This window comes from Streptomyces sp. NPDC026589 (genome assembly GCF_040638385.1).
Classification (GTDB): Bacteria; Actinomycetota; Actinomycetes; order Streptomycetales; family Streptomycetaceae; genus Streptomyces.
Map to the genome: position 1 here is coordinate 55,329 of NZ_JBEZYG010000026.1, position 54,744 is coordinate 110,072.

Below are 54,744 nucleotides of genomic sequence, written 5' to 3' on the forward strand. Positions count from 1 at the left end.
GACCCGCCAGCGTGTGTTGCGCGCGAGTCCGCCGCTGCGATTCACCGCAGTGCTGGACGAGGCGGTGCTCCACCGCGAGGTGGGCGGGCCGGAGGTGATGAGGGACCAGCTGCATCACCTGACCCAGGTTGCCCAACTGCCTCATGTGCAGCTGCAGTTACTCCCGTTCTCGGTCGGCGGATACGTCGGGCTCACCGGGCCTTTCGTTATTTTCTCTTTTCCGAACAATTCTGATCTGGATGTGGTCGTTCTTGACCACTTGACGAGTAGCCTCTACTTGGAGCGGAAAGAAGACCTCGACGCGTACAGCTCGGCCTTCCGTTCCTTGCAGGCACACGCGCTGTCACCAGAACGCTCGCTGGACCTCATCACCGAGATCAGACGCAGCTAAGGGGCCGCCATGTCAGACCGTCTCGCACGGTCCGCCGCACCGCCGTCGTCCACCGCGCCGCCCGCGCCGCGATGGCGGCGCAGCAGCCGCTCCACCGGGATGAACAACTGCGTGGAGACCGCCCTGTTGGGCGGCGCACTCCTCGCCGTACGCGACTCCAAGGACGTGCACCGGCCGCCTCTGCGCTTCTCCGCGGCGGCGTGGAGCACCTTCGTGGACGGACTCGGCACGCACGGGGCGAATCCACGGCGCTTCAACTGACCGGAACGTCCGCCTGCCGGGGAGCGGTGGCGAGGACCGTGGCCACCGCGGCCGTGATCTGCTCCTCGGTCAGGTCGGCGCGCGCGGTCAGCCGCAGCCGCGACACACCGTCCGGTACCGACGGCGGGCGGAAGCAGCCCACCGCCATCCCGGCCGCGCGGCAGTCGGCCGCCCAGCGCACCGCCGCGTCCGCCGAGGGCGCCCGGACGGAGACGACGGCCGCGTCGGGCCGGACCGCTCTCAGCCCGGCCGCGGTGAACCGGGTGAACAGCGCGGTGGCCACCTGCCGGGCACGGGCCGCCCGTTCGGGCTCCCGGCGCAGGACCCCGAGGGCGCCGAGCGCGCCGCCGGCCGCCGCCGGGGCGAGTCCGGTGTCGAAGATGAACGTCCGGGCCGTGTTGACCAGGTGGTCGATGACCCGGGCGGGCCCCAGGACCGCTCCGCCCTGGCTGCCCAGCGACTTGGACAGGGTGAGCGTGGCCACGATCCCGTCGCGGCCCGCCAGCCCGGCCGCGGCGAGCGCGCCGCGACCGCCCTCGCCCAGCACTCCGAGGCCGTGGGCGTCGTCGACCAGCAGGGCGGCGTTCGCGGAACGGCAGACCTCGGCCAGGGCGGGGAGCGGGGCGGCGTCACCGTCGACGGAGAAGACCGAGTCGGTGACGGCGAGGGCCCGCCCGTCGTGTTCCCGCAGGGACTTCTCGAACGCGTCCGGGTCGGCGTGGGGCACGACGGCGGTCCCGGCGCGGGAGAGCCGGCAGCCGTCCACGATCGAGGCGTGGTTGCCCGCGTCGGAGACGATGAGGGAGCCGTGTCCGGTCAGCGCGGTCAGCGCGGCGAGATTGGCCGCGTACCCGGAGGAGAGCACGAGGGCCGCCTCGAAACCGCAGAATACGGCGAGTTCCCTTTCCAGCTGGGCGTGCAGGGCGGTGGAGCCGGTGACCAGCCGGGACCCCGTCGCTCCCGCCCCCCAGCGTCGGGCGGCGCCGGCGGCGGCGGCGGTGACCTCCGGGTGCCGGGTGAGGCCCAGATAGTCGTTGCTCGCGAGGTCCAGCAGCTCCGGCTCGGCACCGCGCGGACGCAGGGTCCGTACGAGTCCGGCGGCGGCCCTGCTGCGGGCCTCGTCGTCGATCCAGTCGAACGGGGCGAAGGACATGGGGCGGTCCCTTGGGTAGGCGGGCCCTCGGCGGGCGGCTCCGCGCGGACGGTCCGGTGCGGACGGTCCCTTTGTAGGCAGCCAACAGACCCTAGCCGGGTGCTCAGCAGGTCAGGGTGTGGCAATACACACACCCTCGCCCGGGTCTCCTGTCTGGTTCCTCCTTGGCTGGAGGCGGTGCCGTACGTCAGGATCATCTCTCATGGACCTGCTGAACACGCTGGTGGACAAGGGGCTGCGGCGCGAACTGCCGACCCGCGAAGAAGCGCTCGCCGTACTGGCGACCTCCGACGACGAGCTGCTCGACGTGGTGGCTGCCGCCGGGAAGGTGCGCCGTCAGTGGTTCGGGCGGCGCGTCAAGCTCAATTATCTGGTCAACCTCAAATCGGGGCTCTGCCCCGAGGACTGTTCCTACTGCTCGCAGCGGCTCGGTTCGAAGGCCGGGATCCTCAAGTACACCTGGCTGAAGCCGGACGAGGCGTCCAAGGCCGCCGCCGCGGGCGTGGCGGGCGGCGCCAAGCGGGTCTGCCTGGTCGCGAGCGGGCGCGGCCCGACGGACCGGGACGTCGACCGGGTCTCGAAGACCATCGAGGCGATCAAGGAGGAGAACGAGGGCATCGAGGTCTGCGCCTGCCTCGGACTCCTCTCCGACGGACAGGCCGACCGGCTGCGTTCGGCGGGCGCCGACGCGTACAACCACAACCTGAACACGTCCGAGGAGACGTACGGGGCGATCACCACCACCCACACGTACGCGGACCGGGTGGAGACCGTGCAACAGGCCCAGGCCGCCGGGCTCTCGGCGTGTTCGGGGCTGATCGCCGGGATGGGCGAGAGCGACAAGGACCTGGTCGACGTCGTGTTCGCGCTGCGGGACCTGGACCCCGACTCGGTGCCGGTGAACTTCCTGATCCCGTTCGAGGGAACGCCCCTCGCCAAGGAGTGGAACCTCACCCCGCAGCGCTGCCTGCGGATTCTGGCGATGGTCCGCTTCGTCTGCCCCGACGTCGAGGTCCGGCTCGCGGGGGGCCGTGAGGTGCACCTGCGCTCGATGCAGCCGCTGGCGCTCCACCTGGTCAACTCCATCTTCCTGGGCGACTACCTGACGAGTGAGGGCCAGGCCGGCCAGACCGACCTGGACATGATCGCGGACGCCGGTTTCGAGGTGGAGGGCGCGGGCACCACGACGCTTCCGCGCCACCGGGCCGACGCCCTGGGGGGCGGCTGCGGGACGCGGGACGCCCCCGCGGGGTCCGGCTGCGGAGCGCACGAGGACTCCGGAGCCGCCGACTGCGGTTCCCACGGTGGGGGCGGGGGCTGCGGGCCGTGCGGTGGACACGGGGAGCGGGAGCCGGTGGCTGCCGCCGGCTCCGACGCCGGGGAGAGCGCTCCGGCGGCGCGTACGGACGCCAACGGCGCGGCGCGCACGGATCTGGTGGCGGTGCGCCGACGCGGCGCGGGAACGGATCTCGCGCCCAATGCCTGAGCCGTACGCCCCCGCACTCCCCCTGTCCGCCGCGCCGAAGCCGTACGCCCCCGACGAACTGCGGGCGCTGGACCGGGCGCACGTCTGGCATCCGTACGGTCCGATGCCCGGCCGCCAGGAGCCGCTGATCGTGGAGTCGGCCTCCGGCGTACGGCTCCGGCTCGCCGAACCCGTCGAGGGGCGGAGCGAGTTGGTGGACGGCATGTCCTCCTGGTGGTCGGCGGTGCACGGGTACAACCACCCGGTCCTCAACGAGGCGGCACGCGGCCAGCTGGACCGGATGAGCCATGTGATGTTCGGCGGGCTCACCCATGAGCCCGCCGTCCGGCTGGCGACCCGGCTGGTGGAGATCACCCCCGGGCCGCTCCAGCACGTCTTCCTCGCCGACTCGGGGTCCGTCTCCGTGGAGGTCGCGGTCAAGATGTGCCTCCAGTACTGGCGTTCGGCCGGGCGTCCGGCCAAGCAGCGGCTGCTGACCTGGCGCGGGGGCTATCACGGGGACACCTGGCAGCCGATGTCGGTGTGCGACCCGGAGGGCGGGATGCACGAGCTGTGGTCGGGGTCCCTGCCCCGCCAGGTCTTCGCCGACGCCCCGCCGGACGGCTTCGACGCGGAGCCGGACCCCGCCTACGTGACGCATCTGCGGGACACGATCGCCGCGCACGCCGACGAGCTCGCGGCGGTCATCGTGGAGCCGGTGGTGCAGGGGGCCGGCGGGATGCGGTTCCACTCCCCCGCCTATCTGCGGGTGCTGCGCGAGGCCTGCGACGAGCACGAGGTCCTGCTGGTCCTCGACGAGATCGCGACCGGTTTCGGGCGTACGGGCAAGCTGTTCGCCGCCGGGCACGCCGGGATCTCACCGGACGTCATGTGCGTCGGCAAGGCCCTGACCGGCGGCTATCTCACGATGGCGGCGACGCTGTGCACCACGCGGGTGGCCGAGGGCATCTCCAGCGGCGAGGTGCCGGTGCTGGCGCACGGACCGACGTTCATGGGCAATCCGCTGGCCGCCTCGGTGGCCTCCGCCTCCGTGGACCTGCTGCTCGGGCAGGACTGGGAGGGCGAAGTGGCGCGGATCGGCGCCGGCCTGCGCTCCGGGCTCGCTCCCGCCGCGGACCTCGCCGGGGTGGTGGACGTACGCGTCCTGGGGGCGATCGGGGTCGTCCAGCTCGACCACGAGGTGGACATGGCGGCGGCGACCCGCGCGGCCGTGCGCGAGGGCGTCTGGCTGCGGCCGTTCCGCGATCTCGTCTACACGATGCCGCCGTACGTCACCGAGGACGAGGATGTGGCGCGGATCTGCCGGGCCGTGTGCGCGGCGGCACGGGAGGGCTGAGCCGACATGTCGACGATTCTGGTGGTGTCCGGCACGGGCACGGAGATCGGCAAGACCGTGGTGACCGCCGCGGTGGCGGCCGCCGCGCGGGGCCGCCGGGTCGCGGTGCTCAAGCCCGCGCAGACCGGCCTCGCCCCCGGGGAGCCCGGCGACGCGGCCGAGGTCGCGCGCCTGGCGGGGAGCCAGGTCACGGCGGTCGAACTGGCCCGCTTTCCGGAGCCGTTGGCTCCGGCCACGGCCGCCCGGCGGGCGGGGCTCGTGCCCGTGCGGCCGTACGAGGTCGCCGAGGCCGCGGAGAAGCTGGCCACCGAGCACGATCTCGTACTGGTGGAGGGTGCGGGCGGGCTGCTCGTGCGGTTCGACGACGAGGGCGGCACCCTCGCGGACGCGGCCCGTCTGCTGTCCGCGCCGGTCCTGCTGGTGGTCCCCGCGGGCCTGGGCACGCTGAACGCCACCGCACTGACGGCCGAGGCGCTGCGGAACCGGGGGCTGAGCTGCCGGGGCGTCGTGATCGGCAGCATGCCGGCGGAGCCGGACCTCGCGTCCCGCTGCAACATCGAGGACCTGCCGGTGGCGGCCGGTGCACCGCTGCTCGGCGCGGTACCGGCCGGCGCGGGTTCGCTGTCGGGCGCCGCCTTCGCGGCACGCGCGCCGGGCTGGCTGGCTCCGCAGCTCGGAGGGACCTGGGCGGCGCCGCGCTGACGGGCGCGGCGGGGGTGCCGGGGCGGGCCTCGGGGATTCCTGTCCTGGCTGTCCTCAGGGATTCCCGTCGGGGCGCTCGATGATTGCCGTCGGAGCGCTCGATGATTCCTGTCGGGGCGATCCGGGGGAGAATCGTGGAGGGACGCCACGTCTGCTCCTCAACCGTCACGTCCGCGCCTCAAGCGTCACGACCACTCCTCGACGGAGGTCCGTCATGCAGCCGCGCAGCAGGAAACTCCACCGGGACGCCGTGCACCACCCGGTCTTCGCCCGCTTCTACGCACGGCTGAGCGTGACCGCCGACCTGAAGGGCGGCATCGCCGCGTACCGCGAGGAGCTGCTGTCAGGGCTCTCCGGCCGGGTCATCGAGATCGGCGCCGGGAACGGGCTGAACTTCGCCCACTATCCCGGCGCGGTCTCGGAGATCGTGGCACTGGAGCCGGAACGCTCGCTGCGGCAGCTCGCGGTCCGCTCCGCCCTGCGCGCGGAGGTGCCGGTGGACGTGGTTCCGGGGGCCGCCGAGGCGCTGCCGGTCAAGAGCGAGGCCTTCGACGGGGCGGTGGCGTCCCTGGTCCTGTGCACCGTACGGGATCTGCCCCGGGCGCTCGCCGAGATCAGGCGGGTCCTGCGGCCGGGCGGCGAGCTGCGGTTCTTCGAGCACGGGCTCGCGTCGGGCCGGGCGCTGGCCACGGCGCAGCGGGTGGCCGACCGGACCCTGTGGCCGCTGCTCTTCGGCGGCTGTCACACGGCCCGGGACCCGCTGGCCGCGATCGAGGCGGCGGGCTTCGAGATGGGCACGTACCGCAGGCTCCGGATTCCGGAGACGGGCCTCCAGCTGCCCTCCTCCCCCTGTGTGCTGGGCGTGGCCCGCAAGCCGTTCACCGAGGACTGAGGGCCGAGAGCTGGGGCCGAACCGGATCGAGGAGCGCTTCGCCCGGTCGATCGTGGCGTGTTCCGCCCGGCCTCACACGCTCCACTGCCGCAGCTCGTCGGCGATGGCGCGCACGTCCGCCTTGCCCTGCTTCACCAGCAGCGCCAGATCGCGGACCTGCTCGGGCGAGGTGATGACCTTGAGCCCGGAGGCGACGAGGTAGCCGTAGGCGACGGCCGAGGCGAACATCGCGTTGGAGTGTTCGAGTGCGGGCACGTGCAGGAGCAGTTGCAACAGCGCGGCCGCCCGTGCGTGCGGGTCGCTGTAGACGGCGCTGCCGAAGATCTCCGCGTCATGCCGTGCGACGGCGGCGACGAGCGCACCCCAGTCGACGACCTGCGGGTCTCCGGGCGTCTTGTGCTCGGCGACCATCAGCAACCAGGAAAGGTCGATCCGAAGGTTCAACGGGTGCCTTCGCGCTCCGGGCCGAACTCCTCGGCGAACACCGACTCGTACTGCTTCATGAAGTCGGCCGCGGCCTCGACGAAGGTGTGTCCCGCCTCGCCCGCGTCCTGCTGGACGAGTTCCTCTATGTAGCGGTTCACGCTCATCCCCCTCTGCAGCGCGCGCTGCCGCGCGGCCTCGGCGGTGGCCTCGTCCACTCGAACGTTCAGCTGAGTCTTGGGCACCCGACCACGCTAGCGCGACCGTGCTAGCACCGGCAAGGGGAGCGCGGGGGCGGGGTGCGGGGGCCGGGTGCAGGGGGCCGCGCCCGGACTGTGGAAAGCGATCGACGCCCGTCGCCGCGGATGGTGGGATGGCGGCCATGAACGATCTTTCGATACGGTCCGCGACCCCGGACGATCTGGACGCGGTCCTCGCCTTCTGGAAGACGGCCGCCGAGGGCACCAGCATCAGCGACGACGGGGACGGAGTCGCACGCCTGGTGGAACGCGACCCCGACGCCTTGATACTCGCGGAGCGGGAGGGAGCGCTGGTGGGCACGGTCATCGTGGGCTTCGACGGCTGGCGCTGCCACCTCTACCGGCTCGCGGTCCACCCGGACCAGCGGCGCAGGGGCGTTGGCGGCTCCCTCCTGGCGGCGGCCGAGGAACGGTTCGTCGCACTGGGCGGGCGGCGCGCCGACGCCATGGTCCTCGACCGCAACACATCGGCCCACCACGCCTGGCGCGCGGCGGGGTACGAGCCCCAGCCGCAGTGGAGCCGCTGGGTGAAGCACCTGACCGGCTGAGCGGGACGGCGGGTGCAGACCGCGGTACCGCAGCGCCGGCACGGTACCGCGGAGCTTCCGGCGCGGTACCGCGATATGGAGGCGGTGGGCGGGGCGGCGCTGGGCAGACGCCTACGATGACATGCCCTCATTCACCCCCTGCCGAAAGGTGTGAGCGTCCGTCCATGGGCGAGCCTCCCAGTAGCCGATACGGCCGACACCGCGCGGTCACTCCGCCCCTGCCCGATCATGGGACGGAGGTGAACCGATGATCGAAGTGCTGCTGCTGCTCGTCGCCCTGCTGCTCTGTGTCGCCTGCGGCGCGTTCGTCGCCGCGGAGTTCTCCCTGACCACGGTGGAGCGCGGCGAGCTCGAACGGGCTGTCGAGCGGGGTGACCGGGGCGCCGCGAGCGCGCTCAAGGCGGTCCGGAGCCTCACCTTCCAGCTCTCGGGGGCCCAGCTCGGCATCACCGTCACCAACCTGGTGATCGGCATGCTCTCCGAACCGTCCATCGCCAAGCTGATCCGCGGCCCCGTCGAGGCGGCGGGGCTGCCTCCCGCCGCCGCGTCCACCCTGGCGCTCGTGCTCGGCACGGCGCTCTCCACGGTGGTCCTGATGGTGGTCGGCGAACTGGTCCCGAAGAACTGGGCGATCTCCTCCCCGCTCACCGTGGCCAAGGCGGTGGCCACACCGCAACGCGTGTTCACCGCGCTGTTCCGCCCCTTCATCAGCCACCTCAACAACACGGCCAACCGGCTCGTGCGCCGCTTGGGTCTGGAACCGACCGAGGAGCTGGCCTCCGCCCGCAGTCCGCAGGAGCTGGTGGCGCTGGCCCGGCACTCCGCGAAGGCGGGTGCGCTGGAAGCGGACACGGCCGAACTGTTCGTCCGCACGCTGAACCTCTCGGAGCTGACCGCGGAGAACGTGATGACGCCGCGGGTGCAGGTGACCGCGCTGGAGCTGCGCGCGACGGCCGAGGACGTCGCCAACGCCACCCGGGCGACCGGTCTGTCCCGTTTCCCCGTCTACCGGGGCAACTTGGACACCGTGGTCGGCGTGGCCCACATCAAGGACGTGCTGGCGATCCCCGCCGACCGGAGGCCCCACACCCGGATCTCGGAACTGCTGCGCGAGCCCCTGCTCGTACCGGAGACGCTCACCGTGGACCGACTGCTGGACCGGTTGTCCGGAAGGCTCGCCATGGCCGTGGTGATCGACGAGTACGGCGGGACGGCCGGGGTCGCGACGCTGGAGGACATCGTGGAGGAAGTCGTCGGCGAGGTCCGGGACGAGCACGATCCGCACGAGACACCGGACCTCGCCGCCGCCGGCGAGGACGCCGACGGACGGACCCTGTGGTCGGCCGACGGGGCGGCGCGCACCGACCAGCTCCGCAGGATCGGTCTGCGGGTACCGGACGGGCCCTACGAGACCCTCGCGGGGCTGATCGCCGCCGAGATCGGACGGATCCCGACGGTGGACGACAGCGTCGAGCTGGAGGGGTGGCGGATCGACGTGGTCGACGCCTCGGGCCGCCGTGCCGCGCGGGTCCTGCTGCACGCCCCACTACCGGGGTCCGAGGAACGGACGGAGGACCAGCTGTGATCGTTCTCCAGCTCTTCATCGGCCTGCTGACCCTGGTGGCCAACGCCTTCTTCGTCGGCGCCGAATTCGCGCTGATCTCCGTGCGCCGCAGCCAGATCGAACCGGAGGCCGAGGCCGGGAACCGGCGGGCCCGCAGTGTCATCTGGGGCCTGGAACACGTCTCCGCGCTGCTCGCCGCCGCCCAGCTCGGCATCACGCTCTGCACCCTGGTGCTGGGCATCGTCGCCGAACCGGCCATCGCGCATCTGCTGGAGCCGGCCTTCGACGCGGTGGGAGTGCCGCACGGGCTGGTCCACCCGCTCTCGTTCGTCATCGCGCTGGGCGTGGCCACCTATCTGCACATGCTCCTGGGCGAGATGGTGCCGAAGAACATCGCGCTGGCCGAACCGGCGCGGAGCGCCCTGCTGCTGGGCCCTCCGCTGGTGGCGATGGCCCGTGCCCTGCGGCCGGTGATCTTCGCGATCAACGCGTTCGCCAACACCCTGCTCAAGCTGTTGCGGGTGGAGACGAAGGACGAGGTCTCCGCCACGTTCTCGGACGACGAACTGGCGCGGCTGGTCCAGGACGCCGGGGATGCCGGGCTGGTCGACGACCGCTCCGCGCAACGCCTCCACCATGCTCTGGAGCTGGGCCGCCGGCCGGTACGGGACGTGGTCATGCCGGTCGACCGGGTGCTGTACGCCAGGGTCGGCACCACTCCGGAGGAGCTGGAGCGGCTCTCGTCCGAGTCGGGGTTCTCCCGCTTCCCGGTGATGGACAGCGAGCAGCGCATCCTCGGGTACCTCCATGTGAAGGACGCACTGGACGCTACGCCCCGGGACGTCCCCTTCCCAGTGACGGCGATGCGGCCGATCGCCCGCGTCCGGGCGGCGACTCCGCTGGACGACGTGCTCACCGCCCTGCGGCGCAGCCGGACCCATCTGGCGGCCGTTCTCGACGAGGACGGCCGACTCGCCGGCATGGTCACGATGGAGGACGTGCTCCGCGAACTAGTGGGACGGCCGGGACCCCGGTGACCCCGGCGACCCCGGCGATCTGTTGGCCTGTTGACCTACCGACCGGTACGCTTATCCGGCCATGGAATTGAATGCCTCCTACACCAGTCTCGTCGCGGTCGGCGACTCGTTCACCGAGGGCATGTCGGACCTGCTCCCCGACGGCACCTACCGGGGCTGGGCCGACGTTCTCGCCGCCCGGCTCGCCGTCCGGTCCCCCGGTTTCCGGTACGCCAATCTCGCCGTACGCGGGAAGCTCATCGGCCAGATCGTCGACGATCAGGTGGAGGCGGCGGCCTCGCTCCGGGCCGATGTGGTCACCCTCGTCGGCGGGCTCAACGACACGCTGCGCCCGAAGTGCGACATGGGAATGGTCAGGGGGCGGCTCGAAGAGGCCGTGGAGCGTCTCGCACCGACCTGCGAGCAGCTGGTGCTGATGCGCAGCCCCGGGCGGAGCGGGCCGGTGTTCGACCGGTTCCGCCCCCGGGTGGAGGCGCTGTTCGCCCTGATCGACGATCTGGCGGGGCAGCACGGCGCCGCGGTGGTGGATCTCTACTCCGCGCCCTCGATCGCCGATCCCCGGATGTGGGACGTGGACCGGCTCCATCTCACCGCCGAAGGCCACCGGCGCGTCGCCGAGGCCGTCTGGCAGGCCCTGGGGCTGCCGGCCGAACTGGACTGGCGTGCGCGGATGCCCGCGACCGCGCCGCCGCGGTGGGCGGCCCGGCGAACGGAGGACATCCGCTTCGCCCGTCAGCACCTGGCCCCCTGGATCGGGCGGCGGCTCACCGGCCGCTCCTCCGGCGACGGGCGCTCGGGCGCCCAGTTCGACGCCACGACGGGCCGGGCCTTCTGGATCACGCCGACGGACGCGGAGAACCCGGGCCCGGTGACGGGGTGGCGCCGTGCCGTCTCCCCCGGCACCACGGTGGGTGCCGGGGAGACCGACTGAACCGGTCGCCCGGGCCGACGTCTCTCCCCCCGCTCCTTCGTAGCAAGCCACAAACCGGGGCGCGTCGCTGGCCTGCACAAACCGCCAGTAGAATCCTGTCACGTGACTGCTGTGTCTGCGAAGCCTCGCATCCCCAATGTCCTGGCCGGCCGCTACGCCTCCGCGGAGCTCGCCGTCCTCTGGTCCCCCGAGCAGAAGGTGAAGCTGGAGCGTCAGCTGTGGCTGGCGGTGCTGCGCGCTCAGAAGGACCTCGGGATCGAGGTTCCCGATGCGGCGTTGGCCGACTACGAGCGTGTGCTGGACCAGGTGGACCTGGCCTCGATCGCCGAGCGCGAGAAGATCACGCGGCATGACGTCAAGGCCCGGATCGAGGAGTTCAACGCCCTCGCCGGTCATGAGCAGGTCCACAAGGGCATGACGTCCCGGGACCTGACGGAGAACGTCGAGCAGCTCCAGATCCGCCTTTCGCTGGAACTGATGCGCGACCGCACCGTGGCCGTACTGGCCCGGCTCGGCAGGCTCGCGGCGGAGTACCGCGAGCTCGTCGTCGCCGGACGCTCCCACAACGTCGCCGCGCAGGCGACGACTCTGGGCAAGCGCTTCGCGACCGCGGCCGACGAGATGCTGGTCGCCCACGGCCGCCTGGAGGACCTCCTCTCGCGCTACCCGCTGCGTGGGATCAAGGGCCCGGTCGGCACGGCGCAGGACATGCTGGACCTGCTCGGCGGCGACGCGGGCAAGCTCGCCGATCTGGAACAGCGCATCGCCGGCCACCTCGGCTTCGCCGAGGCGTTCACCTCGGTGGGTCAGGTCTACCCCCGATCGCTCGACTACGACGTGGTCACCGCTCTGGTGCAGCTCGCCGCGGCGCCCTCCTCGGTGGCTAAGACCATCCGCCTGATGGCCGGCCACGAGCTGGTGACCGAGGGCTTCAAGCCCGGCCAGGTCGGCTCGTCCGCGATGCCGCACAAGATGAACACGCGCTCCTGCGAGCGGGTGAACGGTCTGATGGTGATCCTGCGCGGTTACGCCTCGATGACCGGCGAGCTGGCGGGCGACCAGTGGAACGAGGGTGACGTGTCCTGTTCCGTGGTCCGCCGGGTGGCGCTCCCGGACGCGTTCTTCGCGTTCGACGGCCTCCTGGAGACCTTCCTGACGGTGCTGGACGAGTTCGGCGCGTTCCCCGCGGTCGTGGCGCGTGAGCTGGACCGCTACCTTCCGTTCCTGGCGACCACCAAGGTGCTGATGGGCGCCGTCCGGGCCGGAGTGGGCCGCGAGGTGGCGCACGAGGCGATCAAGGAGCACGCGGTCGCCTCCGCCCTCGCGATGCGGGAGCAGGGCGCCGAGCGCAACGAGCTGCTCGACAAGCTCGCCGCGGACGAGCGGATCCCGCTGGACCGCGCGCGGCTGGACGAGCTGATGGCCGACAAGCTCTCGTTCACGGGTGCCGCCGGCGACCAGGTGTCGGCGTTGGTCGCCCGGATCGAGGAGATCACCGAGCGGTACCCCGAGGCCGCGAAGTACGCCCCCGGCTCGATCCTCTGACCGGCACGGCCTCACCGCGTGACCCCCGAAGAGCTGAGCGCCGCCCGTGATCGCACCGTCCCCGATGTGGCCGCGGGCGGTCTGCGCGTGCTCTTCTGCGGCATCAACCCGAGCCTGACGACCGCGGTGACGGGCCACCATTTCGCTCACCCGGGGAACCGGTTCTGGCCGGTCCTGCACCGCGCGGGTTTCACCCCCCGGCAGCTGCGTCCGTCGGAGCAGGCCGAGTTGCTCGGTCTCGGACTCGGCATCACCAACGTGGTGGCGCGGGCCACGGCCCGGGCCGACGAACTCGGCGCGGACGAGTTCCGGGAGGGCGGGGCCGCTCTGACGGCGAAGGTCGAACTGCTCGCGCCCCAGTGGCTCGCGGTGGTCGGCATCACCGCCTACCGCACGGCCTTCGGGGAGCCCCGGGCCCGGATCGGCCCCCAGGACCGCACGGTCGGCGGGGCCCACGTGTGGGCTCTGCCCAACCCCAGCGGCCTCAACGCCCACTGGACGGTCCAGAGCATGGCCGAGGAGTACGCCCGCCTCCGGGACGCCGCCCTCACCCGGCCCCCGACCGACCGGGCGGCCCCCGCCCCCACCCCGACCGACTGAACCGCCCCTGCCTCGCCTCTCCCCCGAACCTCTCGCCCGCGCGTCTGCCCCCCGGGCCTCACGCGTCCCGGTTGCGGACCGCCCACCAGCCCGCCAGGAGCGCGGCCGCCGCCCATACGGCGGTCACCGCCAGGCCGGTCCACGGCCCCGGACCGTCTTCCGGATTCTGGTGCAGCACCGCCTGCCCCGCGCGGTCGGGCAGATAGGTCACCACCGCGGTGGCAACGTCCACCATTACGAAGGGGACGATGAGGAAGAGCGGTATGAGCAGGCCGAGCACCGCCACCGCGCTCCGCAGGAGCGCCGCGAGGCCCGCCGCGAGCAGTGCCATCAGCGCCAGGTAGATCCCCCCGCCGAAGGCGGCACGCAGCGCACCCGGGTGCCCCAGGCCGATCGCGTGCTCCCCCAGGAAGAGCTGACCGACCAGGAACGACGTGAAGCTGGTCACCAGCCCGACGACGAGCACCGATCCGCCGATCGCTGCCATCTTCGCCGCATAGAAGAGGGAGCGTCGGGGAACCGCGGCAAGCGATATGCGCAGGGCTCCGTCGAGGAACTCGGAGGAGACCGCGGTCGCGCCGAACGCGATGGCCGCGATCTGCCCGAAGGTCAGAGCGGAGAAGGCGTTGAGGAGCGCATCGGACCCGGGCTGCTCCGCTTGCTCCTGGCCGGTGGTTCCCAGGATGAGCACGGTGATGGTGAGGGTGGTGGCGAGGACGGCCATCAGGGAGCCGTAGATCGACCGTATCGACCTGATCTTGATCCACTCGGAGTGGAGTACTGCCGTCAGGGTCATGGTCACGCCTCCTGGCGGTTGCGGGTGGGCGAAGCGGCGAAGGGGGTGTCGTCCGCCGTGAGATCGAGGTAGGCCTGCTCCAATGTGGCGCGCTCGTCGCCCAGTTCGAGCAGGCGAATGCCTTCTGCGGCGACGATCGCGCCGATCTCCTCCGCCGTGGCTCCGTCGATCACCCAGCGGCCTTCCTCGGCCCGTACTCCGGACAGGCCCTTGGAGGCCAGCACCGAGTGGAGCCTGTCCGGTTCGGTCGTTCGCAGGCGTACGCGGGGGCGGCTACGGGAGTCGAGGAACTGCTTCATCGGCATATCGGCGAGCAGCCGGCCCCGGCCGAGCACCACCAGGTGGTCCGCGAAGGAAGCGGTCTCGTTCATGAGGTGGCTGGAGACCAGCACCGTCCGGCCCTCGCGGGCGAGCCGCTTCATGAGTTCGCGGATCCAGATGATGCCTTCGGGATCCAGGCCGTTCGACGGCTCGTCGAGCATGACCACCCGCGGGTCGCCGAGCAGGGCGGCAGCGATGCCGAGACGCTGCCGCATGCCGAGGGAGAAGGACTTGATCCGCCGTGCGCCCACGTCGCCGAGCCCGGTCTCCTCCAGCACGGCCTTCACCCGCGACATGGGTATCCCGTTGCTCACCGCGAGTACGGCAAGATGGCTGCGCGGTGTGCGTGAGCCATGGGCGGCCTGCGCGTCGAGCAGAGCGCCGACGGTGCGCAGGGGTTCGGTGAGCTGTGCGTAGGGTTTCCCCCCGATCGTGGCCGAGCCGCCGGTCGGCCGGTCCAGGCCAAGGACGAGACGCATGGTCGTGGACTTGCCGGCGCCGTTGGGGCCGAGGAATCCGGTGACCCTGCCCGGTTGCACGCGAAAGCTGAGGCGGTCCACCGCACGGGTGGTTCCGTACTCCTTGGTGAGCTCGTGGACGTCGATGCTGGTCATGTCCACCAGCCTGGCCCGTACGCCGGGCGGCCCGCCTCCCCCGTCAGCGGGGATCGTCTCCCTCGCATGGGGGAGCCGGTGTGCCCGGCCCGCTGGGACGATGGGGACATGCACCGCATCCTCACCCCGCTGACCAGCGCGGTCACTTACAGCCGCTGGTTGCACATGTTCATTCCGGCTGCCGCGGCCAGTCTGTGGTTCTTCATCTCCGACCAGCTCTGGATGCCCCTGCTCTTCGCGGTGCCCGTGGGCCTCATACCCGCGATGCGGCTCGAGGAGGGTCTGCAGGCGCAGTTGCTGCTGACTCCGTCCGAGCGCGGGCAGCCGGACGCCTCCATCTCGGTGGCTTCCTCGACGAGTTGGGCGGAGCGGTGGCGGACCGTGCTCTGGCTGGAGGTGCGGCTCCTGATCTCGGCCGCGGCGATCCTGGCCCTCTGGCTGCCCGTGGCGTCGATCGAGCTCGTCCTGTCGGCGACGGGCAGGTCTCCGGAAGGGCTGGTGGAGGGCATGAGTCCGCACTGGTGGAACGCGCTGCTCGCACCGCTGCCGATCATTCCGCTGCTCGTTCTGGTGGTGGTCGGCGGCCGGCTCAGTACGGCGGCCGCCCGGTGGCTGCTCGGCCCGTCGCCGACGGACCGGCTGAGCGTGTTGGAGGAGCTGACCGAGCAGTTGTTGGAGCGCAATCGCATGGCGCGGGAGCTGCACGATTCCATCGGCCACGCTCTGACGGTGGCGGTGGTGCAGGCCGGTGCGGCGCGGGCGGCGAATGATCCGGCGTTCACCGAGCGGGCGCTGGCCGCCATCGAGGAGACGGGGCGTGATGCGCTGGAGGACCTGGAGCGGGTGCTGCGGGTGCTGCGTGAATCCGGCACACCCGTGAGCCGGCGGCCGACGCTGGGAGAGGTGGAGCGGCTGCTGGACTCCGCGAGGAGTTCCGGGGCGCAGGTGGATGCGCGGGTGTCCGGGAATCTGGGACTGGTCCCGGCTCCGGTTTCGCGGGAGGGGTATCGGATTCTTCAGGAGAGCCTCACCAATGTGCTCCGTCACGCGGGGCCGGTACCCATCCGGGTGAGCATCACGGTGGCCGACGGGCGGCTGGAGTTGGAGGTGATCAATCCGCTCTCCGGAGCGGCCGGTCTGCCGGGAAGCGGCAGTGGGTTGCGCGGTATGCGGGAGCGGGCCGCGCTGCTGGGCGGGAAGGCGCGGATGGAGTCGTGGGAGGGCGATTGGCGGGTGCGCGTGAGCCTCCCCCTGGACGGCATACGCTGGTCTGATGCCCTTCACCGTTCTGCTGGTCGATGACGAGCCGTTGGTACGCGCCGGACTGCGTGCCGTCCTGGAGGCCCAGCCCGATATCGAGGTGGTGGGCGAGGCGGCGGACGGCGCGGCGGTGCTCCCCCTGGTGAACCGATTGCGGCCCGATGTGGTGGCGATGGATGTGCGGATGCCTCTGATGGACGGCATCGAGGCGACCCGGCTGGTGCTGCGTACGGTGCCGGACCCCCCGAAGATCCTGGTGGTGACGACGTTCGAGAACGACGAGTACGTGTACGAGGCGTTGAGGGCGGGGGCGGACGGCTTTCTGCTCAAGCGAGCCCGCCCCGCGGAGATCGTGCATGCCGTGCGTCTGGTGGCCGAGGGGGAGTCCCTGCTGTTCCCGGCGGCGGTCCGGCAGCTCGCCGCGGAGTACGGGACGGACAAAGCACGGGCCGCTCTCGACCGGGCGGCGCTCACCGAGCGGGAGGCGGCGGTCCTCCGGTTGATGGCCCGAGGCCTGTCGAACGCGGAGATCGCGGCTACCCTCGTCGTCGGGACGGAGACGGTGAAGTCCCACGTCAGCTCGGTCCTGGCGAAGTTGGGGGCCAGGGATCGTACCCAGGCGGTCATCGCCGCGTACGAGTCCGGCTTCGTCGCTCCGGGGTGACCGAGGTTGCGGCTCGATACCGGCTTCCCTCGCTGGTCGCAGGGCTCCCGGCCAGCGAGTACGATCCGGCAGACATGCGCACTAGCTGGGAGGACATACCGTGGGCCGGCTGACCGGTGGGGACCCGTCGCTGTTGCGACGGATCAATTCCGCGGTAGTACTGCACGCCCTGAGAGGGGCCGGCGCGCCGACGCTGACGGACCTGACACGGATCACCGGGCTGTCCCGGCCGACGGTCGAAGGGGTCGTCGAGGGGCTGTTCGAAGCGGGTCTCGTGGTCGAGGCGCTGCCCGACGAGGGCGAGGCACGGCGCCAGGGGCGCCCTGCCCGGAGGTTCCGTTTCCGGGCCGAGGCGGGGCATCTCCTCGGGGTGGAGATCGGCCCGCACCGGGTGTCGGCGCTCATCTCGGGGCTCGACGGCCGCATCGTCGGGGCGGGCTCCCGCGTGGTGTCCGAGACTGCCGGCGCGGACGACCGGCTCGACCAGGTACGGGCCGTCATCGCGGACGTACTGCGACGCACCGGGGTGGCCCGGAGCAGTCTGCGTGCGGTCGGCGTGGGCAGCCCCGGGATCGTGGAGGCCGACGGCACCGTGCGGCTGGGTACGGCGTTGCCGGACTGGACCGGCCTCGCGCTCGGGGAGCGGCTGCGCCGTTCGTTCCGCTGCCCCGTGCTCGTCGAGAACGACGCCAACGCCGCCGCGGTCGCCGAGCACTGGAAGGGCGCGGCCACCGAGTCCGACGACGTGGTCTTCGTGCTGGCGGGGCTGAGCCCCGGGGCGGGGTCCTTGATCGGCGGGCGTCTGCACCGGGGGTTCGGCGGGGCTGCCGGGGAGATCGGCGCTCTGCACCTGCTGGGCAGGGACGTGACGCCGGAGCATCTGCTGTCGACGACGGACACGCCGCTGGACCCGCTGGACGAGGTTGCGGTGGCCGCGGTGTTCGCCAAGGCCCGGGAGGGCGACGCCGGGGCCCAGGCGGCGGTCGAGCGCTTCCTTCAGCGGCTGGTGCACGATGTGGCGGCGCTGGTGCTGGCACTCGACCCGGAGCTGGTCGTGGTGGGTGGCTGGGCCGCCGGGCTGGACGGGGTATTGGAGCCCCTGCGCAGAGAGCTGGCTCGCTACTGCCTGCGCCCGCCCCGGGTGACCCTGTCGCTGCTCGGGGAGGCCGCCGTCGCGACGGGGGCGTTGCGGCTCGCCCTGGACCACGTCGAGGAGCAGCTGTTCGCCGTCGAAGGTGCTGTGACGGCCCGCCGCTGACCGCGGGGAGGGTCGGCACACGGACCGTGTGCGCTTCGCTGGGTCGGGGAACGAACGCTGTCCGGGAGCCGTGGGACTACGGGCGCTGCCCCGGGAGTCCGGGGCGTCACGGGTGCTTCCCTGGGCCGGGTTGATCACCGGCGCTGTCCCCTGAGCCGGATCGGGCGGGAACACGCGCGCCCGCCGGCTCCCGGGGACTGGCGTCCTGGAGAAGCGGCGGGCGTGGGGCCGAGCGGGTCGGAGGCGTCAGGATGCCTGGCGCTCCGGCTGGTCGTCGTGGCTGATCTCCAGCGCGCCGGAGTCCCCGAAGGTGAGCCGGCAGGTGTCCGCGCGGTAGGTGGCGACCGACACGGCCGCCGTGCCGTCCGCGGTGAAGTAGCGGGTGGTGACGACGAGGACGGGGGCGCCGGGGAGCCGGTCCAGCTCCTTGGCGTCGGCCGCGCGCGCCGAGCCGAGCTCCACGGAGCGGTCCTGTCCGTGCAGGCCGAGCCGGTGCAGCTCGCGCAGCACGCTCCGGGCGCGGACGGCGCCGGACGGGGCCTCGATGGCGGAGAGGTCGGGCACCGAGGAGGCGGGGATGTAGAGGAGTTCCGCCGCCACCGCCTGCCCCTGGGTGTCACGGATACGGCGCACCACGTGCACCGGTTCGGCGGGGTCGGTGCCGAGCATGGAGGCCACCGCCGCAGGGGCCTTGTCCATGGCACTGTCGACCGGCTGCCAGGCCTCGCCGCTGACGCCGCCTGTCCATTCGTGCTGGGCGGTGGAGACGGCGATGCCCACGCGCGGCGGGGCGACGGTCGTCCCGACACCACGGCGGCGCTGCAGTCTGCCTTCGAGTTCGAGCTGCTCCAGGGCCTGCCGGAGCGTGGCTCGCGCGACACCGAACCGCGCCGCGAGGTCCCGCTCGTTGGGCAGGATCTCCCCCACCGCAAAGTCCGAGTCGAGTGCCTCACTGAGCACGGTCTTGAGGTGCCAGTACTTCGGCTCCTGTACCGATTCCAGCTGCGTGGTCCCCACCCTGATCCTCCGCAATCGCCCGGCGTCTTTTCCGCGACGTTATTTATTAAAGGTTCCTGTCTTAAGGGGAGACCCTAGGACGGCATACCCCCTTGGTCAAGACCAATCCTTATTCCGTAACGGAACGAAACGGAACTCTGGCGCAGAGCGTTCACACGACGTTCGTGGTGCCGTGAGGCGAGCGCAGCACAGAGCCCCGCCATCACGACGGACGGCAGGGCTCTGACCAGGCCCGCGACGGACCTGCGGGACACCGGGGACCGAGGGGGCCGGTGGTGCTTTTGGTTATATGACGGGCAGCCCGGAAAGCTTGTCCGGATTACGAATGATATAGGCGCATTGAATAACACCTTGGCTGACTTCGATCTGGAAGACGGCGTCGGCCTTCCCTCCGACGAAGTAGACGGCGGCGGGCCCAGCGTTGAGCTCCATGATGCGGACCTCCCCGTCGGGGCCGAGGCTCCCCGCCACGGCGAAGAGGAAGCGGCCGACCTTGTCCGCGGAATCGATGATCCGCCGCGGCGCCTTCGCCTTGCCACCGCTGTCGCTGACCAGCCGGACGTCCGGGGCCAGCAGTGCGAGCAGTTGCTCGATGCCGCCTCCGGAGGCGGCGGCCAGGAAGCGTTCGGTGAGATCGCGGCGCTCGGCCGGATCCACTTCGTAACGCGGCTTGCGCTCCTCCACATGCCGCCTGGCACGGCCGGCGAGCTGCCGGACGGCCTCCTCGGTGCGGTCCAGGGCTGTGGCGATCTCGGCGTACGGGAAACCGAAGGCCTCCCGGAGCACGAACACCGCGCGCTCCAGCGGCGAAAGTGATTCGAGGACGACCAGCACGGCCAGTGACACGGAATCGGCGAGGACGGCGCGCTCGGCGGTGTCCGGCACCGCGGGGCCGAACTCCGTGACCACCGGCTCCGGCAGCCAGGGCCCCGTGTACGACTCCCGGCGTGACTGGAGGTGCCGGAGCCGGTCGATGGCCAGCCGGGTGGTGATCCGCACCAGGAAGGCCCGCGGCTCCCGGATGTCCTCGCGCGCCGCCGCCGACCACCTCAGCCACGCCTCCTGGACCACGTCCTCGGCGTCGGCGACACGGCCGAGCATGCGGTAGGCGACACCGATGAGAACGGGCCGGTGTTCCTCGAAGAGCTCGGTCGCGGTGTCGACGGTCATCGGCCCATCCCAGCCCACCGGCCACGCGCTGTCCAGCGGGAATCGCCGAGCCCCTTGAACTACAAGCTACCCGACGGTAATTGTTGTTGACACGACGTCTACCCACTCCAGGGAGCAGCAGCATGACCACCACGGTCTCCTTCACCGTCGCAACGGCCGACGCCCCCCGTCCGGTCTCGGTCGCGTACGAACGGACCGGCTCGGGCGAACCGTTGCTGCTCCTGCACGGCATCGGACACCATCTGAGGGCCTGGGACCCGGTGACACGGATCCTGGCCGCCGAGCGCGAGGTGATAGCCGTGGACCTGCCCGGCTTCGGCACCTCGCCCGCGCTGCCGGACGGCGTCCCCTACGATCTCGCGACCGTCGGCCGGGTGCTCGGAGCCTTCTGCGCCGAACTCGGCCTGGACCGCCCCCATGTGGCCGGGAACTCGCTGGGCGGCCTGCTCGCGCTGGAACTGGGGCGCACCGCGCTGGTGCGGTCGGTGACCGCGCTCTCCCCGGCGGGCTTCTGGACCGAGGCGGAACGGCGCTACGCCTTCGGCACCCTGCGGACGATGCGCCGGAGCGCGCTGGCCCTGCCGGTGGGTCTGATCGAGCGCCTGTCGCGCAGCGCTGCCGGCCGGGCTGCCCTCACGAGCACCATCTACGCCCGGCCCGGCAGGCGTTCACCGGATGCCGTCGTCGCCGAGACGCTCGCCCTGCGCGGAGCGACCGGCTTTCACCAGACGCTGGAGACCGGCAGGGGCCTGTTCTTCGGCGACGGCGTGAAGGGCGTCCCCGTCTCCGTCGCCTGGGGCACCCGCGACCGGATACTGCCGCGTCGGCAGGGGGTCCGCGCCAAGCGGGTGATCCCCCATGCCCGGCTCGTACGGCTGCCCGGCTGCGGGCACGTCCCGATGAGCGACGACCCCGCCCTCGTGGCCCGCGTCATCCTGGACACCAGCCGCTGAGCCGGCCGGTCGGGGCGGCGGCGCCCCGACCGCCCCTCGCCGCCCGAAGACGCCGGAACCGTACGCCACACCGGCGCCGACCAGGAGACTTCCCACGCCCTGCGCGATGCCGTACGTCCCGGCACCGACGAGAGGTGCGGTCAGGGCGGCGGAGACCGGGATCAGGCCCGAGAAGAGTGTGGCGCGTTCTGCTCCGATGCGCTGTATCCCGCTGTACCAGCAGACGAATCCGATCACGGTGACGACGACGGCCTGCCACAGCAGGGCCACCGCCTCGCCGCCCGTCGGGACGCGCAGGAACGACCCGCCGTCCATCAGCAGACCGAGCAGCGCCGACTCGACGGCCGCGACACCGCAGACCGTCGCGGAGAGCAGCTTCGGGCCGAGCGGCCGCAGCACAGGCACGGCGAGGACCGCGAAGCCGACCTCGCCCGCGAGCGCGCCCACCGAGAAGAGCACGCCCGCCAGGTCGGTGCGCCCCCAGCCCTGAACGGTGAACGCCCCGACGGCGACGAGTCCGGCCGCGTACAGCGTGACGCGGGACGGGCGACGGCCGTCCAGCAGCGGGACGAGCACGCCCACCACGATCGGCGCACAGCCCACGAATACACCCGGAACGGCTGGTTCCGCCGATTGTTCGGCCGCCAGGACCGCCATGTTGAAACCGACCATGCCCACGGCGGCGAGCAGTGCGATCCGCCCCCACTGCCGGCGGGTGAGACTCCGGAGCCGGGCCGTCGCGGAGTCGGGGTCGCGCCGCAGCAGCGGGACGAGCAGGAGCGCGGCGAGACCGTAGCGGAGCGCTTGGCCACCCGCGAACGGGTAGTCGCCGAGCACGCTGTTGGCCGTGAAGGATGCCCCCACCAGCACGCACGCGAGGGCCGCGAGGAGGGCCCCGCGCAGAGAGGTTGCGTTCATGGGGTCGACGCTAGGGTCGGCGGCGGACCGGTTTAAGGTCCACTTCCATGACGTCTTCGGGGACCAATGCGCATCGTCCGTCGGCGGGACCCCGCTCTCCCGCGTGGGAGTTGCTGCTGCCCGCCGCCTCCGCACCGGCGCGCGGACGAGGGCGCGCGCTCCGGTCCGCGCTGCGGGAAGCGGTCCGCTCCGGCCGCCTGGCGGCCGGCACGAGGCTGCCCTCCAGCCGCGAACTCGCCGCCGATCTGGGGGTGTCGCGCGGGCTGGTCACCGAGGCGTACGAGCAGCTCACCGCGGAGAGTTATCTGCGCAGCGGCCAGGGCGCGGGTACCTGGGTGAGCGAGGGCGTACGCGCGGCGGAGCGTCCCGTACACGACCGCGCGCCGCACGCGGCGGGCGCGCTGGTGGACTTCCGGCCGGGCACCCCCGATCTGTCCCTCTTCCCGCGCAGTGCGTGGAGCGCCGCCCAGCGGACGGTGTTCGGCCGACTGCCGCACGGCGCGCTGGGCTACCCCGATCCGCGCGGGCTGCCGGAACTGCGTGAGGCCCTGGCCGGGCTGCTCGCCCGGCGCCGGGGCGTGGTGGCCGATCCGGAGCGGCTGGTGGTCTGCTCGGGGGTGGCCCAGGCGACGACCCTGCTCGGCTTCGTCCTCCGGGACGAGGGCGTGGCCAGGGTCGGGGTGGAGGATCCGGGCAGCCCGGAACACGCCTCGCTGTTCGCGGCGACCGGCCTGGGCACGGTCCCCCTGCCGCTCGACGACGAAGGACTCGCCCTCGCGCCCCTGAAGCGCTCCGGGGTGCGCGCCGTCGTGACCACGCCGGCGCACCAGTTCCCCACCGGAATCGGATACTCCGCGCAGCGCCGCGGCGAACTGCTCGACTGGGCGCGGGACGCGGACGCCGTGATCATGGAGGACGACTACGACGGGGACTTCCGGTACGACCGGGCGCCGGTGGGAGCCTTGCAGGGGCTGGATCCCGAGCGGGTCGTGTACACAGGTTCCGTGAGCAAGTCGCTGGCCCCCGGCCTGCGGCTCGGCTGGCTGGTCGCCCCCGCCACGCTCACCGGGCGGATCGTCGCCCGCAAACGGACCATGGATCTGGGCAACCCGGTGATCGACCAGGCCGTCCTGGCCGACTTCATCGTGCGCGGCGGCTACGACCGGCAGTTACGGCGCTGCCAGCGGGCCTACCGGGAACGCCGGGACGCCCTGGTGGCCGCGCTCGACGAGCACTTCCCCGGGTCGACGGTCAGCGGCATCGCGGCGGGCCTGCACATCATCGCCCGACTGCCGGCGCGGTACGGCCCCGAGCACGTCTTCCTGGAGCGGGCGGCCGGGGCGGGCGTCGCGCTGCGGCCGCTGCGCGACTGCGGAACGGCCGACTCCGAGGACGGGACCCTGCCCCTGGTCCTGGGCTACGCCCATCTCGCCCCCGGCGACATCACCCGGGGGGTCGCCGCGCTGGCGGCCGCGTGGCGTTCCGGCCAGTCCGTCCTCGGCTGACGGGCGCCGTTCACCCGGGGTTGGGGCTCCCGCCGCCGCGGGGCACTAGGCATGGGCCGAGACCGGCGCCGGTCCAGGGTCCTCTCGCGAACGGCGCACCGCCCGCCCACCTCCCTGGAGGCGCTTCGATGTCCTACCGTCAGCACCGTTCGCATGTTCCCTCGCCCGGCCGCCGTGCCGTCCTGCGCGGCTCGCTGATCGCCCCGGCGGCGGTCGCCCTCTCCCCCGCGACCGCTTCGGCGGCACCCGCGCTGCACCTGTCGGGGCGGCCCGAAGCGTCCTGGGGGGTGCAGGTGGGCAGCGTCACCGCCTCGTCGGCGCTCCTGTGGGTGCGCTCGGACCGGCCGGCCCTGATGCTGGTGGAGACCTCGGCGACCGAATCGTTCCGACGGGTCCGCAGGTGGCGCGGGCCGTCCATCGGCCCCGGAACGGACTACACCGGCACCACACCGCTGTACGGTCTGCCCGCGGGCGAACAGGTGCACTATCGGGTGACGCTCGCCGATCCGGCCGATCCGCGGCGTACCGGCAAACCGGTGTACGGGACCTTCCGCACCGTCCCGGCCCGGCGCCGCTCCGGGGTGCGGTTCCTGTGGTCGGGCGATATCGCGGGGCAGGGCTGGGGCATCAACCCGGACATCGGCGGCTACCGGGTGTACGAGGAGATGCGCCGTTTGGACCCGGACTTCTTTCTGTGCAGCGGCGACAGCATCTACGCGGACGGTCCGCTGGAGCCGAGCGTGACGCTGCCGGACGGCCGGATCTGGCGCAACGTCATGACCGAGGAGAAGGCGAAGGTCGCCGAGACGCTGGACGAGTACCGGGGCAACTTCCGCTACAACCTGCTCGACCGGAACGTCCGCCGCTTCAACGCGCAGGTGCCCTCCGTCGTGCAGTGGGACGACCACGAGGTGCGCAACAACTGGTATCCCGGCCAGATCCTCGACGACGCGCGTTACACCGAGAAGAACGTGGACATCCTCGCGGCACGCTCCGTGCGCGCTTTCCACGAGTACGTTCCGCTCGCGCCCTCGTACGGCTCCGGGCGGCGTTCGCGGATGTACCGGGTCGTGCACCACGGGCCGCTGCTCGACGTGTTCGTGCTCGACATGCGTTCGTACCGCAACGCCAACTCCCCGGGCCGGCAGGCCGACGACACGACGGGCATCCTCGGCGCCGAGCAGGCGCGGTGGCTGAAGCGCTCGCTGGCCGCCTCCCGGGCGGAGTGGAAGGTGATCGCCGCCGACATGCCGCTCGGTCTCGTGGTGCCGGACGGCGCGACGGACTTCGAAGCGGTGGCGCAGGGCGACCCCGGGGCCCCGCTCGGACGGGAACTCCAGATCGCCGAACTGCTCCGGTTCATCAAGCACCGCCGGATCACCGGCACCGTGTGGCTGACGGCCGACGTCCACTACACCTCGGCCCAGCACTACGCGCCGGAGCGGGCGGCGTTCAAGGACTTCGCGCCGTTCTGGGAGTTCGTGTCGGGGCCACTGGCGGCGGGCGGCTTCCCGGCCAACGCGCTGGACGGCACCTTCGGCCCGGACCGGGTCTTCGTGCGGGCTCCCGACCGGGCCAATGTCTCGCCGATGGAGTCCCCGCAGTATTTCGGCGAGGTGGAGATCGACGGCGACAGCGCGGAGCTGACGGTGCGGCTGCGGGCCGAGGGCGGAGCGGTGCTGTTCACCAAGGTGCTCCGGCCGGGCCGCGTCGGGCAGTGAACCGGGTCTGGGGCGAGGCCCGTTGTCAGTGGTGGGTCCTACGCTTTTTTTCATGACCCGATCCGTTCAGGCCTTGGCCTACGCACGCCCGTCCTCCCTGACGTCATCGCAGGTGGGGCCGTCCCTCGGTCTGGAGACCGCGGGGGGCCTCACCCCGCGTGGAGCGGAGGCGCACCCGCGGTTCTTCGCGGGCTTCCTCGCCGCCCCGCGGACAGCGGCACGCGGGCTGCTGGCGGTCGCGGACGTGGCCGCCGCCCGCTACTACCAGCGCGCGTTGCCCGCCTCCCTGGACCCGGTGGTGACGGGCAACGGCGACCGGCTGCGCTTTGAGTCGTTCTCCGGCTGCTGCGGGGTGTACGCACGCCTCGACGTGCTCCAGGAAGGCCTGGACGGCCGGGAGACCGGCCACGGAACGACGAACGTGGACGTGAACCCTCCTCTGCGGGAGGCGCTTTCGCGGATCACGGCGGATGATCCGCTGCATCTGCGGGTGGGTCCGGAGGAGATGGCGGTGACCACGCTCGACGGTCCGGTGGTGGAGAAGAAGGTGCCGCTGCCCGACCGGTGGCTGCGCGGTTTCGCCGAGGCGCAGGTCGCCTCGGCCGGGTTCGATCTGCGGGCCGAGCTGACGGCGGCGCAGGCGGTGGCGTTCCTGCGTTCGCTGCCCCGCTCCCCGTCCTCGGGCCGTGCGGCACGCGGCGCCCGGTGGGTGGTGGCGTCGGGCGGGTCCCTGCGCCCGACGACCCGGCCGGTCCCGGGCGCGGTGTGCCTGCCGGGCCCTGAGCGGCTGGTGGCGTTGCAGCGGGTGCTGCGCGACGCGACGGCCCTGCGGGTGTACGGGCCGGTGGCCGACGGCGCGGCGGCGGCGAGTGGCTGGGAGGTGGTGCTGCCGGGGATGCGGCTCACGCTGACGCTCTCCCCCGACTCCTCCCGGGGGTTCTCGGGCGAGGGCGGTGTCCTGGAGGCGCTGGCGGAGGATGACGCGGCGGCCGATGCCGAGCTGGTGTCCGTGCTGCTCGCCTGGGAGCCCCGGATCGAACCGGCCTCGCTGGCCGAGCAGGCGGGTCTGGGCGTGGAACGGGTGCGGGCCGCGCTGACCCGGCTCGGCACGGCGGGCCGGGTCGGTTACGACCTGGCGGACGCCGCGTACTTCCACCGGGAGCTGCCGTACGACGCGGACCGGGCGGAGCGGCACAACCCGCGTCTCGTGGCCGCCCGCAGACTGGCCGGTGAGGGCGCGGTGACCCTCGACGGTGCGCGGGCGACGGTCGCCTCCGGGGACCGGCGCTACCAGGTGCGCGAGAGCGGTTCCGGGGTCAGCTGCACCTGCCAGTGGTGGGCGGACTACCGGGGGCGGCGAGGGCCCTGCAAACACGCGCTCGCGGTGCGCATGGTCCGCCGGGGCGCGACGGCCGCCGGAGGCGTGCGATGAACGAGCTGCTCACCGCCGTACGGGCGGGACGCCACCATGAAGTACCGCCGCTGGTGCTCGGTCTGGATCGGCCCGGCCGCCGCGCCGCCCTCGCCGGGTTGAAGGAGCTGCGCAAGGAGGTGCGGGGCTGGGACTGGCAGCGGCGGGACAGGATCCGCAAGGCGCTGCTGGTGGCCGGCGCGGGCTGTCACACCGGGGCGGCGGGGTGCGCCGCCTGGATCGGGGGCCGTGATCTGCGCGACTGGACCCGCTCTCCGTATCCGCTGATCCTCGCTTCGCTGAAGGACCGCGATCCGGCGTGGCTGGGCGATCTCGCCCACCGGTTCGCGGAGCGCGCGGCCCTCTCCGACGCCGAGTACACCTTCGTCGGCGAGCTGACGCGGATCGCCCGGGTCCCTCTCCCCGTCACGGACAATCTGGTCGTGGGCTGGAGCGAGCTGGTCAGCGCGGCTCGATGGCGCGGCCGGACCCGGCGCCCGCTGGCCGACATCCTGCGGGAGGATCCGCACTCCCCCGCGCTGGCGGCCCGGTTGTTCGAGATGCCGGAGCTGCCGCCGCAGGTCGACTTCTACGACGCGCCGGACGCGCGGGACAACTGGCCCGGAGCTCTGTGCGCGCTGGTCGAGGACGGGGCGCTGGACCGGGCGCACCTGGTGGCGCGGTGCGTGATCCGTCTGATGCGCGGTGGCAGATCCGTCGATCAGCGGTTCTTCCTGGCCGTTCTCCTGCGGCTGGGGACGACGGAGGAAGAGGAGGACCGGCATCTGCGGGACTGGACGGCGATGGCGGCGGACGGGATCACCCCGGTCGCCTCGTACGCCCAGCAGGTGCTCGTACGGCTCGACGGGCGGGGCGTGTTGTCCACCCGGGAGCTGGCGGACGTGTCGGGCGCCGTGCTCTTCCGGCAGGAGAAGAAGCTGGTGCGGGCCCAGCTGACCCTGCTGGGCAAGGCGCTGCGCCGGGACGCCTCGGCGGCGGACGAGCTTCTTCCGGCGGTCGCCGAGGCGTTCGGCCATGAGGGCATCGACATCCAGGAGCGGTCCCTGAAGCTGGTCGCGCGGTATCTCCCCGCTGTCGCCGGCCCGCGGGTGCGGGAGCAGTTGGCTTCCGCCGCCGCGCAGTTGGGCCCCTTGCACCGGGAGACGGTCGCCGCCCTCTTCGGTGGTCCGGTGGAGGAGGAGGCGCCCGAGGCGTACGAGGAGTTCCTGCCGGCCGCGCCGGTGCTGCGGCGTCAGGAGCCCGCACCGGGGACGGTGGCCGAGCTCGTCGAGGAGGTGGCCGCCCGGGTGAAGGCGCATGCGTCGGAGCGCTGGATCCCGGCGTCGGCCGTCGTGGATCCCTCGGCCGGGGTCACCGGCTTCGAGCGGGCGCTCGACGGCCTCGTCCGGCTGGCCCGGACCGACCGGGAGGAGCTGACGGCATCCCTGCGGGAGGCGCTGGCCGGTGTGCACTTCGTCGAGAACGGCCTGTCTCCGTACATGATCGATCCTCGGTCCATCTCGACCTCGCACGGGCTCTCCGTCGTGGTGGCCTCGCTGCTGGGCCTGGTCTCCGACCGGGACAGGGCCGCGTGGCGGGCGAAGACGACCGTTTCGGGGGCGGACGCCTGTGCCCATGCCGCGTTGAACGGGGTGCTGCTCGACCGGGCGTGGGAGGCGGCGGAGGCGATAGCGGTCGGGGAGGTTCCGTTCCTGCTGGCCACGCCGACCTGGCACACCGGGGCGGTCGACGCGGCCGAGCTCGTGGAACGGCTGCGGACGTATCGTGAGCTGGGCGCCCGTCCCGGCCCCGCCGACTTCGGCCAGGCCCTGCTGCGGATCCGCCGGGGCGGCGGCCCCGAAGGGGCGGACGTCGCTGCGGTGGCCGAGGCACTGGGCACCGGCGAGGGCGACCGGCTGGCCGCCTGGATCCGTGCCGACGAGCCGGTGGCCCCGGTGCTCCGGCATCCGGCGACCGCCGTCTCCCGCCCGTCCGCGGGCAATTGGTGGCAGCGGACGGAGACCGGGGCCCGTCAGGTGCTGTTGGCGACCCGGGAGCGACCGGTGATCCTGCGTGAGTTCCCGGAAGCCTTCCGCCGGCTGGGCCGGGCGCAGCTCCCCCGGGCTCAGGAGTGCTACCACTGGGGACCCGAGCGGTCCTCGCACTGGACGGCCACCCTGCCCGAGGATCCGGAGACGATGGCCGCCTGGTTGCTGCCGGACCTCCTGTTCGCCGCCGACCAGGGACAGCGGGGAGCCGCCGGGTTCCTGCCGGCCCTGGCGGAGAGTGCGGGCGAGGTGGGCGGTGCGACACATCTCGCGCTGGCCTACGGACTCGGCGCACGGCACCCCGAGGACCGGACGTCGGCGGTGGACGCCCTGCTCGTGCTGGCCGCGGGAGGGCGGCTGGACGGTGCGTCGCTCGGGCGGGAGCTGGCGATCCTGGTCGACCGCGACCTGGTGAAGGTGAACCGTACGGCCGACGCGCTCGGCACTGCGGCCGCCACCGGCGCGTATCGGACGGTGCTGACCGTGCTGGCCGCGCTGCTGCCGGGTCTCCTGGCGTACGAGAAGACTCCGCGGGGACTCGGAGACCTGTTGTGCGTGGCGGCCGAGTGCGCCGAACGCTGCGGTACGGGCGGGATCCCGTCGATAGCGGGGCTCGCGGCCACGGCGGGACGCAAGGGCTCCTCTCAGACGGCCCGTCAGGCAGCACGGCTGCTCGCGACGTTCCCTGCCGTGGCGGAGGGCCATGGAAACTGACCGAAAACGACGATAGGCGACCAGATCAACACGTAACCCATCAGTCACAAGGCGTTCGTGATCAGGCAACACCGTTCGTTCACAGTGAGGATATGACTGATGTGACCTCCGCGAAGAGCACCCGCCGTCCGCACCACTGGCGGCGGGACCTGATCGAACTGGCCGCCTTGTTCACCGCCGTGGCCGTGGCCGACGCCATCGCCAACCTCATCGGACACCAGCCGGACGGGCCCTACCTGCTCGTCGCGTCGGCGGTGGCGCTGGTGGCCACGGCGGCGTTCCACACCTGGTGGGCGCGGAGGCACAGCCACGCTCCCCCGTCGGATGAGGGGGGCTCCGCGCCGGGCGGAGCGGACGTGGCGGTGCACGGGGCACGGGACGGGGCCGCGTGCGGGGCCGGGGGCAGCGGAGCGGGCGGGGCCGGGGGCAGCGGAGCGGGCGGGGCCGGGGGCAGCGGAGCGGGCGGGATCACCGGTGCCGAGGAGACCACCCTGTGGCGGATGCGGACGACGGTGCGCGACGCCCCGGGAAGTCTGGCCGCGCTGTGCGTGGCCCTCGCGGGGCTCCGGGTGGACATCCTCACCCTGGGGACCCACCCGCTGGCGCGGGGGACCGTCGACGAGTTCCTGCTGCGGGCCCCGGCCTCGCTCCAGGCGCAGGAGCTGTTCCGGGAGATCGCGGCCGCCGGCGGCACGTCCACGTGGATCGAGCGGGCGGACGCCCACGACCTGGTCGACATCCCGACCCGGGTGCTGTCGCTGGCCACCCGGACGGCGCTCGACGCGGCCGAGCTGCCGCTCGCTCTGCGCCAGTTGCTCGGCCGGTGCACCATCCACTCGCTGCCCGCCGTCTCCGTCACCGGCCGCCCGACCGAGGAGAGCTCCTCGGTCGAGGGCGTGCTGGAGGAGACGGTGATGCGGCTGCCGGACCCGTCCGGCGGGGTGATCTCCGTCGAGCGGCCCTATCCGCCGTTCACACCCACCGAGTTCGCGCGGGCGCGTGCCCTGGTCGAGCTCGACGCCCGGCTCGGCCCGCGGGTGCCGCGCAGTGAGGACGTCCTCACGCTGCCCGAGGGCAACGAGATCACCGTGCGCCGCGCGGACCACGGCGATCTCGCCGCGGCCCGCGCCATGCACGACCGCTGCTCGCAGCGCACCCTGGGCCTGCGCTACCACGGTCCGGTCGCGGACGCGGACCGCTATCTCGACCACCTGCTGTCCCCCCGCTTCGGCCGCACCCTGGCGGTGCAGACGGCATCGGGCAAGCTGGTGGCGCTGGGCCACCTCCTCTGGGACGGCGACGAGACCGAGGTCGCCCTCCTCGTCGAGGATGGCTGGCAGCGCCGGGGCATCGGCTCCGAGTTGCTCGGCCGCCTGGTGGCCCTCGCCGTGGAGGCGGGCTGCGACAGCGTGTACGCCGTCACGCAGTCCCACAACACCGGCATGGTGGCGGCGATGCGCGCGCTGGAGCTGCCCCTCGACTACCAGATCGAGGAGGGCACGCTCGTCATCACCGCCCGGCTGACGACTGACCGGCTGACGACTGGAGGGTCCGCCCTTCCCGCTGCGCCGCCGGAGGGGACCCGTCGCTGAGCGCCTGGCACAGGTCGGCCCACAGGTCCTCGACGTCCTCCAGGCCGACCGACATCCGCAGCAGCCGGTCGCCGACGCCGGACGCCCGCCGGTCTCCCTCCTCCACGATGCGGTGGCTGATGGAGGCCGGGTGCTGGATCAGCGAGTCCACGCTGCCGAGGCTGACGGCGGGAGTGATGAGCCGCACCCCGGAGATCACCCGGTGCGGGTCCCCGTACACCTCGAAGGAGACCATCGCGCCGCCGATCCGCGGGTAGTGCACCCGGGCGATGCGCGGGTCGGTGGTGAGCCTGCGGACGAGTTCGGCCGCGCTCGTCGAGGCCGCCCGTACGCGCACCGGCAGCGTGGACAGGCCGCGCAGCAGGAGGTAGCCGGCCAGCGGGTGCAGCACTCCGCCGGTGGTGAAGCGGACTTGGCGGAGCGTGGCGGCGAACTCCTCGTCGCAGGCGACGACGCCGCCCATGACATCGCCGTGGCCGCCGAGGTACTTGGTGGCGCTGTGCAGGACGATCCGCGCGCCGTGTTCGACGGGACGTTGCAGGACGGGGGTGGCGAAGGTGTTGTCGACCAGCAGCGGGACGGTTCCACAGGCGTGGGCGACGGCCCGGATGTCGATCTCGGCCAGCGTCGGGTTGGCCGGCGTCTCGACCATCACGAGCCCGGTGTCCGGGCGGAGGGCGTCGGCGATGCCGGCCGGGTCGGTCCAGGTCACCTCGGTGCCCAGCAGCCCCGCGCCGAGCAGATGGTCGCTACAGCCGTAGAGCGGACGGACCGCGACGACATGGCGCAGCCCCTGACTCGCGCGGGCGAGCAGCACCGCGGTCAGCGCCGCCATCCCGCTGGCGAAGGCGACCGCGCTCTCGGCGCCCTCCAGCCGGGCGAGCGCCGTCTCGAAGCGGCCCGTGGTGGGGTTGTCCAGCCGGGCGTAGACGGGCGGGCCGTCGGGCCGGGCCCCGGTGGTGGCGAAGGCGTCGATCCGCATCGCCTCGCCGCGCGAGTCGTAGGAGGGGTAGGTGGTGGACAGGTCGATCGGCGGGGCGTGCACACCGAGGGAGGCGAGGTCGTCGCGTCCGGCGTGCACTGCTTCGGTGGCGAGAGCCCTGGACGGGGTGGGGGCAGGGGGCGTCATCGAGACTTCGTTGTCCATGCCGCCACTCTGAACAGTTACCGGTTCGTAGTGGCGATGCCCCGTGCTACGTTCGCCGCATGTCCGATTCCGTCGCTCTCGATCCGGTGGATCTGCAGATTCTGCGGCTGCTGCAGAACGATGCGCGGACCACGTACCGGGAGCTCGCGGCCGAGGTCGGCGTGGCCGCTTCGACCTGCCTCGACCGGGTGGCCCGGCTGCGCCGCTCCGGGGTGATCCTCGGGGACCAGCTGCGCCTCGATCCGGCGAAGCTCGGCCGGGGTCTCCAGGCGCTGCTCCTGGTGCAGGTCCGGCCGCACCGCCGGGAGCTCATCGGGCCGTTCGTCGACCGCGTCAGGTCCCTGCCGGAGTCGCGTGCGCTCTTCCACCTCACCGGCCCCGACGACTATCTGGTGCAGGTCGCGGTGGCGGACGCGGCTGATCTGCAGCGGCTGGTGCTGGACGAGTTCACCTCGCGGCGGGAGGTGGCCCGGGTGGACACCCGGCTGATCTTCCAGCAGTGGGACTGCGGGCCACTGCTGCCTCCGGCCGGAAGCTGAGTACCGGAGACATGCCCGGGACGCGCCGGCGACGCCCACCGGAAGCCCCGGAAGCGCTGGAAGTGATCGTCTTTCGGACGCCCCGGGGCCCCGATGATGACGAGGGGGCCACCCCCGTACGAGGATGTCCGCATGTCAGACACTTCGAGCAGCGCGCTGCCCCGTCAGGTCGCCGACGCCTACGTCGACGCCATCATCGAACTCGACCCCATCACAGGCACCTATCTGGGTGTGTCCGAAAGCTCGCGTCGGCTGCCCGACTTCTCACCCGCGGGTCAGGCCGCGGTCGCCGACCTCATCCGCGCGACACTGCGGGAGCTGGACGCCGCCGAGCTGCGTCCCGGTGCCGACAGCGCATCCGAACGACGCTGCGGACGCCTCCTGCGGGAACGCCTGACGGCGGAACTCGCCGTGCACGAGGCCGAGGAGGGACTGCGGACGGTCTCCAACCTGCAGTCGCCGGCCCACAGCATCACCGAGGTCTTCACCCTCACGCCGACCGCGACGGACGAGGACTGGGCGGCGGTCGTGGATCGACTGCGCGCGGTGCCCGGCGCGCATGAGGGGTACCGCGCCTCGCTCGCGCTCGGCCTGGAGCGCAAGCTGTACGGCGGTCCCCGCGCGACCGCCACGTTCGTCGGTCAGCTCACGGAGTGGGGCGGGGAGGGAGAGGGCACGGCGTTCTTCGCGGAGTTCGTCGCCCCCGGCCCCGCGTCGCTGCGGGCGGAGCTGGACGAGGCCGCACGGCTGGCGACCGCCTCGGTTCTCTCCCTGCGTGACTGGGTGCGCGACGTGTACGCCCCGGCCATCGAGGGAGCCCCGGACCCGGTGGGCCGGGAGCGCTACGCCCTCTGGTCGCGGCTGTACAACGGCACCGACCTGGATCTCGATGAGGCGTACGCGTACGGCTGGTCGGAGTACCACCGGCTGCTCGCCGAGATGAGGACCGAGGCCGGGAAGATCCTGCCCGGGGCCGGCCCCTGGGAGGCGCTCGCCCACCTCGACGTGCACGGCAAGCACATCGAGGGCGTGGACGAGGTCCGCGAGTGGCTCCAGGGCCTGATGGACGAGGCGATCGAGGCGCTGGACGGCACGCACTTCGACCTCGCCGAACGGGTCCGGAAGGTGGAGTCCCGCATCGCCCCGCCCGGCGGGGCCGCCGCACCGTACTACACCGGCCCCTCCGAGGACTTCTCCCGCCCGGGGCGCACCTGGCTGCCCACCATGGGCGAGACCCGATTCCCGGTGTACGACCTGGTCTCGACCTGGTACCACGAGGGCGTTCCCGGCCACCACCTGCAGATCGCCCAGTGGACGCACGTCGCCGACAGCCTCTCCCGTTACCAGGCGTCGATCGGCATGGTCAGCGCGAACGCCGAGGGCTGGGCCCTGTACGCGGAGCGGCTGATGGACGAGCTGGGCTTCCTGCCCGACGCGGAACGGCGGCTCGGCTATCTGGACGCGCAGATGATGCGCGCCTGCCGGGTGATCGTCGACATCGGCATGCACCTGGAGCTGGAGATCCCCGCGGACTCCCCCTTCCACCCGGGGGAGCGCTGGACACCCGATCTGGCCCAGGAGTTCTTCGGAAACCACAGCGGCCGTCCCGCCGACTTCGTGGAGAGCGAGCTGACCCGCTATCTGTCGATGCCGGGCCAGGCCATCGGCTACAAGCTCGGGGAGCGCGCCTGGCTGCTCGGCCGGGAGAACGCGCGCGCCGCGCACGGCGACGGCTTCGACCTCAAGGCCTGGCACATGGCGGCGCTCTCCCAGGGGTCGCTGGGCCTGGACGATCTCGTGGACGAACTGTCGCGGCTCTGATCGAGGGCACCTGATCGAGGGCGCCTGATCGAGGGCATCTCATCGAGGAAAGAGGGCAGTGCGTCATGAACGGCATGGGCGAGCGGAACGGATTCCTTTTCTGCGCCGACCCGTTGCGACTCTCCCGGCCCGATCCGCAGTTCGCCGCCGAGCTCGCGGCGGCGCGTGCTGCCGACGGGCGGATCGCGCTGCTCGATCATGACGCGCTGCTCGCGGGGGACGCGGCCGGGGCAGTGGCCCGGGTCGCGCGGGACTCCGGACCGTACTGGTACCGGGGCTGGATGGTCCCCTCCGACCGGTACGCGGAGCTGGAGGCCGCGCTCGGCGCCCGGGGCTGCGCCCTGCTCACCGACGCCGCCGGCTACCGGCGGGCACATGAACTACCTGGCTGGTACGAGGAGTTCGCCGGACTCACGCCGCGCAGCGTCTGGTGCGCCACGGCTCCGGGAGCGCCGCCGCCACCCGCTGACGAGGTGGCCGGGCTCGCGGCGCCCCTGGGGCCGGGGCCCGGCATCGTGAAGGACTTCGTCAAGTCCCGCAAGCACGAGTGGTACGAGGCGTGTTACGTACCGGAGCTGGCGGACGCGGAGCAACTGGCCTCTGTGGTCGCCCGGTTCGTCGAGCTTCAGGGCCCCTTCCTCTCGGGTGGCCTGGTGCTGCGGTCCTTCGAACCGTTCGTCGCGGGCGGCGAGGCGCGGGTGTGGTGGGTGGACGGGGAGGCGGTGCTCGTCACCGCCCACCCCGACACTCCGGGCCAGGTGTCCGTTCCCGAACCGGCTTTCTTGCGGGAGGCCGTGGGCCGCCTCGGGCTGCGCTGGGTCACCACCGACCTGGCGTTGCGCGAGGACGGCGTCTGGCGGGTGGTGGAGGTCGGCGACGGCCAGGTCAGCGGGCTCCCCGCCGGGGTGGAGGCCGGAGCCCTGTTCGCCGCGCTGGCGGGCGCCGAACCGGGCTGACCCCGCCCCGGGGGCCGGGCGGCCGTCGAACCGTGCCGACCTCCACCCCGCCCCGGTCTCAGCAGCCGCAGTCGGCGGCGTCGGCCGGCGCGGTGAGCGGGTCGGCACCGCGCCGCTCGATACCCTCCGGGGTCTCGAAGGCGAATCCCTCGCGCACCCAGTACTCGAATCCGCCGAGCATCTCCTTGACCTGATAGCCCAGTTGGGCGAGCGCCAGGGCCGCGCGGGTCGCTCCGTCACAGCCCGGCCCCCAGCAGTACGTGATGACGGGGACGGCCGGGTCCAGCAGCGCCGCCGCCTGCTCGGGGATCAGCGCGGTGGGCAGGTGCACCGCGCCGGGCACGTGTCCCTGGTCCCAGGAAGCGGTGGAGCGGCTGTCCAGGACGACGAACCCTGGATCGTCGTCGGCGGCCAGCTTGGAGGCGACGTCGGAGACGTCGGCGTGGAAGGCGAGCGAAGCGCCGAAGTGGGCCGCCGCAGCAGCGGGGGAAGCGGGCGCGACGCGCAGGACGGGGTTGTCGGCCGTGGCCGTGGAGTGCGAGGTCATGACCATGAATCTACGGACGCGGAACGGGGCCGAGAAGTGGGATTCCCCGGCACCCCTCTTGATTCACCGGGTATTTCCCTGTTGTCTCGGTCGAGTGAACGACTATTCCCCGGACGCCACAGACTGGCGCATCCTCGACGTCCTCCAGCGCGACGGCCGCGCCACTTTCGCCGAGCTCGCACGCGCCGTCGCCATGTCCCCGAGCGCCGTGACGGAGCGGGTGCGCCGGCTGGAGGAGCTGGGGGTGATCAGCGGGTACACGGCGGTGGTCGACGCCGAACGGCTCGGGCTGCCCCTTCTCGCCCTGGTGCGCCTGCGCTACCCGAACGGGAACTACAAGCCCTTCCACGATCTCCTGGGCACCACGCCGGAGATCATCGAGGCCCACCACGTCACGGGCGACGACTGCTTCGTCCTCAAGGTCACGGCCCGTTCGATGAAGCATCTGGAGGAGACCACCGGGCGGATCGGCGCGCTGGGGGCCGTCACCACCAGCGTCGTGTACTCCTCGCCGCTCCCCCGCCGGGCGATCGGCCGCTGACCCGGCCGGGGCGGCCGGGTCGGACGCAGGCGTCGGGCGTCCGCGTGGCCGGGCCGGTCACAAGCGGTGGCGGACGGAGGAGCCCTGACGCTCCTTCACCACCTCCAGCCGGACCGGGATCCGGCGGCGCAGGTCGGCCACATGGCTGACGATGCCGACGCTGCGGTCCCGCTCCCGCAGGGAGTCCAGTACGTCGAGCACCTCGTCCAGGGTCTGGTCGTCGAGGCTGCCGAACCCCTCGTCGATGAAGAGGGTGTCCAGGCGTACGCCACCGGCCTCCTCGGTCACAACGTCGGCGAGGCCCAGCGCGAGCGCCAGCGAGGCGAAGAACGTCTCCCCGCCGGAGAGCGTCGCGGTGTCCCGTTCGCTGCCGGTCCAGGCGTCGACCACGTGCAGCCCGAGCCCTGCTCGGCGTCCGCCGGTGCGGGCGTCGGAGTGGACCAGGGTGTAGCGGCCGGAAGACATCCGCCGCAGCCGTGCGGTGGCGGCGGCCGCCACCTGTTCGAGGCGGGCGGCCAGGACGTACGCCTCCAGCCGCATCTTGCGCTCGTTGTCGGCGGAGGTGCCCGCCGCCAGACCCGCGAGCCGGGCGATCCGCTCGTACTCCTGGCGCACCGGGCCCAGCCGCCGCACCTCGTCGGCGGACTCACCGGAGAGCCTGGCAAGCTCCCCGCAGCGCTCGTCGGCGGCGGCGAGCGCGGAGGACGCCTCGCGCAGCAGCCATTCCGCCGTCTCGAACTCGCCCTGAGCTGCCGAGGGACGAGCGGGCGGCTGCTCGGCGGCCTCGCGGGCGTCGCGTTCGGCGCGGCGGTCGGCGACCGCGGCGGCCTCGGCCTGCCAGGCGTCGACGCGGTGCTGGAGGTCGCGTTGGGCGGCGGCGTCGAGGAGGGTCGCGGCGGCGGCCTCCGGGGTGTCGAAGCCGGCCCGGAACGCCGCGTCGGAGAGCCGGTCGTCGGCCTCCTTGCGCCGCCGGTCCGTCTCCTGTTCGGCGCGTACGGCCTCGGCCGCGTCGGCGAGGCGTGCCACGCGGCGGGTCAACCGCTCCGCGTGCGCCGCGACGGACGGCGACTCACCCCGGGCGGCGGTGATCTGCTCCGCCAGGCGGGCCTGTTCGGCGTCGAGGGCCTCGCGCGCGGCGGTGCGAGCAGAGATCCGACTGTACGCCTCCTGCCGCTGTTCCAGCCGCTCGGCGTGCTCGCGCTCGGCGGTGGCGAGGGCCTCACGCGCCGGGTTCGTCGCGGCGGCGAGCCGGTGGGCCTCGGCGTGTTCGTCGACCAACCGGTCTACCAGCGCTACGAGTTCGGCCACGGTGGAGGATGCGGAGGCATCGTCCCCCCGAGCCTCCCTCTCCGCCGCCGCGTGCCGTTCGCGTACGAGTCCGAGATGCTGTTGCGCACGGGCGCGGGTCTCCTCGGCGGACCGCTGGGCGGCCAGGGCCCCCTCCTCCGTCGCCCGGTCGACATGGCCGTCGCCCGGGCTGGCGGGGACCGGGTGTTCGGCCGACCCGCAGACCGCGCAGGGCTCGCCCGTGACGAGGCCCGCGGCCAGCTCGGCCGCGATGCCCCGCAGCCGGCGTTCGCGCAGGTCGAGCCAGGATTTTCGGGCGTCCAGCTCCTGTTCCCGTGCGGCGGTGAGCCGCTGCTCTGCCTGCTGTACGTCGGTGGCGAGCGCGTCACGGCGGCCCGCCGCGTCCAGGCGGCGGCGGGCCGGGGCGAGGAGTCCGGCGAGCTGCTCGGCGCGGGTGGCGGCCTCCTGCGAGGCGTCGATGCGTCCCTTGAGGGCCGCACGGGTGATGTCCCAGTCGGCAAGCCACGCGTCCGCCTCGCGGATCAGCTCGTCGTCCGCCTGGGCCTCCCGGTTCAGCCGGACGCGCTCCCCGTCGAGCCGCGCACTGCGCTCCTCGGCCTGTCGCGCCGCGTCGAGTGCGTACAGCTCCTGCTGGAACTTCCTTTCCAGCTCGGCCAGTTGGTCGGCGCCCGCGTCGGCGAGCTCCGGAGTCAGCAGCGACCGGGCCCGGTCGAGACCTGCACGCGCGGCCAGGTACGCCCGCTCCGCCTCCTCGCGCAGCTCCAGCGCCGGGGCGACCCGATCGGCCTTGCGGGCGCGCTCCAAATCCTCCTGGCAGCGGTCGTGTTCGGGCCGACGCTCCTCCAGGGCCGCGGCGCGCCGCACGGTCTCCTCGTACCGCTGCTGGAGGCGGGCGCGTTCGCGTTCGGTGTCCAGGGCGTGGCGTGCCGCGCGCTGCCGGCCCTCGGCCCCGGTCAGGAAGCGGTGGGCGATGTCGAGCCGTTCGCGGGCCGTGGACCGGGCGATGGCGGCCCACTCCAGCACGGCTTCGGCGAGACCGGGTCCGCCGGGCCGGGCGGTGATCGGCGTGGCCTCGGCCCCGACGGGCCCGGCCGCCTGGGCGATGCGCTGGGCGAGGGCGAGGATCCGCTCGTCGGCGGCGGTGACCCTGGCCTCGGCGCCCCGGCGCAGTTCGGCGAGGCGCTCCTCGACGGCGGCGAAGCGGCGGGTGTCGAAGAGCCGGCCTAGGAGCTTGCCGCGGGCCTCGGCGTCCGAGCGCAGGAAGCGGGCGAAGTCGCCCTGCGGCAACAGGACCACCTGGCAGAACTGGTCCCGGCTCATGCCGATGAGCTGGGTCAGCTCATCGCCGATCTCCTGGTGCGACTTGCTGAGCGCCTGCCAGCCGCGCTCGGGGTCGTACCCGCGCAGCCGGCTCTGGGCCTTCTCCTGGGTGAAGCCGTCGCCGCGCTTCTTCGGGCGGGGCTGGGCGGGGCGGCGGGTGACTTCGAGGCGTCGGCCGCCGACGGTCAGTTCCAGCTGGACCTCGGTGGGCAGGTCCGCCGGGGCGTGGTCGCTGCGCAGGGAGGCGCCGGGGCTCTGTCGGGCGCCGGGGACTGCCCCGTACAGGGCGAAGCAGACGGCGTCCAGGACGGAGGTCTTCCCGGCGCCGGTGGGTCCGTGCAACAGGAAGAGGCCGGCGGAGGAGAGGGCGTCGAAGTCGACTTCCTGGGTGGCGCCGAACGGGCCGAAGGCGGTGATGCTCAGGCGGTGCAGTCTCACCGGGACACCTCGCGCACGGTCTCGTCCACCCGTACGTCGTCGAACGCAGCGCGCAGCACGGTGCGTTCGAGGTCGCTGGGGCCGCTGCCGCCGCGGACGTGGGCGACGAAGTCCTCGGCGATCTGGTGGTCGTCGCGGCCCTGGAGGCGCTGGGCGTAGGACGCCCCCGGGTCGTCCGGCGGCCGCTCGGGGTCGAAGACCAGGCTGAGGGTATGGGGGAAGCGCCGGGCCAGGCGGGCCATGGGTTCGGCGGGGCGCACCGGGTCGGTGAGGGTGGCCTCGACCCAGGCGTGCTCGTGTCGGTCCAGGGCGGGGTCCTCCAGGAGGGTGTCGAGCCGGCCGCGGAGCCGGGCGAGGGGCCGCTCCACGGGGCAGTCGATCCGTTCCTCGGCCGCGATGTCCCCGTCGCCGTCGAGGTCGATGAGCCACATGGTCTTGCGGTGGTCGGCCTCGGAGAAGGAGTAAGCGAGCGGGGAGCCGGAGTAGCGGACGCGGCTCGTGACCCGCTGGGAGCCGTGGAGATGGCCGAGGGCCGCGTAGCCGACGCCGTCGAAGACCCCGGCCGGAACCGCCGCGACCCCGCCGACGGTGATGTCGCGTTCGCTGTCGCTGGGCTCCCCGCCCGCCACGAAGGCGTGCGCGAGGACGACGGAGCGGGTGCCCTTCGGGCGGGTGGCGAGGTCGGCACGGACCCGGTCCATCGCGGCGGTGAGGACCGCCTCGTGACCGGCCCTGTCCGCCCGGAGGACATCCTTGACCAGGGCCGGTTCCAGGTAGGGCAGCCCGTAGAACGCCACGTCGCCGTGGTCGTCGGCGAGCACGACGGGGGTGGAGCAGTTCTCCGGGTCGGTCCGCAGGTGGATCCCGGCCCGCTCGAAGAGCCCGGCGCCGACACCGAGCCGGCGGGCCGAGTCATGGTTGCCGGAGATCATGACGGTGGGGACGCCGACGGCGGCGAGCCGGTGCAGCGCGCGGTCGAACAGCTCGACGGCGGTGAGCGGCGGCACGGCCCGGTCGTAGACGTCGCCCGCGACGAGGACGACGTCCACCTCGCGTTCCCGGACGGTCGCCACGAGATGGTCGAGGTAGGCGGCCTGGGCGTCGAGGAGGGAGACGCGGTGGAAGGACCGGCCCAGGTGCCAGTCCGAGGTGTGCAGGATCCTCACGCCATCACTCCGGCGGATCCGGTCGGCGCCGTCGCTCCGCCGGTCGCGGCCTGCCCGGCCGTTCCGCCCGTCGCGGCCCGCATCGCCGTTCCGCCCGTCGCGGCCCGCATCGCCGTTCCGCCCGTCGCGGCCTGCCCGGCCGTCCCGCCCGTCGCGGGCCGCATCGTCATCGCGCCGGTTGTGGCCTGCATCGTCGTCGTCCTCCACCCCGTGGGCCGCGCACCGGCGGCCCGTGATCCCGCTCGGCACGGACCACGCTATCGCCGCCGGGCCGCCGAACACGCATCGATCATGATTTCGGTGTCCGTGGGATTGCCCTCATCGCGCGCGTTCGCACGTCGGCGCCATCGCGGGTCGCCGTCACACGTCGCCGTACGCCTCGCCGCCCAGCTCCAGCACGGCGGTCCCCGCGGTCGCGTCGGCGAGCCAGGCGGTGAACGCCTCGACGTCGCCGTCCGGCAGCCCGATGTCGATGGTGACGGCCTCGGCGTACCGCACCTCGCGGACGTCCCGCCCGGTGGCCCGCAGATCGTTCTCCAGCTTTCCGGCCCGTTGGTGGTCGACCAGGATCGTGGCGAGCCGGAAGCGCTGCCGGGTGATGGTGCCGAGCACGTCCAGGGCTTCGCCGACCACTCCCCCGTACGCCCGGATCAGCCCGCCCGCGCCGAGTTTGACCCCGCCGTAGTAGCGGGTGACGACCGCCACGGCATACCGCACCTCCCGCCTCATGAGCATCTGGAGCATCGGGACACCCGCGGTCCCGCCGGGTTCACCGTCGTCGCTCGCCTTCTGTACGGAGGCGTCGGCGCCGATCACGTACGCGAAGCAGTTGTGGGAGGCGGTCGGGTGCTCCTTGCGGACGCGGGCGAGGAAGTCCTGCGCTTCCTGTTCGGTGGCGGCGGGGGCGAGGGAGCAGAGGAAACGGGATCGGTTGATCTCGCATCCGTGCACACCCGCGCGGGCGACGGTCCGGTACTGCTCCTGCATCCGTCCACCCTATGCGCCGCCGGGAGGACGGGCTCCGGCGGGAATGAGGGGGCGGGGGTCGTCGGTTGTCCCGGCATGAACGCAGACGGCAGCAGCGCGGCGGACTCGTACGCGGACCCCGCGACGATCAGGCGGATTCTCCAGGACACGGGCGACACCTGGGCGGTGGTGGGCCTGTCCGGCAACCGTTCCCGGGCGGCCTTCGGTGTGGCGGAGGTCCTTCAGCGGTTCGGCAAGCGGGTGGTGCCCGTACATCCGAAGGCCGAGACCGTGCACGGGGAGCAGGGGTACGCCTCGCTCGCGGACATCCCCTTCCCGGTCGACGTGGTGGACGTGTTCGTCAACAGCGAGCTGGCGGGCGGGGTCGCGGACGAGGCGGCGGCGGTGGGCGCGAAGGCGGTGTGGTTCCAGCTCGGCGTCGTGGACCCGGACGCCTTCGGGCGGACGCGCGCGGCGGGGCTGGACATGGTCATGGACCGGTGCCCGGCGATCGAGATCCCGCGGCTGGGACGGCCCGCCTGAGCGGCCGGGGTGTGGGAGGCCTCCCGGGACGGGAAGAATCTCCGCCGTGGACGACGTACTCGACGCAGACCTGCTCGACAGGGCCAGGACGACGGCCGCTCTGACCGCGCTGGGCGTACGGCCCGGCGATGTGCTCCTGGTGCACGCCTCGCTGCGCTCGCTGGGACCGGTGGCGGACGGTGCGCGGGGCGTGCTGGGCGCGCTCCGCCGGGCCGTGGGGCCGACGGGGACCCTGGTGGTCCCCGCCTTCACCCCGGAGAACTCCGACACCTCCCCGCACTACCGCGAGCGGGTACGGGGCCTGGACGCGGGGGCCGTCGACGCCGTGCGGGCCTCGATGGAGCCGTACGACCCGGCGCTGACCCCCGCGCCGTCGATGGGTGCGCTGGCCGAGACCGTGCGGACGACCGCGGGGGCCTGGCGCAGCGCGCATCCGCAGACCTCGTTCGCGGCGCTCGGTCCGCAAGCGGCCCGGCTGCTCGCCGGGCACCGGGCCGACTGCCATCTCGGGGAGGACTCGCCGCTGGCCCGGCTGTACGAGGCGGATGCCCGGATTCTGTTGCTCGGCACCGTCTACGCCACGTGTACGGCGTTCCATCTGGGCGAGTACCGGATGCCCGGTCCGCCGCGTCGGAGCTACCGCTGTGTGGTGGCGTCGTGGGGAGTGCGCCGGTGGTGGGAGTACGAGGACGTCGCCCTGGACGACGGGGACTTCGCCGCCCTGGGCGCGGCGTTCGAGGAGGTCGCGGCGGACGGTGCCGTACGCGCGGGACGCGTGGGCGCTGCCGACTGCAGGCTCGTCCGGCTGCGCGCCGCCGTCGACTTCGCCACGGACTGGCTCACGGAGCACCGGCGGACCGGCGGCTGAGAGGGAGCGACTGCCCGAACACGCGCTCTGTCGGGCCGCTTTCGGAGTCCCTGGAGTGACTCTGCTCGAACAGGGGCCGACGGGGGGACCGAGGCATGCGGACGTGGCAGCGGGCGATACGGAGGAATAGCGTCTTCTCCCTGCACTTCATCGGCGCCGACAAGCCCCTTCCCGCGCAGGGGCCGACGTCGATCGGCTGGTTCACCGAGGAAGCGCCGGCGGAAGTCCGGGCCTCCACGTGCGGCTACGCGTCACGGACCGGGTGGGCGACACGCGCGAGCGCGTGATCGACGTGTTGAAGGGCGCCGACCGATCGGTACGGCGCGTCGACCCGCCGCTCTTCTGACCCGGGTCCCGGCGCCCGCGTTCAGACGCCGAGGCCCTCGACGAGGACGGCGCCCGGGAGGGCGGCGAGCGCCTTGCCGGGGACGATGAGCTTGCCGCGTCGGCTGCCGCTGCCGATCAGGACCCACTCCTCGTCCACCACGGCGGGGTCCAGCAGGAGGGGCCAGGCGGCGGGCAGGCCGATCGGGGTGATGCCGCCGTACTCCATGCCGCTCTCGCCGACCGCCGTGTCCATCGACGCGAACGAGGCCTTGCGGGCGCCGAGGTGTCTGCGGACCGCCCCGTTGACGTCGACCCGGGTGCGGGAGAGCACGACGCAGGCGGCGAGGGTGAGGTCCTGGCCGCGCTTGCCCGCCACGACGACGCAGTTGGCCGAGGTGTCCAGCAGCTCCACGCCGTAGTGCTCGGCGAAGACCGCGGTGTCCGCGACGGCCGGGTCGCTGTCGACGTGGACGACCTGCTCGGCGGTGAACTCGCCCCAGCCGGCGGTCAGGGCCGTGACGACGGGGGCGGGGAGCAGGTCGAGCCGTTCCGAGGTGGGAGCGGCGTCCTCGAAGGTGCCGATGGGTGCGCGCATGGCGCTCACGCTAGCAGCGGCGGGGGCGGGACCGTCCGGGCGTCTCAGCGGACGGGCGGGATGGCGACGACCATGGTGAACACGGCCGGTTCGGAGCCCTCGTTGCGGTAGCCGTGCGGCACGTGCGCCTCGAAGGTGGCGGAGGTTCCGGCGGGGACGGGATGGATGCGGCCGTCGACGACGAGGGTCAGTTCGCCCTCGGTCACATGGAGGAGTTCGACGGTTCCCTCGGGGTGCGGGTCGGAGGTGGTGCCCTCCCCGGGCATCAGCCGGCAGGTCCACAGTTCGAGCGGGCCGCGGGCCTCGGCGCCGACGAGCAGCGTGGTGGAGCTGCCCGCATCGGTGGACCACATGCGGACCGCCCGGCTCTCCGGGACCAGCCGGACCTGGGCGCCCTGCTCGTGGTCGAGGAGGGTGGTGATGCTGACGCCGAGCGCGTCGGCCAGTTTGACGGTGGTGCCGACGCTCGGGTTCGTCCGCGCCTGCTCGATCTGGATGATCATCCCGCGGCTGACCCCGGCGCGGGCCGCGAGGGCGTCGAGGGTGAAGCCGCGCTCCCCGCGCCAGCGCTTGAGGTTGCGGGCCAGCGACTGGGTGAGCTGGTCGAGGTCGGACACGTACCGTCCCTGCGGTGGATGGCGGAGTGCGGGCGGCGCAGTACGGCGTACTGGGTGCGGCGTGCTGGGTCGCGTACGGCGCATGCCGGGGTCAAGAATATTGCACTGCGCCACGGTGCGCTCCCGCGTCCGGCGGGCTGAACCGCCACCGCGGGCCTACGGTGTTTCGCGCGCCTCGTCCAGCTCCGCGAGGGCCAGCAGCTGTTCGGGCGTGACGCCTTCGGGGATCGGCACGGGCGCCGGTGTGCGCAGGGGCGGCTGCCAGCCCTTCTCCGGGTCCCAGCTGCGGACGACGCGGGCGGGGGCCCCCGCGACCACCGCGTGGTCGGGGACCTCGCCCCGGACGACCGCGCCCGCGGCGACCACGACGTTCCGGCCGAGCCGGGCGCCGGGCAGGATCACCGCGCCGGTGCCGATCCAGCAGCCGGGCCCGATCGCCACCGGTTCCATCCGTGGCCACTGCTTGCCCACGGGCTCGTGGGGGTCGTCGTAGCTGTGGTTGGTCGAGGTGATGTAGACGTACGGGCCGCAGTACGTGTCCGGGCCGATCGTCACCGTCGTGTCCGCGATCACATGGCTGCCGCGCCCCAGCACCACGCCGTCGCCCAGCGTGAGGACGGTGTCGGGGCCGAGGTCCAGGTCCGGCATCATCCCGGCCGTGAGCGTGACCTGCTCGCCGATGACGCAGTGCGCGCCGAGCTCGATCCACGGCTCCCCGAACACGGTCCCCTGCGGGAAGGCGAGCCGGGTCCCCGTGCCGATCGCGCGGAACAGCAGCCGCCCGGGGTGCTCGGCGGTGACCGCGCCCGCCCGCTGTGCCCAGGCCCAGCCGAGGTGGACCGCGCGGGAGGCGGCGCGGCGCGGCCCGCGGGCGAGGAAGGAGAACGCGTTCCGGTTCTTCGGCACGCGCTCACGGTAGTCGGCGGCGCGGTGGGCGACCCGTGCGATGACCTGTGATGTTCGCCCCACCGGGCGGCGTGCGCGGGAAGCTGTCCCCTACCGTGTGAGACGGCCCGGTCCGGCGGATCCGACGATTCGGCGGGAAGGCCCGGAAGCACCACACCGGCGCGAAGGAGCAGGCGATGGCGGAGCAGGCGTTGATCACGGGCATGGGCGGCAAGGAGCCGGACATCGATGTGGACGCGTTCGTGGCCCCGACCTCCGTGGTGATCGGCGAGGTGACGCTCGCCCCGGGCTCCAGCGTCTGGTACCAGGCCGTGCTGCGCGCCGACTGCGGTCCCATCACGCTCGGCCCCGACAGCAACATCCAGGACAACTGCAGCGTGCACACCGACCCCGGGTTCCCGCTCACCGTGGGCGCGCGGGTCTCGGTCGGTCACAACGCGGTGCTGCACGGCTGTGTGATCGAGGACGACGTGCTGGTGGGAATGGGCGCCACGGTGCTCAACGGCGCGCACATCGGGGCGGGTTCGCTGGTCGCGGCGCAGGCCCTTGTGCCGCAGGGGATGCGGGTGCCGCCGGGCTCGCTCGTCGCGGGGGTGCCCGCGAAGGTGAAGCGGCCACTGACCGTCGAGGAGCTGGAGGGCATCCGCTTCAACGCGGCCGGGTACGTGGAGCTGGCGAAGGCGCACCGCGAGGCGCACGGGGGCTGATGCCCGGACCTGGCCACAGCGCACCGGGCCGCCGCCCCTCCCGTTCGGGGAGGGGCGGCGGCCCGGATGCGTACGGCGGATCCTCAGCCGTGGGAACGTCTCAGCTGTTGGGGCGCAGGGTCCACACGACGGTCATCTCGCCGGTGACCGCGCCGTCGGCGCGCCGGATCTCGATGGCGACGGGGAATTCCGGCCGCTGTCCCGCGTCCAGCTCGGCGACGACGTCGGCTATGGGGCGGCCGAGGGTCGCGGTCGCCGTGACCTCGCCCTTGGCGAGTTTCCTGTAGCCGATCTCGGCCTTCACGGCGAGCGGCACGGCGCGCGACATCTGGTCGCCGAAGGCCGCGATGACGATCGCGCCGCTGGCGGACTCGGCGAGCGTGAACATCGCTCCGGCGTGGGGTCCGCCGAGGTGGTTGTGGTATTCCGCCTGGTCGGGCAGCCGGACGACGGCGCGCTCCGGCGTCGTCTCCAGGAAGTCGAGGTTGAGGGTGCGGGCCATCGGGACCGTCGCGACGAGCATCTCGCCCACGGTCATCTGTTCAGCGCTCATGCCCGAAGGTTACTCACCAGTAGCACCGTTTGGCCATCCCCTTGTGACGGCTCTGGGACAGGGCGGCCGTAGAAGTGGCCTGGCGAGCCCTCTATGGTTACTGGCCATGTGGCCAGGAACGCAGCCGCCCGGGGGCGAGCAGAACCCGCAGGACCAGAACCAGAACCCGTACCAGCAGCCGGGGTACCAGCAGCCGAATCCCTATCAGCAACCGGGATATCCGCCGCAGGGTCAGCCGGGGCAGCCCACGGAGCCGGGCTACGGATACCCGCAGGGCCCGCCCGCCGGGCAGCCCGGGTACCAGCAGCCCCATCCCTACCAGCAGCCGACGGTGCCGCAGTACGCCGTCCCGGGCCCGCCCGGCGGGCCGAAGCCCGGCGACGACAAGAAGAAGACGACGATCGTGGCGATCGTCGCGGCGACGGCCGTCGTCGTCGCGGCGGGCGTCACCGGTTTCCTCGTCCTCGGCAAGGACGACGACGGCAAGACCGTCGCCGACGACAAGAAGTCCGCGTCGCCGAGCGCCAAGCCCGGCGAGACGGAAACCGGCTCCGCGCCGCCCGCCGAGAACCCGCGGGGCTCCGACAGCGACCCCAAGCCGGTCGTTCCGGGCTGGAAGGTCGTCACCAACCCCAAGTGGGGCACGCAGTTCGACGTTCCCGGTGACTGGGAGGTCGCGAGCGCGGGAATGTTCTCCGGCTTCGAGGACGCCAAGGAGCCCACCGGCAAGCCGGTCGCCGGCTTCTCCGCACCCGCCTACTACAAGAGCAAGTGGTGCGTCGACGACTCCGACGGGGACGGCAGCCAGGAGGACACCGGGCTGGCCGGCGTCGGGACGAAGGGCGCCCAGGGCGCCAAGAGCACCGACGAGGCCGCGAGGATCGAGGCCGCCAACTGGGTGTGGGCGGCCTACGCCCAGCTGGACCCCAAGACCAAGGTCAAGACCAGCAAACCCAAGGCGTACACCACCGAGTCGGGTCTCTCCGGCAGCGTCGTCCAGGGCACCGCGCTGGGCCTCGCCAACAAGGAGAAGTGCGACAGCGACGGGAAGTCGATCGCCTTCTCCTTCAAGAACTCCAAGGGCGACTACTCGACCTGGGTCCTCTACGCCGCCGCCGGCGTCAAGGACGAGCTTCCGGACACCACCATCCAGAAGATCCTGAGCACGGTCCGCCTCTCCGGCCAGCCCACCGGCTGACCCGCACCCGCCCCGTCCCCTCCCGCCCCCGAACCGCCCGACGGAGCCTCAGCCGACGCTGAAGGCTCCGTCGGGCGGTTCGGGCGAGGCGACCGCTTCCGCATCCGGAACCGGGCGGGCCCCGCCGATGAACCGGGTCAGCGCGGGGCCGTGGGTGACCCGTGCGGGAAAGGCGTCGGCGGCGCAGGCGCGGACGAGCGGGGCCACGTCGAGGGGTGCGTACGAGGCGAGCAGGACGACGTTGCCGAAGCGCCGCCCGCGCAGTACGGCCGGTTCCCCGATCAGCGCGACTTCCGGGAAGACCGCGGCGAAGTTCGCCAGCTGGGAGCGGAGGAAGGCGAACGGCGCACTGTCGGCCAGGTTGGCGGCGTAGATCCCGTCCCCGTGCAGCGCCCGGCCCACGGCCCGCGCGTACTCGACGGACGTGAGGTGCGCGGGAACACGGGAGCCGCCGAAGACGTCCGCGATCAGGAGGTCGGCGGAGGCGGGGACAGCCGCCTCCAGCCGCTCGCGGGCGTCGGCCGCGTGCAGGGAGATGCCGCTGCCCTCGGGCAGCGGCAGATGCTCCCGGACCAGCCGCAGCAGCTCGCGGTCCGCGTCGACGACGTCCTGGCGCGATCCGGGGCGGGTCGCCGCCACGTAGCGCGGCAGGGTCAGCGCCCCGCCGCCCAGGTGCAGGACGTCCAGGGGCTCGCCCGGCCCGGCCGCACCGTCCACGACGTGGGCGAGCCGGCGCACGTACTCGAACTCCAGGTGGGACGGGTCGTCGAGGTCGACGTAGGACTGGGGGGCGTCGTCGACCGTGAGCAGCCACGCCCGGTCGCGGTCCACGTCGGGCAGCAGCCGGGCGGTGCCGCAGTCGACCTCGCGGATGACGGGTATCGGCTCGTTCACGCCTCCATTGTCGCCTCTCGCGCCCCCGCTGCCCGCCGCCCCCGGGGGGCGGGGGGTGACGGGCAGCGGTGGTGCTCAGAGCAGCGCGGTGACCGTGCCCGCGCCGACCGTGCGGCCGCCCTCGCGGATCGCGAAGCCGAGACCGGACTCCAGTGGCACGTCACGGCCCAGCTCCACGGTCATCGTGACCGTGTCGCCGGGGCGCGCGAGGGCCGGCTCGCCGAGGTCGACATCGCCGACGACGTCCGCCGTACGGATGTAGAACTGCGGCCGGTAGCCGGTGGTCACCGGGGTCGACCGGCCGCCCTCCTTCGTCGACAGGACGTACACCTGGGCGGTGAACCGGCGGCTCGGCACCACGCTGCCGGGCGCGGCCACCACATGGCCGCGGCGGACCCGGTCGCGCTCCACCCCGCGCAGCAGCAGCGCGACGTTGTCCCCGGCCTCGGCGGACTCCATCGGTTTGCCGAAGGTCTCCAGACCGGTGACGACCGTCTCGACGTCCGCGCCGAGCACCGCGACCCGGTCACCGACGCGGACGGTGCCGCGCTCGACGGCGCCGGTGACGACGGTGCCCCGGCCGGTGATGGTCAGGACGTTCTCGACGGACAGCAGGAACGGCGCGTCGGTGTAGCGCACCGGAATCGGTACGTACGTGTCGACGGCGTCCAGCAGCCCCTCGATCGCCGCCGTCCACCGTGGGTCGCCCTCCAGCGCCCTGAGCCCGGAGACCCGGACCACGGGGACGGTGTCGCCCCCGTACCCGTGCGCGGAGAGCAGTTCGCGGACCTCCAGCTCGACCAGGTCGGTCAGCTCGGGGTCGCTCGCGTCGGCCTTGTTGAGGGCGACGACGATGTGGTCGACGCCCACTTGACGGGCCAGCAGGACGTGCTCGGCGGTCTGCGGCATGATCCCGTCGAGCGCGGAGACGACGAGGATCGCCCCGTCGAGCTGCGCCGCTCCGGTCACCATGTTCTTGATGTAGTCGGCGTGTCCGGGCATGTCGACGTGCGCGTAGTGGCGGGTGTCGGTTTCGTACTCGACGTGCGCGATGTTGATGGTGATGCCGCGCTGGGCCTCCTCGGGGGCCCGGTCGATCCGGTCGAAGGACACGTAGGAGGTGGAGCTGCCGCCGCGCTCGCTGAGGACCTTGGTGATGGCGGCGGTGAGGGTGGTCTTGCCGTGGTCGACGTGGCCCATGGTGCCGATGTTGAGGTGCGGCTTGGTGCGTACGTATGCCGTCTTGGACATGGCTCGTTCCTTGAAGAACTCGAAGCTGAGAAGAGAAGACCCCAGGGCCCCGCCGACCCTCCCCTTACGGGGTCCGCCGGACTGTCGGAGGAGGGTCAGCTTCGGGCGCCGCCGATGGGCGCTGCGGCAGCGGTGCACGCTGCCGCTGCCGCTTCCGCGGAGAACGCCGCCGCGAGGGCCGCGTCGTTCGCGGCAGCCTTCGGCGCGTCCGCGACTGCGGACGGCGCTGCGGGGAAGGCGTACCGGAACATGCCCCCGATCATGGCCGGGCGGGGCGGCCGCGTCGAATGGTTTTCCCGGCCTTCGCGCGGCATTCCCTCCGCCTCAGAGGTTCTTGAGCGCCTCGCGCGCGGAGAGCGGCGACAGGCGGGTTCCGGCTCCCTGGACGAAGTCGCGTACGGCGGTGGGGTCGGTCCTGGCGTACTCCCGCAGGGCCCAGCCGATCGCCTTGCGGAGGAAGAAGTCGGGGTGGTCCGCGCGGCGCAGGCAGTAGCCGAAGAGCCGGTCGGTGTCGGTGGCTTCCCGGTAGCGCAGCTGGTGCAGGAGGGCGGTCCTGGCCGCCCAGAGGCTGGGGTCGTCGATCCACCGGTCCATCTCCCGGGCGAGTGCCGGATCGGCGGCGACCAGGGGTCCCGCGACATGCGCGGCCAGCGCGTCGACCGTGTCCCACCAGGGGACGGTGGTCACGAGGTGGTGCAGGACGGGCAGGAAGCCCGAGGTGCAGCGGCCCACGTACCGGCGAAGGTAGTCGGCGGCGAAGTACTGGTACTCCCGCTCGGGCAGCCGCCAGCAGCGCAGCGCGATCGCCGTGCAGTCCGCCTCGTCCGGCCGCCCGGCGCCCGCCAGCACGGTCCGCGACAGGGCCCGGCGCTCGGGGGCGGGGATCCCGAGGAAGGGGGCGACGTGCTTCATGTACGCGGCGGCTCCCTCGCCCCGTACGGGGTCGGCGGCCGGGGCGTAGACGGCGACGAGCCGCTCCAGGACGGTGTCGGCGAGGGTGCTGTCCGGCGGGTCGTGGGCGTCGGCGTCGGGGTTCACGCGAGGCACATTACGGCGATCACACAGCGTTTTCGGTTACTCTCCCCGAATGTTCGACCCCGTCCCCTCCGCCCGGCCCGCCACCGGTCCCGCCCTGCGCCTCTCCCGGGCGCTGCTGTCGCCGTGGTCCCGGTTCTCCCTGCTCGTGGTCGTCCTGCTGGGGGCCGCTTCGACGATGCTGCTGTTCGAACCACAGCGGCTGCTGGCGTCGGGCTGGCCGCCCCAGCTGACTGGGGGCACGGCCGCGATGCTCTTCGGGCTGGCGTACGGGGCGCTGACGGTCGCCTTCGTGCCGCGCCCGCTGCTCAACATCGCCGCGGGCGCGTTGTTCGGCGCGCAGGCGGGTCTCGCGGCGGCGTTGGCGGGCACGGTGCTGGGCGCGGGCGTGTCGTTCATGCTGGGCCGGGTGCTGGGCCAGGACGCGCTGCGGACCCTGTTGCGCGGGAGGCTGCTGACCGCCGCGGACGGGGTGCTGAGCCGGCACGGCTTCCGGTCCGTCCTGGCGCTGCGGCTCTTCCCCGGGATCCCGTTCGCCGCCGCCAACTACTGCGCGGCGACCTCCCGGATGAGCGCCCCGCCGTTCCTCCTGGCCACCGGGCTGGGGTCGATCCCGAACACGGCGGCGTACGTGATAGCCGGCAGCGAGGCCGCGTCGCCGACCTCGCCGGTCTTCCTGGCCGCCATGGCCTTCATCGTGCTGTCCGCCCTCGGTGGGGCGCTGGTCGCCTGGCGCAAGCGCCACCGGCTCGGCCGCGACACGCCGGAGGACTGAACGTACGGCGGCACGTGGACGACCGGTGCAGTAGGCCTGATGTTTACCTTCGGGCGATACGCTGCCCGCGACCTCGATGTGCTTGTTGCCCTTGACCGCACTCCGTACTCCGCACGCAGCCCGGGCCCAGTCGTCCGTGGCCGATGCACGATCACCTCCGGGATGGCCAAAGCCCCATGAGCTGGTTCGAATCATTCGTCCTGGGACTCGTTCAGGGACTGACCGAGTTCCTGCCGATCTCCTCCAGCGCCCATCTGCGGCTGACCGCCGCGTTCGCCGGCTGGCACGACCCGGGGGCCGCCTTCACCGCCATCAGCCAGATCGGCACGGAGGCGGCGGTGCTCATCTACTTCCGCAAGGACATCGCACGCATCCTGTCGGCGTGGTTCCGCTCGCTGACGGACCGTTCGATGCGCGGTGACCACGACGCCCAGATGGGCTGGCTGGTCATCGTCGGCTCGATCCCCATCGGCGTACTGGGCATCACGCTCAAGGACCAGATCGAGGGGCCGTTCCGCGATCTCCGGCTGATCGCGACGACGCTGATCGGCATGGGCATCGTGCTGGGCATCGCCGACCGGCTTGCCGCGCGCGACGAGTCGGGCGGCAAGCACCGGGTGGTGAAGGAGCGCAAGACGCTCAAGGAGTTGGGGGTCAGGGACGGTCTGATCTTCGGGTTCTGCCAGGCGATGGCGCTGGTCCCCGGGGTCTCCCGGTCGGGCGCGACGATCAGCGGTGGTCTGCTGATGGGCTACACCCGCGAGTCGGCCGCCCGCTACTCGTTCCTGCTGGCGATCCCCGCGGTGCTCGCCTCGGGCGCCTACGAGCTCAAGGACGTGGGCGAGGGGCATATCTCCTGGGGCCCGACGATCTTCGCGACGCTGGTGGCGTTCTTCGTCGGATACGCCGTCATCGCGTGGTTCATGAAATTCATCACCACGAAGAGCTTCATGCCGTTCGTGATCTACCGAATCCTGCTCGGAATCCTGCTGTTCGTGCTGGTGGGAGCAGGTGTCCTGAGCCCGCACGCGGGCGAATCCGGCGGCTGAACCATCGCTCGCCAACACTGCCCTTCCAGTGGCCTGACCAACCAGCCCGCCGGCGCACCCGACACGCCAGTCCGCCACCGCGCGCACGCCCGCGTCGAGGACCGCATGCGCTGCGGCAAAACCACCGGCTTGGGCCGCTTCCCCTCCCGACACTTCCACGCCAATCGAGCGTGGCTGGAGCTATCCCTGACCGCCCTCGGCCTGCTCGCCCGGACTCGCCTCCTGCTGGAGGGCGAACTCGCAGCCGCCGAGCCGAAGAAGCTCCGCCACCGGCTGCTGAACGCAGCTGCCCGCATCACCCGCGGCGGACGCCGCACGTACCTGCGGATCGCCGCGATCTGGCCGTGGCGGTCCGCGCTGACCAGCGCATTCGCTCGCCTAGGGCGTGCCACGGCCGGCCACCTGAACCTCGGCACCGTCCCTGCACACCCACGACCCGAGGAACCCGGGTCGGTCGTCGGGTCAGGATCCGGAGGACTCGTCGTACCGGTGGAAGCCGTGGCCCGTCTTGCGGCCCAGTCTGCCCTCCCGGACCATCCGGGTGAGCAAAGGGGGCAGCTCGGGGACCAGGTCGTCGGAGTTCTCCGCCATCGAGCGGGCCACGTCGGTGATCGTGTCGATCCCGATCAGGTCGAGCAGCGCGAGCGGACCCATGGGATGTCCGCAGCCCAGCACCATTCCCCGGTCGATGTCGTCAGCGTCGGCGATGCCCTGGTCGTACATCCTGACCGCCGCCATCAGATACGGCACGAGCAGGGCGTTGACCACGAACCCGCTTCGGTCCGCGGTGCGGATCACCTCCTTGCCGAGGGTGTCCCTGGCGAAGGACTCGGCCGACGCGGCGCACTGTGGTGAGGTGCGGTCCGTCACCACCACCTCGACCAGGGGCATCAGCGGTACGGGATTGAAGAAGTGCATTCCCACCACGGACCCGGCTCTACCGGTGGCCTCCGCCAGATCGCCGACCAGCAGGCTGGAGGTCGTCGAGGACAGGACGGCCGCAGGGTCGGCCAGCACCCCGTCCACCGCCTTGAACACCCGTCGTTTCACATCGAGTCTCTCGGCCACGGCCTCCACGACGAACTGCCGGTCCGCGAGGTTCTCGACATCGGCGGTGACCCGCAACCGGGCCATGGCCGCCGCCTGTTCCGGCAGCGTCATCCGGCCCTTGGCCACCGCGCGGGCGAACGCGGCCGTCAGCCGTCCGACCGCGTCCTCGATCCGGTGCGGAGCGGAGACCAGGACCGTCACCTCCACCCCGGCGCGCAGGCTCACCTCGGCAATGCCGGCGCCCATCGTCCCGCAACCGATCACGCCCAGTCGTTCCACCGTCGTCCTCATCGAGTCCCGCCCTCGGTCACGGTCCAGCGCAGCAGGGCGGCACCGGCCGCCATACCCGCGCCGAAGCCCGCCAGGAGCACCAGATCGCCGTCCCGTAGCAGGCCGGAACGGTTGGCCGCGTCAAGTGCGACCGGCACCGACGCGGAACCGATGTTGCCGCTGTGACGCAACGGCAGATGGGCGTCTGCCCGCTCCAGACCACTGACCTCGGCCAGTTCCGCCACCAGCCGGCCATTGGCCTGGTG

At 72.6% G+C, this 54,744-nt stretch carries 55 protein-coding genes and 2 pseudogenes (2 of these 57 running past the window's edge); 33 read left to right on the plus strand and 24 right to left on the minus strand.

Features of this window, described 5'->3' with window-relative positions:
* Together AB0F29_RS33535 and AB0F29_RS33540 are read left to right on the plus strand one after the other, a co-directional pair.
* Positions 1-391, plus strand: the 3' portion of a protein-coding gene (locus AB0F29_RS33535) for a helix-turn-helix transcriptional regulator (RefSeq protein ID WP_361880235.1). 464 nt of this gene lie to the left of the window's left edge; the window shows 391 of its 855 coding nt (coding positions 465-855); the start codon falls outside the window, past its left edge; it ends in the stop codon at positions 389-391.
* A 9-nt stretch (positions 392-400) separates the two neighbouring features.
* Positions 401-652 (plus strand): DUF397 domain-containing protein, encoded by a 252-nt coding sequence (locus tag AB0F29_RS33540; RefSeq protein ID WP_361880238.1) that lies wholly within the window; start codon positions 401-403, stop codon positions 650-652.
* Here AB0F29_RS33540 and AB0F29_RS33545 read toward each other — a convergent pair.
* Entirely contained in the window at positions 645-1,805 is a 1,161-nt protein-coding gene (locus tag AB0F29_RS33545) for an 8-amino-7-oxononanoate synthase (RefSeq protein WP_361880240.1), read from the minus strand. The genes AB0F29_RS33540 and AB0F29_RS33545 overlap by 8 nt on opposite strands.
* Before the next feature lie 202 nt (positions 1,806-2,007).
* Between AB0F29_RS33545 and bioB the strand changes: the two genes are divergently transcribed.
* The 4 genes from bioB to AB0F29_RS33565 all read left to right on the plus strand — a co-directional run bounded on the left by bioB (position 2,008) and on the right by AB0F29_RS33565 (position 6,221).
* Positions 2,008-3,291 (plus strand): biotin synthase BioB, encoded by a 1,284-nt coding sequence (bioB, locus tag AB0F29_RS33550; protein WP_361880243.1) that lies wholly within the window; start codon positions 2,008-2,010, stop codon positions 3,289-3,291.
* Positions 3,284-4,627, plus strand: a complete 1,344-nt coding sequence (locus tag AB0F29_RS33555; RefSeq protein ID WP_361880246.1) for an adenosylmethionine--8-amino-7-oxononanoate transaminase — start codon at positions 3,284-3,286, stop codon at positions 4,625-4,627. Before bioB ends, AB0F29_RS33555 begins: the two co-directional genes overlap by 8 nt.
* 6 nt (positions 4,628-4,633) lie before the next feature.
* Positions 4,634-5,329, plus strand: coding sequence for a dethiobiotin synthase (bioD, locus tag AB0F29_RS33560; RefSeq protein ID WP_361880249.1), 696 nt, complete (start codon positions 4,634-4,636; stop codon positions 5,327-5,329).
* 214 nt (positions 5,330-5,543) lie between these two features.
* Positions 5,544-6,221 (plus strand): class I SAM-dependent methyltransferase, encoded by a 678-nt coding sequence (locus AB0F29_RS33565; protein ID WP_361880252.1) that lies wholly within the window; start codon positions 5,544-5,546, stop codon positions 6,219-6,221.
* A 72-nt stretch (positions 6,222-6,293) separates the two neighbouring features.
* Here AB0F29_RS33565 and AB0F29_RS33570 read toward each other — a convergent pair whose 3' ends face one another.
* Positions 6,294-6,665 carry a hypothetical protein gene (locus tag AB0F29_RS33570; RefSeq protein ID WP_018957883.1) on the minus strand — a complete coding sequence of 124 codons (372 nt, stop codon included), beginning with the start codon at positions 6,663-6,665 and terminating at the stop codon, positions 6,294-6,296.
* Positions 6,662-6,889 (minus strand): antitoxin, encoded by a 228-nt coding sequence (locus AB0F29_RS33575; protein ID WP_361880255.1) that lies wholly within the window; start codon positions 6,887-6,889, stop codon positions 6,662-6,664. The genes AB0F29_RS33570 and AB0F29_RS33575 overlap by 4 nt, the downstream gene beginning before the upstream one ends.
* Positions 6,890-7,017: 128 nt before the next feature.
* Between AB0F29_RS33575 and AB0F29_RS33580 the strand changes: the two genes are divergently transcribed.
* From AB0F29_RS33580 to mug, 6 genes are all read left to right on the plus strand, one after another.
* Positions 7,018-7,452, plus strand: a complete 435-nt coding sequence (locus AB0F29_RS33580) for a GNAT family N-acetyltransferase (protein ID WP_361880258.1) — start codon at positions 7,018-7,020, stop codon at positions 7,450-7,452.
* Positions 7,453-7,699: 247 nt separating this feature from the next.
* Positions 7,700-9,037, plus strand: a complete 1,338-nt coding sequence (locus tag AB0F29_RS33585) for a hemolysin family protein (protein WP_361880261.1) — start codon at positions 7,700-7,702, stop codon at positions 9,035-9,037.
* Positions 9,034-10,053 carry a hemolysin family protein gene (locus AB0F29_RS33590; RefSeq protein WP_361880264.1) on the plus strand — a complete coding sequence of 340 codons (1,020 nt, stop codon included), beginning with the start codon at positions 9,034-9,036 and terminating at the stop codon, positions 10,051-10,053. Before AB0F29_RS33585 ends, AB0F29_RS33590 begins: the two co-directional genes overlap by 4 nt.
* Positions 10,054-10,114: 61 nt before the next feature.
* On the plus strand, positions 10,115-10,984 hold the full coding sequence (locus AB0F29_RS33595; RefSeq protein ID WP_361880266.1) for an SGNH/GDSL hydrolase family protein: 870 nt from the start codon (positions 10,115-10,117) through the stop codon (positions 10,982-10,984).
* A gap of 102 nt (positions 10,985-11,086) precedes the next feature.
* Complete coding sequence (gene purB, locus AB0F29_RS33600) at positions 11,087-12,529, plus strand: adenylosuccinate lyase (protein ID WP_361880269.1); 1,443 nt, start codon at positions 11,087-11,089, stop codon at positions 12,527-12,529.
* A gap of 18 nt (positions 12,530-12,547) precedes the next feature.
* Positions 12,548-13,129, plus strand: coding sequence for a G/U mismatch-specific DNA glycosylase (gene mug, locus AB0F29_RS33605; protein WP_361880272.1), 582 nt, complete (start codon positions 12,548-12,550; stop codon positions 13,127-13,129).
* A 58-nt stretch (positions 13,130-13,187) separates the two neighbouring features.
* Here the strand turns inward: mug and AB0F29_RS33610 are convergent, their stop codons facing one another.
* Both AB0F29_RS33610 and AB0F29_RS33615 read right to left on the minus strand, forming a co-directional pair.
* On the minus strand, positions 13,188-13,925 hold the full coding sequence (locus AB0F29_RS33610) for an ABC transporter permease (RefSeq protein WP_361880275.1): 738 nt from the start codon (positions 13,923-13,925) through the stop codon (positions 13,188-13,190).
* A gap of 2 nt (positions 13,926-13,927) precedes the next feature.
* Positions 13,928-14,860, minus strand: a complete 933-nt coding sequence (locus tag AB0F29_RS33615) for an ATP-binding cassette domain-containing protein (protein ID WP_361880278.1) — start codon at positions 14,858-14,860, stop codon at positions 13,928-13,930.
* A 108-nt stretch (positions 14,861-14,968) separates the two neighbouring features.
* Here AB0F29_RS33615 and AB0F29_RS33620 point away from each other — a divergent pair, with 108 nt between their 5' ends.
* From AB0F29_RS33620 to AB0F29_RS33630, 3 genes are all read left to right on the plus strand, one after another.
* The gene (locus tag AB0F29_RS33620) at positions 14,969-16,162 is read left to right on the plus strand and encodes a histidine kinase (RefSeq protein WP_361880281.1); all 1,194 of its coding nucleotides are present in this window, start codon (positions 14,969-14,971) and stop codon (positions 16,160-16,162) included.
* On the plus strand, positions 16,134-16,784 hold the full coding sequence (locus tag AB0F29_RS33625) for a response regulator transcription factor (protein WP_265602966.1): 651 nt from the start codon (positions 16,134-16,136) through the stop codon (positions 16,782-16,784). The genes AB0F29_RS33620 and AB0F29_RS33625 overlap by 29 nt, the downstream gene beginning before the upstream one ends.
* Positions 16,785-16,884: 100 nt before the next feature.
* On the plus strand, positions 16,885-18,042 hold the full coding sequence (locus AB0F29_RS33630) for an ROK family transcriptional regulator (protein WP_361880284.1): 1,158 nt from the start codon (positions 16,885-16,887) through the stop codon (positions 18,040-18,042).
* Positions 18,043-18,288: 246 nt separating this feature from the next.
* Here the strand turns inward: AB0F29_RS33630 and AB0F29_RS33635 are convergent, their stop codons facing one another.
* The gene (locus tag AB0F29_RS33635; RefSeq protein WP_361880287.1) at positions 18,289-19,059 is read right to left on the minus strand and encodes a GntR family transcriptional regulator; all 771 of its coding nucleotides are present in this window, start codon (positions 19,057-19,059) and stop codon (positions 18,289-18,291) included.
* A 285-nt stretch (positions 19,060-19,344) separates the two neighbouring features.
* Positions 19,345-20,229 carry an RNA polymerase sigma factor SigJ gene (gene sigJ / locus AB0F29_RS33640; RefSeq protein WP_361880290.1) on the minus strand — a complete coding sequence of 295 codons (885 nt, stop codon included), beginning with the start codon at positions 20,227-20,229 and terminating at the stop codon, positions 19,345-19,347.
* 122 nt (positions 20,230-20,351) lie between these two features.
* On the opposite strand from sigJ, the gene AB0F29_RS33645 reads away from it, so the two are divergent.
* Entirely contained in the window at positions 20,352-21,182 is an 831-nt protein-coding gene (locus tag AB0F29_RS33645; RefSeq protein ID WP_361880293.1) for an alpha/beta fold hydrolase, read from the plus strand.
* Between the two features lie 75 nt (positions 21,183-21,257).
* Here the strand turns inward: AB0F29_RS33645 and AB0F29_RS33650 are convergent.
* A pseudogene (locus tag AB0F29_RS33650) lies at positions 21,258-22,100 on the minus strand (DMT family transporter); the annotation flags it as partial.
* A 47-nt stretch (positions 22,101-22,147) separates the two neighbouring features.
* On the opposite strand from AB0F29_RS33650, the gene AB0F29_RS33655 reads away from it, so the two are divergent.
* The 5 genes from AB0F29_RS33655 to AB0F29_RS33675 all read left to right on the plus strand — a co-directional run bounded on the left by AB0F29_RS33655 (position 22,148) and on the right by AB0F29_RS33675 (position 31,091).
* Entirely contained in the window at positions 22,148-23,605 is a 1,458-nt protein-coding gene (locus AB0F29_RS33655; protein ID WP_361880296.1) for a PLP-dependent aminotransferase family protein, read from the plus strand.
* Between the two features lie 128 nt (positions 23,606-23,733).
* Positions 23,734-25,326, plus strand: coding sequence for an alkaline phosphatase D family protein (locus AB0F29_RS33660; RefSeq protein WP_361880299.1), 1,593 nt, complete (start codon positions 23,734-23,736; stop codon positions 25,324-25,326).
* 52 nt (positions 25,327-25,378) lie between these two features.
* Positions 25,379-26,758 (plus strand): SWIM zinc finger family protein, encoded by a 1,380-nt coding sequence (locus tag AB0F29_RS33665; RefSeq protein ID WP_361880302.1) that lies wholly within the window; start codon positions 25,379-25,381, stop codon positions 26,756-26,758.
* Positions 26,755-29,499 (plus strand): DUF6493 family protein, encoded by a 2,745-nt coding sequence (locus AB0F29_RS33670; protein ID WP_361880305.1) that lies wholly within the window; start codon positions 26,755-26,757, stop codon positions 29,497-29,499. Before AB0F29_RS33665 ends, AB0F29_RS33670 begins: the two co-directional genes overlap by 4 nt.
* Before the next feature lie 101 nt (positions 29,500-29,600).
* Complete coding sequence (locus AB0F29_RS33675) at positions 29,601-31,091, plus strand: GNAT family N-acetyltransferase (protein WP_361880433.1); 1,491 nt, start codon at positions 29,601-29,603, stop codon at positions 31,089-31,091.
* Here AB0F29_RS33675 and AB0F29_RS33680 read toward each other — a convergent pair.
* Entirely contained in the window at positions 31,009-32,238 is a 1,230-nt protein-coding gene (locus AB0F29_RS33680) for a PLP-dependent transferase (RefSeq protein WP_361880308.1), read from the minus strand. The two genes, AB0F29_RS33675 and AB0F29_RS33680, sit on opposite strands and share 83 nt — an antisense overlap.
* Before the next feature lie 59 nt (positions 32,239-32,297).
* On the opposite strand from AB0F29_RS33680, the gene AB0F29_RS33685 reads away from it, so the two are divergent.
* The 3 genes from AB0F29_RS33685 to AB0F29_RS33695 all read left to right on the plus strand — a co-directional run bounded on the left by AB0F29_RS33685 (position 32,298) and on the right by AB0F29_RS33695 (position 35,554).
* Positions 32,298-32,777, plus strand: a complete 480-nt coding sequence (locus tag AB0F29_RS33685; protein WP_018957866.1) for an Lrp/AsnC family transcriptional regulator — start codon at positions 32,298-32,300, stop codon at positions 32,775-32,777.
* A gap of 132 nt (positions 32,778-32,909) precedes the next feature.
* Positions 32,910-34,598: a DUF885 domain-containing protein gene (locus AB0F29_RS33690; protein WP_361880312.1), complete on the plus strand. Its 1,689-nt coding sequence runs from the start codon at positions 32,910-32,912 to the stop codon at positions 34,596-34,598.
* A 74-nt stretch (positions 34,599-34,672) separates the two neighbouring features.
* Positions 34,673-35,554 carry an ATP-grasp domain-containing protein gene (locus AB0F29_RS33695; RefSeq protein ID WP_361880436.1) on the plus strand — a complete coding sequence of 294 codons (882 nt, stop codon included), beginning with the start codon at positions 34,673-34,675 and terminating at the stop codon, positions 35,552-35,554.
* A 58-nt stretch (positions 35,555-35,612) separates the two neighbouring features.
* Here AB0F29_RS33695 and AB0F29_RS33700 read toward each other — a convergent pair whose 3' ends face one another.
* The gene (locus AB0F29_RS33700) at positions 35,613-36,107 is read right to left on the minus strand and encodes a rhodanese-like domain-containing protein (protein ID WP_361880315.1); all 495 of its coding nucleotides are present in this window, start codon (positions 36,105-36,107) and stop codon (positions 35,613-35,615) included.
* An 88-nt stretch (positions 36,108-36,195) separates the two neighbouring features.
* Here AB0F29_RS33700 and AB0F29_RS33705 point away from each other — a divergent pair, with 88 nt between their 5' ends.
* Complete coding sequence (locus AB0F29_RS33705) at positions 36,196-36,642, plus strand: Lrp/AsnC family transcriptional regulator (RefSeq protein ID WP_361880318.1); 447 nt, start codon at positions 36,196-36,198, stop codon at positions 36,640-36,642.
* Positions 36,643-36,699: 57 nt separating this feature from the next.
* Here AB0F29_RS33705 and AB0F29_RS33710 read toward each other — a convergent pair whose 3' ends face one another.
* From AB0F29_RS33710 to AB0F29_RS33725, 4 genes are all read right to left on the minus strand, one after another.
* The gene (locus AB0F29_RS33710) at positions 36,700-39,708 is read right to left on the minus strand and encodes an SMC family ATPase (protein WP_361880321.1); all 3,009 of its coding nucleotides are present in this window, start codon (positions 39,706-39,708) and stop codon (positions 36,700-36,702) included.
* A complete protein-coding gene (locus AB0F29_RS33715) occupies positions 39,705-40,874 on the minus strand; it encodes an exonuclease SbcCD subunit D (RefSeq protein WP_361880323.1) in 1,170 nt (389 codons plus the stop codon). Before AB0F29_RS33715 ends, AB0F29_RS33710 begins: the two co-directional genes overlap by 4 nt.
* On the minus strand, positions 40,871-41,065 hold the full coding sequence (locus tag AB0F29_RS33720; RefSeq protein WP_361880326.1) for a hypothetical protein: 195 nt from the start codon (positions 41,063-41,065) through the stop codon (positions 40,871-40,873). The genes AB0F29_RS33715 and AB0F29_RS33720 overlap by 4 nt, the downstream gene beginning before the upstream one ends.
* Positions 41,066-41,234: 169 nt before the next feature.
* Entirely contained in the window at positions 41,235-41,861 is a 627-nt protein-coding gene (locus AB0F29_RS33725; protein ID WP_361880329.1) for a YigZ family protein, read from the minus strand.
* Between the two features lie 75 nt (positions 41,862-41,936).
* Between AB0F29_RS33725 and AB0F29_RS33730 the strand changes: the two genes are divergently transcribed.
* From AB0F29_RS33730 to AB0F29_RS33740, 3 genes are all read left to right on the plus strand, one after another.
* A complete protein-coding gene (locus AB0F29_RS33730) occupies positions 41,937-42,383 on the plus strand; it encodes a CoA-binding protein (protein ID WP_361880332.1) in 447 nt (148 codons plus the stop codon).
* Positions 42,384-42,429: 46 nt separating this feature from the next.
* A complete protein-coding gene (locus AB0F29_RS33735; protein ID WP_361880334.1) occupies positions 42,430-43,251 on the plus strand; it encodes an AAC(3) family N-acetyltransferase in 822 nt (273 codons plus the stop codon).
* Positions 43,252-43,346: 95 nt separating this feature from the next.
* The gene (locus AB0F29_RS33740) at positions 43,347-43,538 is read left to right on the plus strand and encodes a hypothetical protein (RefSeq protein ID WP_361880337.1); all 192 of its coding nucleotides are present in this window, start codon (positions 43,347-43,349) and stop codon (positions 43,536-43,538) included.
* A gap of 80 nt (positions 43,539-43,618) precedes the next feature.
* On the opposite strand, the gene AB0F29_RS33745 is transcribed toward AB0F29_RS33740, so the two are convergent.
* The 3 genes from AB0F29_RS33745 to AB0F29_RS33755 form a co-directional block, all read right to left on the minus strand.
* Positions 43,619-44,173 carry a YbaK/EbsC family protein gene (locus tag AB0F29_RS33745; protein WP_361880340.1) on the minus strand — a complete coding sequence of 185 codons (555 nt, stop codon included), beginning with the start codon at positions 44,171-44,173 and terminating at the stop codon, positions 43,619-43,621.
* A gap of 44 nt (positions 44,174-44,217) precedes the next feature.
* Positions 44,218-44,790: an XRE family transcriptional regulator gene (locus AB0F29_RS33750; RefSeq protein WP_361880343.1), complete on the minus strand. Its 573-nt coding sequence runs from the start codon at positions 44,788-44,790 to the stop codon at positions 44,218-44,220.
* 156 nt (positions 44,791-44,946) lie between these two features.
* Positions 44,947-45,696: an acyltransferase gene (locus AB0F29_RS33755; RefSeq protein WP_361880346.1), complete on the minus strand. Its 750-nt coding sequence runs from the start codon at positions 45,694-45,696 to the stop codon at positions 44,947-44,949.
* Between the two features lie 176 nt (positions 45,697-45,872).
* Here AB0F29_RS33755 and AB0F29_RS33760 point away from each other — a divergent pair, with 176 nt between their 5' ends.
* Positions 45,873-46,403, plus strand: coding sequence for a gamma carbonic anhydrase family protein (locus AB0F29_RS33760; RefSeq protein ID WP_018957855.1), 531 nt, complete (start codon positions 45,873-45,875; stop codon positions 46,401-46,403).
* A 100-nt stretch (positions 46,404-46,503) separates the two neighbouring features.
* Here the strand turns inward: AB0F29_RS33760 and AB0F29_RS33765 are convergent, their stop codons facing one another.
* Positions 46,504-46,941: a DUF4442 domain-containing protein gene (locus AB0F29_RS33765; RefSeq protein ID WP_361880439.1), complete on the minus strand. Its 438-nt coding sequence runs from the start codon at positions 46,939-46,941 to the stop codon at positions 46,504-46,506.
* 121 nt (positions 46,942-47,062) lie between these two features.
* Between AB0F29_RS33765 and AB0F29_RS33770 the strand changes: the two genes are divergently transcribed.
* Positions 47,063-48,154, plus strand: coding sequence for a hypothetical protein (locus AB0F29_RS33770; protein WP_361880349.1), 1,092 nt, complete (start codon positions 47,063-47,065; stop codon positions 48,152-48,154).
* Positions 48,155-48,202: 48 nt separating this feature from the next.
* Here AB0F29_RS33770 and AB0F29_RS33775 read toward each other — a convergent pair whose 3' ends face one another.
* From AB0F29_RS33775 to AB0F29_RS33790, 4 genes are all read right to left on the minus strand, one after another.
* Positions 48,203-49,048: a fused MFS/spermidine synthase gene (locus AB0F29_RS33775; RefSeq protein ID WP_361880352.1), complete on the minus strand. Its 846-nt coding sequence runs from the start codon at positions 49,046-49,048 to the stop codon at positions 48,203-48,205.
* Positions 49,049-49,123: 75 nt separating this feature from the next.
* Positions 49,124-50,299 carry an elongation factor Tu gene (gene tuf / locus AB0F29_RS33780; RefSeq protein WP_361880355.1) on the minus strand — a complete coding sequence of 392 codons (1,176 nt, stop codon included), beginning with the start codon at positions 50,297-50,299 and terminating at the stop codon, positions 49,124-49,126.
* A 95-nt stretch (positions 50,300-50,394) separates the two neighbouring features.
* A complete protein-coding gene (locus tag AB0F29_RS33785; RefSeq protein ID WP_361880358.1) occupies positions 50,395-50,550 on the minus strand; it encodes a hypothetical protein in 156 nt (51 codons plus the stop codon).
* Between the two features lie 73 nt (positions 50,551-50,623).
* The gene (locus AB0F29_RS33790; protein WP_361880361.1) at positions 50,624-51,337 is read right to left on the minus strand and encodes a DNA alkylation repair protein; all 714 of its coding nucleotides are present in this window, start codon (positions 51,335-51,337) and stop codon (positions 50,624-50,626) included.
* A gap of 49 nt (positions 51,338-51,386) precedes the next feature.
* Between AB0F29_RS33790 and AB0F29_RS33795 the strand changes: the two genes are divergently transcribed.
* The 3 genes and pseudogenes from AB0F29_RS33795 to AB0F29_RS33805 form a co-directional block, all read left to right on the plus strand.
* The gene (locus AB0F29_RS33795; RefSeq protein WP_361880364.1) at positions 51,387-52,109 is read left to right on the plus strand and encodes a VTT domain-containing protein; all 723 of its coding nucleotides are present in this window, start codon (positions 51,387-51,389) and stop codon (positions 52,107-52,109) included.
* 176 nt (positions 52,110-52,285) lie between these two features.
* Positions 52,286-53,158: an undecaprenyl-diphosphate phosphatase gene (locus tag AB0F29_RS33800; RefSeq protein WP_361880368.1), complete on the plus strand. Its 873-nt coding sequence runs from the start codon at positions 52,286-52,288 to the stop codon at positions 53,156-53,158.
* Positions 53,133-53,536: pseudogene (locus AB0F29_RS33805) on the plus strand (transposase); the annotation flags it as partial. The gene AB0F29_RS33800 and the pseudogene AB0F29_RS33805, both read left to right, overlap by 26 nt.
* An 84-nt stretch (positions 53,537-53,620) precedes the next feature.
* Here the strand turns inward: AB0F29_RS33805 and AB0F29_RS33810 are convergent.
* Together AB0F29_RS33810 and AB0F29_RS33815 are read right to left on the minus strand one after the other, a co-directional pair.
* On the minus strand, positions 53,621-54,499 hold the full coding sequence (locus AB0F29_RS33810; RefSeq protein ID WP_361880371.1) for a 3-hydroxybutyryl-CoA dehydrogenase: 879 nt from the start codon (positions 54,497-54,499) through the stop codon (positions 53,621-53,623).
* Positions 54,496-54,744: the final stretch of a ketoacyl-ACP synthase III gene (locus AB0F29_RS33815; protein ID WP_361880374.1), read on the minus strand. 789 nt of this gene lie beyond the right edge of the window; the window shows 249 of its 1,038 coding nt (coding positions 790-1,038); its start codon lies off the right edge, out of view — the gene reads right to left on this strand; its stop codon occupies positions 54,496-54,498. Before AB0F29_RS33815 ends, AB0F29_RS33810 begins: the two co-directional genes overlap by 4 nt.

Bases quoted from the DNA above. Each gene is read 5' to 3' on its own strand.
- AB0F29_RS33540 (WP_361880238.1), top strand. From the start codon at position 401: ATGTCAGACCGTCTCGCACGGTCCGCCGCACCGCCGTCGTCCACCGCG.
- AB0F29_RS33545 (WP_361880240.1), bottom strand. From the start codon at position 1,805: ATGTCCTTCGCCCCGTTCGACTGGATCGACGACGAGGCCCGCAGCAGG.
- bioB (WP_361880243.1), top strand. From the start codon at position 2,008: ATGGACCTGCTGAACACGCTGGTGGACAAGGGGCTGCGGCGCGAACTG.
- AB0F29_RS33555 (WP_361880246.1), top strand. From the start codon at position 3,284: ATGCCTGAGCCGTACGCCCCCGCACTCCCCCTGTCCGCCGCGCCGAAG.
- bioD (WP_361880249.1), top strand. From the start codon at position 4,634: ATGTCGACGATTCTGGTGGTGTCCGGCACGGGCACGGAGATCGGCAAG.
- AB0F29_RS33565 (WP_361880252.1), top strand. From the start codon at position 5,544: ATGCAGCCGCGCAGCAGGAAACTCCACCGGGACGCCGTGCACCACCCG.
- AB0F29_RS33580 (WP_361880258.1), top strand. From the start codon at position 7,018: ATGGCGGCCATGAACGATCTTTCGATACGGTCCGCGACCCCGGACGAT.
- AB0F29_RS33585 (WP_361880261.1), top strand. From the start codon at position 7,700: ATGATCGAAGTGCTGCTGCTGCTCGTCGCCCTGCTGCTCTGTGTCGCC.
- AB0F29_RS33595 (WP_361880266.1), top strand. From the start codon at position 10,115: ATGGAATTGAATGCCTCCTACACCAGTCTCGTCGCGGTCGGCGACTCG.
- AB0F29_RS33610 (WP_361880275.1), bottom strand. From the start codon at position 13,925: ATGACCCTGACGGCAGTACTCCACTCCGAGTGGATCAAGATCAGGTCG.
- AB0F29_RS33615 (WP_361880278.1), bottom strand. From the start codon at position 14,860: ATGACCAGCATCGACGTCCACGAGCTCACCAAGGAGTACGGAACCACC.
- AB0F29_RS33620 (WP_361880281.1), top strand. From the start codon at position 14,969: ATGCACCGCATCCTCACCCCGCTGACCAGCGCGGTCACTTACAGCCGC.
- AB0F29_RS33625 (WP_265602966.1), top strand. From the start codon at position 16,134: ATGCCCTTCACCGTTCTGCTGGTCGATGACGAGCCGTTGGTACGCGCC.
- sigJ (WP_361880290.1), bottom strand. From the start codon at position 20,229: ATGACCGTCGACACCGCGACCGAGCTCTTCGAGGAACACCGGCCCGTT.
- AB0F29_RS33645 (WP_361880293.1), top strand. From the start codon at position 20,352: ATGACCACCACGGTCTCCTTCACCGTCGCAACGGCCGACGCCCCCCGT.
- AB0F29_RS33655 (WP_361880296.1), top strand. From the start codon at position 22,148: ATGACGTCTTCGGGGACCAATGCGCATCGTCCGTCGGCGGGACCCCGC.
- AB0F29_RS33660 (WP_361880299.1), top strand. From the start codon at position 23,734: ATGTCCTACCGTCAGCACCGTTCGCATGTTCCCTCGCCCGGCCGCCGT.
- AB0F29_RS33665 (WP_361880302.1), top strand. From the start codon at position 25,379: ATGACCCGATCCGTTCAGGCCTTGGCCTACGCACGCCCGTCCTCCCTG.
- AB0F29_RS33670 (WP_361880305.1), top strand. From the start codon at position 26,755: ATGAACGAGCTGCTCACCGCCGTACGGGCGGGACGCCACCATGAAGTA.
- AB0F29_RS33680 (WP_361880308.1), bottom strand. From the start codon at position 32,238: ATGGACAACGAAGTCTCGATGACGCCCCCTGCCCCCACCCCGTCCAGG.
- AB0F29_RS33685 (WP_018957866.1), top strand. From the start codon at position 32,298: ATGTCCGATTCCGTCGCTCTCGATCCGGTGGATCTGCAGATTCTGCGG.
- AB0F29_RS33690 (WP_361880312.1), top strand. From the start codon at position 32,910: ATGTCAGACACTTCGAGCAGCGCGCTGCCCCGTCAGGTCGCCGACGCC.
- AB0F29_RS33695 (WP_361880436.1), top strand. From the start codon at position 34,673: ATGGGCGAGCGGAACGGATTCCTTTTCTGCGCCGACCCGTTGCGACTC.
- AB0F29_RS33700 (WP_361880315.1), bottom strand. From the start codon at position 36,107: ATGGTCATGACCTCGCACTCCACGGCCACGGCCGACAACCCCGTCCTG.
- AB0F29_RS33720 (WP_361880326.1), bottom strand. From the start codon at position 41,065: ATGCAGGCCACAACCGGCGCGATGACGATGCGGCCCGCGACGGGCGGG.
- AB0F29_RS33725 (WP_361880329.1), bottom strand. From the start codon at position 41,861: ATGCAGGAGCAGTACCGGACCGTCGCCCGCGCGGGTGTGCACGGATGC.
- AB0F29_RS33730 (WP_361880332.1), top strand. From the start codon at position 41,937: ATGAACGCAGACGGCAGCAGCGCGGCGGACTCGTACGCGGACCCCGCG.
- AB0F29_RS33740 (WP_361880337.1), top strand. From the start codon at position 43,347: ATGCGGACGTGGCAGCGGGCGATACGGAGGAATAGCGTCTTCTCCCTG.
- AB0F29_RS33745 (WP_361880340.1), bottom strand. From the start codon at position 44,173: ATGCGCGCACCCATCGGCACCTTCGAGGACGCCGCTCCCACCTCGGAA.
- AB0F29_RS33760 (WP_018957855.1), top strand. From the start codon at position 45,873: ATGGCGGAGCAGGCGTTGATCACGGGCATGGGCGGCAAGGAGCCGGAC.
- AB0F29_RS33765 (WP_361880439.1), bottom strand. From the start codon at position 46,941: ATGACCGTGGGCGAGATGCTCGTCGCGACGGTCCCGATGGCCCGCACC.
- AB0F29_RS33770 (WP_361880349.1), top strand. From the start codon at position 47,063: ATGTGGCCAGGAACGCAGCCGCCCGGGGGCGAGCAGAACCCGCAGGAC.
- tuf (WP_361880355.1), bottom strand. From the start codon at position 50,299: ATGTCCAAGACGGCATACGTACGCACCAAGCCGCACCTCAACATCGGC.
- AB0F29_RS33785 (WP_361880358.1), bottom strand. From the start codon at position 50,550: ATGTTCCGGTACGCCTTCCCCGCAGCGCCGTCCGCAGTCGCGGACGCG.
- AB0F29_RS33795 (WP_361880364.1), top strand. From the start codon at position 51,387: ATGTTCGACCCCGTCCCCTCCGCCCGGCCCGCCACCGGTCCCGCCCTG.
- AB0F29_RS33800 (WP_361880368.1), top strand. From the start codon at position 52,286: ATGAGCTGGTTCGAATCATTCGTCCTGGGACTCGTTCAGGGACTGACC.
- AB0F29_RS33810 (WP_361880371.1), bottom strand. From the start codon at position 54,499: ATGAGGACGACGGTGGAACGACTGGGCGTGATCGGTTGCGGGACGATG.